The sequence below is a fragment of the Aromatoleum toluolicum genome (assembly GCF_012911005.2).
Classification (GTDB): Bacteria; Pseudomonadota; Gammaproteobacteria; order Burkholderiales; family Rhodocyclaceae; genus Aromatoleum; species Aromatoleum toluolicum.
This window is the reverse complement of the sequence record NZ_WTVS01000047.1, coordinates 1-46,115: the sequence shown is the minus strand read 5'-3', so window position 1 is coordinate 46,115 and position 46,115 is coordinate 1. Positions and strand designations below refer to the sequence as shown.

Annotated in this window: 44 protein-coding genes, 1 tRNA gene and 2 pseudogenes; 26 read left to right on the top strand and 21 right to left on the bottom strand. The window is 61.5% G+C overall.

All coding sequences use genetic code 11. The features are described from left to right. The 6 genes from GPA27_RS19560 to GPA27_RS29530 form a co-directional block, all read left to right on the top strand. On the top strand, window positions 1-463 hold a 463-nt coding region (locus tag GPA27_RS19560), incomplete at its 5' end, for an Hpt domain-containing protein (protein WP_169142159.1). A 113-nt stretch (window positions 464-576) separates the two neighbouring features. Further along, window positions 577-653 (top strand) — tRNA-Arg (locus tag GPA27_RS19555). Window positions 654-796: 143 nt separating this feature from the next. Beyond that, window positions 797-1,288: a hypothetical protein gene (locus GPA27_RS19550; protein WP_169142158.1), complete on the top strand. Its 492-nt coding sequence runs from the start codon at window positions 797-799 to the stop codon at window positions 1,286-1,288. Between the two features lie 111 nt (window positions 1,289-1,399). Further along, window positions 1,400-1,693 (top strand): helix-turn-helix transcriptional regulator, encoded by a 294-nt coding sequence (locus tag GPA27_RS19545; RefSeq protein ID WP_211165115.1) that lies wholly within the window; start codon window positions 1,400-1,402, stop codon window positions 1,691-1,693. Between the two features lie 180 nt (window positions 1,694-1,873). Further along, complete coding sequence (locus tag GPA27_RS19540) at window positions 1,874-2,977, top strand: hypothetical protein (RefSeq protein WP_169142157.1); 1,104 nt, start codon at window positions 1,874-1,876, stop codon at window positions 2,975-2,977. 622 nt (window positions 2,978-3,599) lie between these two features. Next, window positions 3,600-3,914 carry a YHYH domain-containing protein gene (locus GPA27_RS29530; protein ID WP_169142156.1) on the top strand — a complete coding sequence of 105 codons (315 nt, stop codon included), beginning with the start codon at window positions 3,600-3,602 and terminating at the stop codon, window positions 3,912-3,914. Window positions 3,915-4,019: 105 nt separating this feature from the next. Here GPA27_RS29530 and GPA27_RS19535 read toward each other — a convergent pair whose 3' ends face one another. The 11 genes from GPA27_RS19535 to GPA27_RS19485 all read right to left on the bottom strand — a co-directional run bounded on the left by GPA27_RS19535 (window position 4,020) and on the right by GPA27_RS19485 (window position 17,278). Then, on the bottom strand, window positions 4,020-6,467 hold the full coding sequence (locus tag GPA27_RS19535; RefSeq protein WP_169142155.1) for a hypothetical protein: 2,448 nt from the start codon (window positions 6,465-6,467) through the stop codon (window positions 4,020-4,022). Further along, complete coding sequence (locus GPA27_RS19530) at window positions 6,464-7,837, bottom strand: hypothetical protein (protein ID WP_169142154.1); 1,374 nt, start codon at window positions 7,835-7,837, stop codon at window positions 6,464-6,466. Before GPA27_RS19530 ends, GPA27_RS19535 begins: the two co-directional genes overlap by 4 nt. Window position 7,838: 1 nt before the next feature. After that, window positions 7,839-10,430 (bottom strand): hypothetical protein, encoded by a 2,592-nt coding sequence (locus GPA27_RS19525; RefSeq protein ID WP_169142153.1) that lies wholly within the window; start codon window positions 10,428-10,430, stop codon window positions 7,839-7,841. 1 nt (window position 10,431) lies between these two features. Then, window positions 10,432-10,869, bottom strand: coding sequence for a hypothetical protein (locus tag GPA27_RS19520; RefSeq protein ID WP_211165114.1), 438 nt, complete (start codon window positions 10,867-10,869; stop codon window positions 10,432-10,434). A 93-nt stretch (window positions 10,870-10,962) separates the two neighbouring features. Next, window positions 10,963-11,247: a hypothetical protein gene (locus GPA27_RS19515; protein ID WP_169142151.1), complete on the bottom strand. Its 285-nt coding sequence runs from the start codon at window positions 11,245-11,247 to the stop codon at window positions 10,963-10,965. Between the two features lie 105 nt (window positions 11,248-11,352). Continuing rightward, a complete protein-coding gene (locus GPA27_RS19510; RefSeq protein WP_169142150.1) occupies window positions 11,353-11,877 on the bottom strand; it encodes a hypothetical protein in 525 nt (174 codons plus the stop codon). A gap of 10 nt (window positions 11,878-11,887) precedes the next feature. Next, complete coding sequence (locus tag GPA27_RS19505) at window positions 11,888-12,379, bottom strand: hypothetical protein (RefSeq protein WP_169142149.1); 492 nt, start codon at window positions 12,377-12,379, stop codon at window positions 11,888-11,890. Between the two features lie 449 nt (window positions 12,380-12,828). After that, window positions 12,829-15,972, bottom strand: a complete 3,144-nt coding sequence (locus GPA27_RS19500) for a DNA primase family protein (RefSeq protein ID WP_169142148.1) — start codon at window positions 15,970-15,972, stop codon at window positions 12,829-12,831. Next, window positions 15,950-16,171, bottom strand: coding sequence for a helix-turn-helix transcriptional regulator (locus GPA27_RS19495; RefSeq protein WP_169142147.1), 222 nt, complete (start codon window positions 16,169-16,171; stop codon window positions 15,950-15,952). The genes GPA27_RS19500 and GPA27_RS19495 overlap by 23 nt, the downstream gene beginning before the upstream one ends. Before the next feature lie 265 nt (window positions 16,172-16,436). Continuing rightward, window positions 16,437-17,033 (bottom strand): hypothetical protein, encoded by a 597-nt coding sequence (locus GPA27_RS19490; protein ID WP_169142146.1) that lies wholly within the window; start codon window positions 17,031-17,033, stop codon window positions 16,437-16,439. Next, complete coding sequence (locus GPA27_RS19485) at window positions 17,030-17,278, bottom strand: helix-turn-helix domain-containing protein (protein WP_169142145.1); 249 nt, start codon at window positions 17,276-17,278, stop codon at window positions 17,030-17,032. Before GPA27_RS19485 ends, GPA27_RS19490 begins: the two co-directional genes overlap by 4 nt. Before the next feature lie 122 nt (window positions 17,279-17,400). On the opposite strand from GPA27_RS19485, the gene GPA27_RS19480 reads away from it, so the two are divergent. Continuing rightward, window positions 17,401-18,252 (top strand): LAPAL motif-containing putative phage structural protein, encoded by an 852-nt coding sequence (locus GPA27_RS19480; RefSeq protein ID WP_169142144.1) that lies wholly within the window; start codon window positions 17,401-17,403, stop codon window positions 18,250-18,252. 1 nt (window position 18,253) lies between these two features. On the opposite strand, the gene GPA27_RS19475 is transcribed toward GPA27_RS19480, so the two are convergent. From GPA27_RS19475 to GPA27_RS19450, 6 genes are all read right to left on the bottom strand, one after another. After that, entirely contained in the window at window positions 18,254-18,610 is a 357-nt protein-coding gene (locus tag GPA27_RS19475) for a hypothetical protein (RefSeq protein ID WP_169142143.1), read from the bottom strand. A gap of 3 nt (window positions 18,611-18,613) precedes the next feature. Beyond that, on the bottom strand, window positions 18,614-18,889 hold the full coding sequence (locus GPA27_RS19470) for a DUF4224 domain-containing protein (RefSeq protein ID WP_169142142.1): 276 nt from the start codon (window positions 18,887-18,889) through the stop codon (window positions 18,614-18,616). 66 nt (window positions 18,890-18,955) lie between these two features. After that, complete coding sequence (locus GPA27_RS19465; RefSeq protein WP_169142141.1) at window positions 18,956-19,216, bottom strand: hypothetical protein; 261 nt, start codon at window positions 19,214-19,216, stop codon at window positions 18,956-18,958. Between the two features lie 103 nt (window positions 19,217-19,319). Beyond that, window positions 19,320-19,625 (bottom strand): HigA family addiction module antitoxin, encoded by a 306-nt coding sequence (locus GPA27_RS19460; RefSeq protein WP_169142140.1) that lies wholly within the window; start codon window positions 19,623-19,625, stop codon window positions 19,320-19,322. A gap of 19 nt (window positions 19,626-19,644) precedes the next feature. Continuing rightward, window positions 19,645-19,926, bottom strand: a complete 282-nt coding sequence (locus GPA27_RS19455) for a type II toxin-antitoxin system RelE/ParE family toxin (protein WP_169142139.1) — start codon at window positions 19,924-19,926, stop codon at window positions 19,645-19,647. A 53-nt stretch (window positions 19,927-19,979) separates the two neighbouring features. Then, window positions 19,980-21,497, bottom strand: coding sequence for a tyrosine-type recombinase/integrase (locus tag GPA27_RS19450; protein ID WP_169142138.1), 1,518 nt, complete (start codon window positions 21,495-21,497; stop codon window positions 19,980-19,982). Window positions 21,498-21,930: 433 nt separating this feature from the next. Between GPA27_RS19450 and GPA27_RS19445 the strand changes: the two genes are divergently transcribed. Further along, on the top strand, window positions 21,931-23,295 hold the full coding sequence (locus GPA27_RS19445) for a Fic family protein (protein WP_169142137.1): 1,365 nt from the start codon (window positions 21,931-21,933) through the stop codon (window positions 23,293-23,295). Between the two features lie 281 nt (window positions 23,296-23,576). Here GPA27_RS19445 and GPA27_RS19440 read toward each other — a convergent pair whose 3' ends face one another. After that, window positions 23,577-23,768, bottom strand: coding sequence for a helix-turn-helix domain-containing protein (locus tag GPA27_RS19440; protein WP_246261270.1), 192 nt, complete (start codon window positions 23,766-23,768; stop codon window positions 23,577-23,579). Between the two features lie 4 nt (window positions 23,769-23,772). Next, the gene (locus tag GPA27_RS19435) at window positions 23,773-23,925 is read right to left on the bottom strand and encodes a hypothetical protein (protein ID WP_373322786.1); all 153 of its coding nucleotides are present in this window, start codon (window positions 23,923-23,925) and stop codon (window positions 23,773-23,775) included. A 205-nt stretch (window positions 23,926-24,130) separates the two neighbouring features. Here GPA27_RS19435 and GPA27_RS19430 point away from each other — a divergent pair, with 205 nt between their 5' ends. The 9 genes and pseudogenes from GPA27_RS19430 to GPA27_RS19395 all read left to right on the top strand — a co-directional run bounded on the left by GPA27_RS19430 (window position 24,131) and on the right by GPA27_RS19395 (window position 33,888). Continuing rightward, a complete protein-coding gene (locus GPA27_RS19430; protein ID WP_169142135.1) occupies window positions 24,131-25,132 on the top strand; it encodes an ABC transporter substrate-binding protein in 1,002 nt (333 codons plus the stop codon). Between the two features lie 27 nt (window positions 25,133-25,159). Next, the gene (locus GPA27_RS19425; RefSeq protein WP_169142134.1) at window positions 25,160-25,957 is read left to right on the top strand and encodes an ABC transporter ATP-binding protein; all 798 of its coding nucleotides are present in this window, start codon (window positions 25,160-25,162) and stop codon (window positions 25,955-25,957) included. Then, the gene (locus tag GPA27_RS19420) at window positions 25,954-26,733 is read left to right on the top strand and encodes an ABC transporter permease (protein ID WP_211165113.1); all 780 of its coding nucleotides are present in this window, start codon (window positions 25,954-25,956) and stop codon (window positions 26,731-26,733) included. The genes GPA27_RS19425 and GPA27_RS19420 overlap by 4 nt, the downstream gene beginning before the upstream one ends. Window positions 26,734-26,773: 40 nt before the next feature. Continuing rightward, window positions 26,774-28,699, top strand: a complete 1,926-nt coding sequence (locus GPA27_RS19415) for an alkyl/aryl-sulfatase (protein WP_169142133.1) — start codon at window positions 26,774-26,776, stop codon at window positions 28,697-28,699. Window positions 28,700-28,930: 231 nt separating this feature from the next. Beyond that, window positions 28,931-31,003, top strand: a complete 2,073-nt coding sequence (locus GPA27_RS19410) for a PQQ-dependent dehydrogenase, methanol/ethanol family (RefSeq protein WP_169142132.1) — start codon at window positions 28,931-28,933, stop codon at window positions 31,001-31,003. Between the two features lie 188 nt (window positions 31,004-31,191). Further along, window positions 31,192-31,650: pseudogene (locus GPA27_RS19405) on the top strand (AMP-binding enzyme); the annotation flags it as partial. Between the two features lie 116 nt (window positions 31,651-31,766). After that, window positions 31,767-32,024: pseudogene (locus GPA27_RS29625) on the top strand (GFA family protein); the annotation flags it as partial. 12 nt (window positions 32,025-32,036) lie between these two features. After that, the gene (locus GPA27_RS29620; RefSeq protein ID WP_246261268.1) at window positions 32,037-32,201 is read left to right on the top strand and encodes a hypothetical protein; all 165 of its coding nucleotides are present in this window, start codon (window positions 32,037-32,039) and stop codon (window positions 32,199-32,201) included. A 178-nt stretch (window positions 32,202-32,379) separates the two neighbouring features. Next, on the top strand, window positions 32,380-33,888 hold the full coding sequence (locus GPA27_RS19395; protein WP_169142130.1) for an aldehyde dehydrogenase family protein: 1,509 nt from the start codon (window positions 32,380-32,382) through the stop codon (window positions 33,886-33,888). A 137-nt stretch (window positions 33,889-34,025) separates the two neighbouring features. Here the strand turns inward: GPA27_RS19395 and GPA27_RS19390 are convergent, their stop codons facing one another. Then, complete coding sequence (locus GPA27_RS19390; protein ID WP_169142129.1) at window positions 34,026-34,913, bottom strand: LysR family transcriptional regulator; 888 nt, start codon at window positions 34,911-34,913, stop codon at window positions 34,026-34,028. Window positions 34,914-35,270: 357 nt separating this feature from the next. Between GPA27_RS19390 and GPA27_RS19385 the strand changes: the two genes are divergently transcribed. The 8 genes from GPA27_RS19385 to GPA27_RS19350 all read left to right on the top strand — a co-directional run bounded on the left by GPA27_RS19385 (window position 35,271) and on the right by GPA27_RS19350 (window position 45,090). Next, complete coding sequence (locus GPA27_RS19385) at window positions 35,271-36,188, top strand: transporter (protein WP_246261266.1); 918 nt, start codon at window positions 35,271-35,273, stop codon at window positions 36,186-36,188. 159 nt (window positions 36,189-36,347) lie between these two features. After that, on the top strand, window positions 36,348-37,733 hold the full coding sequence (locus GPA27_RS19380; protein ID WP_169142128.1) for a HAMP domain-containing sensor histidine kinase: 1,386 nt from the start codon (window positions 36,348-36,350) through the stop codon (window positions 37,731-37,733). Continuing rightward, window positions 37,717-38,364, top strand: a complete 648-nt coding sequence (locus GPA27_RS19375; RefSeq protein ID WP_076603072.1) for a response regulator — start codon at window positions 37,717-37,719, stop codon at window positions 38,362-38,364. The genes GPA27_RS19380 and GPA27_RS19375 overlap by 17 nt, the downstream gene beginning before the upstream one ends. 294 nt (window positions 38,365-38,658) lie before the next feature. Further along, window positions 38,659-39,660: an ABC transporter substrate-binding protein gene (locus GPA27_RS19370; protein WP_169142127.1), complete on the top strand. Its 1,002-nt coding sequence runs from the start codon at window positions 38,659-38,661 to the stop codon at window positions 39,658-39,660. Window positions 39,661-39,678: 18 nt separating this feature from the next. Then, window positions 39,679-40,485, top strand: coding sequence for an ABC transporter ATP-binding protein (locus GPA27_RS19365; RefSeq protein ID WP_211165112.1), 807 nt, complete (start codon window positions 39,679-39,681; stop codon window positions 40,483-40,485). Continuing rightward, window positions 40,482-41,261: an ABC transporter permease gene (locus GPA27_RS19360; RefSeq protein ID WP_211165111.1), complete on the top strand. Its 780-nt coding sequence runs from the start codon at window positions 40,482-40,484 to the stop codon at window positions 41,259-41,261. Before GPA27_RS19365 ends, GPA27_RS19360 begins: the two co-directional genes overlap by 4 nt. 290 nt (window positions 41,262-41,551) lie before the next feature. Beyond that, window positions 41,552-43,276 (top strand): SulP family inorganic anion transporter, encoded by a 1,725-nt coding sequence (locus tag GPA27_RS19355; RefSeq protein WP_211165110.1) that lies wholly within the window; start codon window positions 41,552-41,554, stop codon window positions 43,274-43,276. Between the two features lie 134 nt (window positions 43,277-43,410). Beyond that, on the top strand, window positions 43,411-45,090 hold the full coding sequence (locus GPA27_RS19350) for an AMP-binding protein (protein WP_169142126.1): 1,680 nt from the start codon (window positions 43,411-43,413) through the stop codon (window positions 45,088-45,090). A gap of 49 nt (window positions 45,091-45,139) precedes the next feature. On the opposite strand, the gene GPA27_RS19345 is transcribed toward GPA27_RS19350, so the two are convergent. Continuing rightward, window positions 45,140-45,340, bottom strand: a complete 201-nt coding sequence (locus GPA27_RS19345) for a hypothetical protein (protein WP_246261264.1) — start codon at window positions 45,338-45,340, stop codon at window positions 45,140-45,142. Window positions 45,341-45,914: 574 nt separating this feature from the next. Between GPA27_RS19345 and GPA27_RS19340 the strand changes: the two genes are divergently transcribed. Continuing rightward, window positions 45,915-46,115 (top strand): transposase (locus GPA27_RS19340; RefSeq protein ID WP_505606751.1); only part of this gene is annotated, 201 nt, incomplete at its 3' end.

The window sequence follows — 46,115 nt, the reverse complement described above, 5'->3', positions numbered from 1 at the left end:
CCCCGACCCCACCGCCGCCCTGCGCGTCGCCCACACGCTCAAGGGCAACGCCGGCAACATCGGCGCCCGCCGCGTCCAGGTCGCCGCCGAAGCCCTCGAGCACGCCTGCCGCGACAAGCTGCCCACCGACCAGCTCACCCCGCTGCTCGACTGGACGCTCGCCGAACTCGCCCCCGTCATCGACGGCCTGCAGCAGCTCGGTACGGCGGAAGCCGCGCAACCGCCGGCGCAGGCAATCGTCGCGACCATCGACGCCGCGAACCTGCAACAGGATCTGGAGCATCTCAAGGCCCTGCTGGAAGACAGCGACCCCGCCGCTGCCGAGGCCGCCGACGCCCTCACCGCACGCGCCGCCGGCACCGCGCTCGCGCCCGCCCTGAAACACGTCGCCGCCAGCGTCGCCGCCTACGACTTCGACAAGGCGCTGGAGGGCCTCGCCGTCCTGAGTGCGCGGGACGGGTGAGAGGGCATCCGGAGGCGACTGCCGCCGCGACTACCGCCCTCCGAAGGCCGGATTCGTCATGCGCCGCAGATCAGGTATAATGCTGCGTTCCGTTGCCACGCCAGTGGCACAAGGCGCCCGTAGCTCAGCTGGATAGAGTACTGCCCTCCGAAGGCAGGGGTCGGACGTTCGAATCGTCTCGGGCGCGCCATAAATTCAAGGACTTAGGCCACTCCTCGGGGTGGCCTTTTCCTTTGGTGCTACTTCGGTGCTACTTCATCCGCAAAGCGCAGCCGATTGCATGGAGGTTGGATGGCCCGGAAACGGCAACCGCTGCCACGGTTCGGAGGCGCGTTGGATCGACCGCTGCGGCTTGTTTCTCGCCCCGAGAGCACCTTCTCTTCGGCGGTTGAGCCTGGGCGTGCGGCATCCAGACCTGTGTTCGGTGATTGGACCAACACCTCGATGCTTCTCGTGGCACACGAATTCCTCGAAATGGTCGTCGAGCGAGAGAAAACCATCGACCAAAAGCTCCGGCTGCTGATGGAGCACTTCAACATCCACCCCACGGACAAGAGAGCGGATCGGCAACTGGCCATCAAGCTCGCAGAGCTTTGCGTGCGGGGTTTTCAAGAGCGCATACGGCCTGGGGCCCCGAAACGTTGGGGTCTATCCCAACTGAGCGCGCTGAAGAGATCCGTCGATTCCATCGTCGCCGAGGGGTACAGCGTTCGCCGTGCGTGCGAGAAGCTGTTTTCCGAGCAGGGATCCGATATTGACTTCCCGCGCTGTAACTCGCTGGGGACGATGTACCGCAGATACCATCAGGCCAAGAGCGCGAAATAGAGAACGCCCGCACCGGTCGCATCGCAAGCAAATTCAGGGGGTGGTGTGCGGAATTGGTAGCCCCATCTATTTCCGCACAGCGTGGCGCCTCAATCATTTCCGCATGTCAATTTGGCGGTATCGATCGAGGAAGAGATGGTCCCAGAAAAGCCAGCAGGTAGCACCCTTCGTAGTTCCACCGGTAGCGCGGCCGGTAGCCCCGCGCATGATCTTCTGACGCGTAAAGAGGCTGCCTACCTGCTGCGACTCAGGCCCAATACCCTGGCCGTCTGGGCCGTAAAAGGGCGCTTCGAGAAGGAACTGCCGATCATCAGGCTGGGACGGAACCTGATCCGATACCGGCGCAGTGACATCGAACGGTTCATCGAAAGCCGCGCGGGGCTACTGCCTGGCGATGTGGAGTAGGGCGCGCGCCGCTTGCCGCCTCGCATCTGCTGGATTTACCGGTGCTACCAGCGGAGCGGCATCCACTTTCGCGTTGCGCCGCCGCCTTGACGTGTTCCGGGTGGTCATGTTCAAGTCATAGGACGACGTTCTGCGCGGAAGCAATTACACCCAGGCAGGCGACCTTACGAGGGGGCGGTCATGCAGTGGATATTCAAATCGGCGGTAGCCATCTTCTGCGGGGCCATGCTTGCTCCTCTCTCGGCGACGGCTTCGAGCTGGGCGCCATTCGAACAACGGGAAACCGGGGATCGGGTTGAGTGGTTCGAATGGAATAGTGAATCGCTAGCCGTCGATGCCGGCGCTCCGCAATCGGTTTCGGCCACTTGGCGGCGCTATACGACTACGCAGATGACGCCCAGGCCGGAAACGCAGGAGATCGCAAAATCCCAGATCGACTGTCAGCGCTTTGGGTTATCGACATTTCACCGTGAGCGTCTTCTCGTCCGTAAGGACGGCTCCCTTGGTATGCGACTGGGTCCGCCTATCGAGTCGTCACGCACCGACAATCCAAGTAGCTGGGCAACGTGGGGTAGCTCCGATGGCAAACTGATTCGAACTGTCTGCCAAGCGGCTTTCCCTGAGTGGATGCCTGAGTTCCTCGTCGCTCACGAGCGGGAGTGCGGGGGCAAAGTCGAGGGCATGTGTAGCCCCGAAAAGCGAGATTTGGCATACGCGGTCAGCCTGCTGCTTTACCGGAAATACCAAGCTGACGAAGTCTGCACAGCTGGCCAGGATGTTCAGGCCAAGTCCGACTTTTCCAAGTTGGCCGACCAAGCAGTAGATGACGTGCTGGCCGAAGTCACCCGCTGCCCTGACGGTGCTTGCCAGCTTACCGCGCTGAATTGGATGCTGGCCGGGATTGGCAGCGACCTTGTGCGGGCGGGGCAAGGCTTGCGGTGTCAGGCATTCGAGCAACGTGCCGAGCGGATTGCCCAAGAGAAGCGGAGGGCCGTAGGCGTCGAAACCATGAAAGCCTATTTGGCCTGCGCGGTTCGCAAGGCGCCCGCACTGGATGATGGATTGTCGGCAGCGGAGTCTGTTGCGACGGCGCTGCATTCGGCTTGCCTCGACGTGTTCAACAGCGCCGCGGATCTCTTGGTCCGTCACCCCGACAGTCGAGAGATCCTGGCGAGGCAGTTCCAGCCGAAATTGGTGGAGATCGTGCTGCAATACCGGGCAGCACAGCGGGTTCCGAAGAAAACCGTGCCCCGGCCGGACACATCGCGACGCATCCAGTCATAGGCCGAGTGGTGTTCTATGGGCGGCGGTTAGCGGCGAATGGCAGCGATCGACATATGGCCGGATCATCGCTTTCTCTGCGAGGCAACGGGCGGGGCGGCCGGTTCCTGTGCCACGTCGGCCACGTAGTCGAACGGTGCGCCCGACGCTGGAACACCGCTCGCCTCATGCATGCGCCCCTCCGGGCTCGGGTGTGACGGATGACTCTTGGCGAGCTGCGCGTGCTCGCGTTCCAAGTGTTCTTTCACAGCTTGGCGAGCGAGAATCTTGACGAGCTGCCGAACTCCGGGATGCATTGCTTACCTTCTGGGTGGCAGGTTCGTTCAGCAGTAACACTGCCACACGAGCCTGCGTTGCCGAGTTCCCGATCCGCGCACTGGGAGCAGCGGTCGTCCCGCTTTCGGCGAGGGCTCCGATTCCGGGCTCACCATCGGAGATGCCGCCACGGGAGCGCTCTCGGCTCACCGCCGGTCGGTACCCCAGCAGTTTGACGTCCTAGCTGACGCCACCGATACTTTGCCTAGGGCTTCCTGCTCGTCCGTTCCGACTTCCGCTTTGTCCGGCGTACTCGAATCTGACCAGTCGGAGCCCCGCCTTCGACAATGTCACTCGGAGACACGCAGAGATGTCGATATCGAAGCTGACTGTCGCAATTCTCATAGGCAGTGCAAGCTCCACAGCGCTAGCGCACGGCGGCGGGCTTAATGCTGAAGGCTGCCACAACAATCGGAAGACCGGTGATTATCACTGTCACCGCAGCGGAGGCGGCGAATCGCGAAGCCCCCAACAATTCCGGTCGCCCGCGGCGCCGTCTTCGAGACCGATGGAGCGGGCGACTTCACCCGCAGCCAGCTCGCTTCCGCCGGGCTGTTCCGTGGGGCCTCGCGGCGGAACCTACACGATCACCAAGAGCGGCAGAAAGAACTACGGCGGTTGCTAGATCGCGTTTCAGTACATGGGCGGCCCCTCGGGTTCCGAAGAAGTCAGCGCCACGTCTGGAACCCCCGCAATGCATCCAGTCGTAGGCATCTCGGCAGTTGGCGCGTCACCTGATCGCATTCGCAAGATCCGGCGCCCGGCGCGGCAGCGTCTCGCCCGGTTTCCACCAGAAGTCCTGCCCCCAGTCGGTATGCGCCCGATTACGCATCCGCGAGAGGTAGCCCGGTGAGAGGTATTCCTGCAGATCCTGCAGGCCGGCGTGGTCGATCGCAGACTTCGCGTACCAGAGATTCATGAACGGAAGATGCGACTTCGCGAAGCGCAACGCCTCGGCGCCGGCGTGCGTCTCCTTGCCGCGCAGCGCCTCGCCGACGTTTCCGACGGTCAGATCGACCGCCTCGAAGCCGCTGCCGATGACCGGCCCGAAGAGGTTCATCCAGTTCGGCACTCCCGCGCGGTTCTGGCCGCCCAGCCCGGTGTAAAGGAAGTCGCCGAAGATGCCGACGCCGCCGCCCTGGGCGAAGGCCGCACCCCAGAATTTCGGCGTGCTCATGTCGCGCGGGTCTTTGCCGTTGATCAGATCCTTCAACTGGATGGCGAGCGCGCCGAAGATCGTGAGCGCCGTCGTCAGCCCCGCACCGTAGGCCACGGCAGAGGCCTTGTCGCCCACACGCCACTGATCAGCCATGCGCCCCCAGTGCCGCGCCACCATCGCCAGCGGGAAGCCCTTGAAGAGCATGAGCGAGCGCAGGAATTCGCCCTCGATCGTGCCCTTCTGCGTCCCGCGGGTGACGGCCGCGCGCGTCTGCAGATCCTGCGCGAGCGAAGCATATTCCGATTCGTCGGCAATGACGCCGAGCAGGCGCGACACGGCGCGATTCTGGTCGCGCAGCGAGAGCCCTGCCGCGGTGAGCGTGCCCTCGGGAGTCGCCCGCACTGCCTGCAGGGTGAGCATCTGGCTGCCGCGCCAGTCCTCCGGGGCGGCCAGACGCCACACCTTGAAGTCGGTTTCGGTCACGCCTTTCGCTTCGAGGCGTGCGCGGTCGCCTGTCGCCAGCGTGCCCCATTCAGCGCGTGAGAGCTTGCCGAGTGCGCCCATCATGGTGACGGAGAAGCCCCGCCGGATTGCGTCCGTCCAGGCCTCCAGCAGGCTCGCCTTCATCGTCGCGTTGGCGAGCTTGCCCGTCCAGCCCTTGCCGATGTTCGACTCGGCCCATCGGTTCATGTCGCTGATGATCGATTCGGCCACGATGCCGGCGCGGTTGGCGTAGTCGCGCGAATCCTTGCCAAAGGCGCGGACGAGATTCACCAGCGGATCGACGAAGCCCAACCGGTTGAATCTGGCGGTGACGAAGTAGGTCGGCAGATCGGTGATGCTGGAGATGAACGCGCTGCCGAGCTTTCCGAACACCTCGATATTGCGCGCCCCCTGCGCGATTTCGGCAAGGCGCACATTCACGACGCTGCCGGCGTTGCCGTTGAGCACGTCCCACATGTTCTGCGTGCTGACGAGCCACGGCCCGACGAGATCCGCATCGCCTGTCCGGGTTGCGGTGTCGCGCAGGAAACCCCATTGCACGTTCGGATTCGGCCCGAGCTCCTCGACCAGTGCGATGTCCTTCGCGAGCCGGGAAACGTGCCCCTGCATCGACGACAGGACGCCCCCGCGGTTGTAGCTGGCGGCGTAGGTCAGGTAGCTCGTCGCGTCCTTGAAGTGGATCACGCGGTGCTCGCTGCCCCGGTTGGCGCGCATGCTGGCGCCGGCACCCTGCCCGGCCTCGACCTTGTTCAGTCCGCCGGTCGAGATGGTTTCCCATGCGTGGTTCAGCAGATCCACCATCTGCGCGTCGTTGAGCAGCGCGCCGTCGGCGGAGACATAGCGCGACCGATCGAGCAGCGGCAGGATATCGCTCACCCACTTCGCCTGCCCGGCATTGAGCACGCGGATATCGTCGTGCGGCTGCGGCAGGTAGCCGTAGTCGAGCTTACCCACGTCACCGCCGGCAGCGTTGAAGCGCTGACGCATCGCCTCGACGGTTTCAAGCCAGGCTTTCGCGCCCTTCGCCGCCAGCGGGTTGCCCGAGTGCTCGCCGAAGACTTCGCGCACCAGATCAGCCGCCTCGCGTGCGTCCTCGACCATGCCGAGAAAGCGCGGATGCACGGCGTTGAAGGTGTCGATCAGGCCGGAGAAATACTCGTTGGCGACTCCACGCGCGAAGCGGCTGGCGTCGTCGAGCACGCGCCCGACAGCCTGAAAGGGTTTGAGCCCGTCACCGACGAGCGACGCGTACCGGTTCATCACCTTGTCGTGCGCGAGAATCGTGAGCGCTACGCGCTGCTTTCGCTTCGCGGCTTCCGCCATTAGTCCGGCGCCGGCTTCCTTGGCGGCAGTGCGCAGACGTTCGTCGCGCCCGAGCTGCTGCCACGCGGCAGGGTCCTTGCGGGCGATCTGCTTCATCGACTCGATGATGCGCGCCTCGATGTCCTCGGCCTCGCGCTGGGTGACACTGCGGCCGATCGCGGCGGCCACTGCCTGGATGCATTCTCGTCTCATTGCGGGAACCTCAATGCGCAGCTCACGGCCGCGTCAAATGCTGCGGTTTCGATCTTGGCTTGTGCCTCGATGTCGTCGGCGTGCCGTAGCAGATCGGCGACGCGGACCTCGGCGCCGTCCTCGGTGCGGATCACGGTGTCCGGGTTGCGTGCGGCGATCTCGAAGGCCCGCATCTGCTCCGGGGTGTCTGCCCGGCGTGGTGCCTCCTCGCGGCCCAACATGCGCGCGGCCACTTCGCGCACCTGGTCGAGAATTCCGCCAGCGGGCGGGCTGTCCGGTGCGACGGCGCCGATGGGCGCTTCCGTTACGAGATCCCCCATCGCATCGGGGGGCGGTGGCTCCGGGGGCGGCGCAGTGTCGCGAACGCGCTGATACACGGCGTCGAGCTGCGCCAGATCGGGCGCGACGTGCGGCGCTACACTCACCGCCTCGCCTGCATCGAGCTGCTGACGGGCGAGCGCCTGCGCTTCGCGCGCTGCGTTGGCGGCCTGAACGTCGCCCGCGCGGATGAGCGCATCACCGTCACGCACGCGGACCTCGTTCATCACCAGCAGCGCGGCGTGTTCGTCCGCGGTGAGCCTCGGCGCTTCCGGCTTGCCCTGGTGGAAGGCCGCACCGAACACGGCGCCGGTGAGCGAGGCGATCGCGAGATTCACCGGATCGAACGGCTGATACTGTGCTGCGATCTTGTCGTAGTCGGCATGCTCGAGCAGCAGCCGGATGCTGCCCGTCTCGGCGACGAGCATGGCCGGGTTCGCCACAGCGCCGACGGCCGCACTCTGCGCCCGCGTGGCCCCGAGCGCTGGCGGGAGCGCCATCGACACGGCGCCGGCCACACCGGAGATCACACCCGCGCCGGCAGCGGTCGCCTCATCGACGCCCTGATCGGTGAGTCGTTGCGAGGTATTCACCCCCTGATCGAGGCCGAATCCGACGACGCCGACCGGGCCGGCGATGCCGTAGGCGCCCATCTTCGCCACACCGGACACGAGCCCGTGCGCAATCTGGCCGGCTAGCCCTACGGATGCAGGATCAGGCGCGAAGTCCTTGGCGCGCTCGCGAAACTGGCGCGCGGCCTCGCTGTTGCCCATTCGCTCGATGGTCTGAGCGCGGAGCGCTGCGGGGGCGGGCGTCGCCTCGTCATTGATCAGTGCGTTCGTCGGCGCGTCGCGGAAGGCGGCCGCGTGCCCGTAGGCTTCGAGAATGGCCGTCCAGGCGCTGGCCGACGTGTTCGCGGCGTGCGGCAGTGCGTCGGCCAGTGCGCTGCCGAATCCTTGGAAGGCGCCGGGCGGCTCGTCCGGCTCGGGCGGGCGCTGCACGACTTGCGATAGGGATGTGTCGCGGGCGGCGGGGAAGAGGTTGTCGAACATCTCACTGTCCCACTTGGAGGATGAAGGGGCTGCCGTCGGCGCGGCGTACCACGTCGTTGCCGGCCTTCACGAGGTAGCCACCGTCGCCGAAGGTCTGCAGGCGGGCGCCTGGCAGCATCCGCGCGAATTCCTGTGCAGTGACACGCTGATTGCCGACGACGTATTCCCCGCCTGCAGCGGCGAGCCCAGCCGGCAGGGTGGTTCGCAGCGCGTCGCGGAAGCGCGAATCCTCCCACCCGTAGGGTTTGGCGATCTTCGCGCCGTTGAACTCCATCACCCCGCCGGTGGCGAGGCTCACCGCGCGCTCTACATCGTCGTCGCCCTCGCTCTTGAGCTTGGCGTAGATCGCGAACGCGGCATCGGCGGCGGCATCGCGGCCTTGCGGCGACAGATACACGCCGTCGATGGCGGTGAAGATCCGCGCGCGGATCCCCGTCTCGGCGGACGTGTCGATCTTGGCGCGCTTCTCGGCAAGCATCTCCTTGCCTTCCAGGTAGAGCCGCGCCGTCGAGTTGCCGTAGGTCGTGCGCTTCGAGGCGAGCACGCCGGCGATTGCCAGCGTCGAATCCTTGTCCTTGAGCTGCGCGGAGATGGCCTGCATCCCGGCGGGGCCTACTGCCCCCGTCACCTGCTCGAGCACGCGCGCCTTATCGACGGCCTGCATCCCGCCAAGGTAGCCGCGGAACTGATCGGCCTCGCGCTGCGTCAGCACCGCGGGCGGCGCGGCGTAGTCGCGCGCGATGCGTGCCATCGCCGTGCCCCGCGCTCGGAGTTCGGTGAGCGCTTCCGGCCCGTCGAAGCGCGCGAGCGGCTCGAGACCGTATCCGGGGTTCTCGAATGCCGTCTGCACCGGATCCTCGGCCCGGAGCTTGCGCACGAGCGTGACACCCTGCTGCAGGATCTCGTAGTTGCGCTGGCGGGCGGCAAACCCGTCCCCCGCTGTCGGCGTGGCGTCCGCCAGCAGGCGGGCGAGATCCGCATCAGGCATCGTCTTGATCTGCTGCAAGCGCTGCCCGAGCGTCGCCGTATCCTGCAGTGCGCGATACCGGGTGATGCCCTCATCCTGCCCATAGGCGCGGATGAATTCCGCCTCGGTCGGCGGATTGGCCGCGGTGCCGCGTGTCAGGTATTCGGACTGCGCATCCTGCACGCGCGTGCCCAGGGACGTGCGGGCGAGCTGCAGCGCCTCCTGATCGTAGCTGCGTGCGAGCTGCAGGACGTGCATGCGCTGGTCGGGCGGCAACGCATCGACGACGGCATTGCCGGTGCGCACCGCCGGATCGCGCCAGGGCTGCGCAGTGGAGGCACCGGACGAGGCCGGCACAGATGGCAACGGTGCCTTGCCGGTCGCCGCGGCGAGGCCCGCGTCGATCTGCTGGTCGGTGTAGGGCTGGCGGCCGTTCTCGAATCGGATAACTGCCTTTGTCACGGCCTGCAGCGTGGCCGGGTCGTGCAGGTCGATCGCGGCATCGGGCTTGACGCCGATCGCGCCGGCCACGGTGCGGATGTAGGCGGCGGTGTCGTTCTCGCTGGCCGGCGCCCAGCGCGAGATGATGCCCTCTACAGTGTTGATGCCGTGCTTGTCCTGGTAGGCGAGCAGATTCTTGCCCATCGCGCGGATACCCGCTTCGGGCGTGGCAAAGGCAGCGAAACGGGCATCGGGGCCGGGCACCTCGCCCTCCCACGGCGTCTCGCCGCGGACGAGGTTGCCGGGATTGTTGTTGCGCTCGCCACGCGGGGAGGTTGAAGCGGTCGATCCGGGCGCCGTGAGCGTGCCGACGCCGCCGGCCTTGTTGATCTGCACCGCCAGCACGGGGGCGGCAGCGGCGAAGAGCTCACGCTCGATCTGATCGCGCGTCACGGGGTTGAGCAGCCGGCCGTTTTGCTGCAGATCCGCCAGTGCAGCAGCCGGATCAACCTGCCGCCATGCGTCGTAACGCATCTTGAAGGCCGATTCGGTGTATTTCTCGCGCTGCAGGCGCTTCGTCGCATCGTCCCAGCCGAGCAGCGCGCCTTGCGCTTCGACTTCCTCGTGCGCGGTGCCGAGGGAACGGGTGAAAACGTCCGGGTTGTCGAAGTTCGCGGCCGCGTCGCGCAGCGTTACGTCGGCGCGGTCCTGACTGCTCTGCACCTGCCACTTACGGTTTTCCGCGGCGAAGTGGCGAGACATAGTGGCGGTTGCCGACTGCGCGCGCTCGGCGAGCACGTTGCCGATCATCGCCCGCACGCGTGTGTTCTGTGTGCTCGACATGGCATCGTTCCGCAGCTTTTCGACCGTGCGCATGGTGTCCTCGTAGGCATCGACGGCGTTCTTGCCCTGCTGCGTTGTGAGATACCCGCTCTGCGCGTTGAACTGCAGATCGTTGATGCCCTCGGTGAAGCGCGAATCGATGTCCTTGGCTTCGGCTCGGTCCTGCTGAAGCTGCATGTCGTCTTCGATCTGCATCACCTTCGCGCCGGCACGCTCCACCGCGCCGCCGAACTGCGCAAGTTGCTGGCCGGGATCGACGCGAGGCGCGACCGGGCGCACTTGCACGCCCGGCAGTTGGTTCGGCATCACGCCGAAGTTGTCTAGGGTTGGCACACGGGGCACGTCAAATCTCCTTCTTGCCGCCGAATGCGGCGTGGATTGCCCTGGATCGCATTTCGAGCAGCGCGGTCGCCGTGTCCTTGTGCCAGAGCGGCTTGCCTTCAAAGACCGTATCCGGGGTGGGCAGCCGGTCGTGCGTGGCAGTCATGGCCTGCCGGTTCGGGTAGCCTAGGTGGGCGGCCAGGGACTCGGCGTCGAGATAATCACTGCGGTCGATCAATTCGCATTTCTCCTGGATTCGTACCCACCGGGCGATGGTCTGGGCGCGGCGTCGGTATGTGCAGATGTCAGCGATCGTCGATTTGCCGACGTCGAAGCGCTTTGCAAGCTCTCCATAACCCATGCCCTCGTCCTCATGCAGTTCGCGGATGAGATCCACCTCGGCATCTGTGAGACGGGCGTTCTGGTGGTGCTCACCGATCCGAATACCGCGGTCATTCACCGCAATGAGTCTCGCCGACATGGTCAGAATGAACTGGCGGTGCGGAAGGGGAGGTCGGCGGTGGAGAGTGCAAAGGGCATGGCGCTCTCCCCGTTATCCTCGAGATACCTTCTGCTCGGCGAGCCAATCGCCAAGGGAGTCCCACGAGCCGCAAGGGCTTTGAACGGTACCGTCCGGGTTCAGCGTCGCCAGCGCATCCTCATCGATGTTGTCGGGGGTCACCGGGCAAACGATGTTGTACTGGTCGATCGCCCAGCCGACGACAGGCTCTTTGCATGCGTCGATGATCTGATCCTTCTCGTCGTAGAGAAGCGACAACGAGAAGAACCCCGGCATGGCCGGGATCACGAATTTGATGTTGAGTGGTTCGCGCTGCATTCGCCTGACTCCCTTGTAGGATGGGGCGAATGTATCGAGGCCGGCGAGTGGGCGGCCAGAGTGGGCATCTGCGCATTTTGAGGTGCGCACATGCCCACTCCCTCCTTATCTTCGGGCGTAGGTATCGTGGTTTTCCATGCGCAGATGCCCAGCATTAATTGCTGCCTGCCATGCACGGTCGAAGCCGGATTTAGTGAAAAGCCTCGCATCGGTCAGGCAGTCGGATTTGATCTCCCCTTTTCCGCCCGTTGGGATGCGCATCGCATTCCATCCCCTGCGTCCGATGGCCTCGAGGATCACGGCAATCTGCTTCCCGCGTCGGTCTGCGCCGCCGTGGGGCGTGGTATCGCGGGTGGAAGGGATGCCTTCTTCATCACGATGCGGTTGAAACCCGTGCTTGTCACACCATGCCAGGAATAGCGCACGAGGGATTTGCCATTGGTCCGGGCTGCGCCAGTAGGAAATGCCCCCAGGAAGGGCTGTATGGGTGCGGTCGATCCACGTCCTCACGGCTCTGAGATCGTCCGCGTGACTCTCCAGCAGGGATAGCCAGAGAGCGACGTCGTCGGATCCGTCGCCCTCCGCGGCGAGGAGCCGGGCGGCATTGCCCAACGTGATAAATGCGCTCATTGATCTGCTCCTACACCAAGTCGCTCGCGTCATTGGGATCGACTGCCGCCTCGCGCGATTGCCGGACGAAGTACGAGGCATCCCTCCACACCCCCGGCGGTGGCTCGCTGCTTGGCGGAAGGCTCGCCTCCCGACGTTGGCGGATCACTTCCGCCTGGGCCTGCATCTGCATCAGGATCCTTTGAGCGCTCCTTTCCTCCCGGCGGCGCTTACGCTCTTCTGCCCGCCGCTCTTCGAGTTGGTGCAACTTTTCGGCCTTCTCCTTCGCGCGCTGCTCGGTGCGCTCCGGCGTGTCCCAGCGGCGCGGCGGCGGCCTATCGACCTTTAGCCCGGCCAGCAGCGCGTCGAAGTCCTCGAACCGGCTGCGCAGGATGCGCAGGGCCTCCTCCACGAGGGGCCAACGCTTGAAGCGAATCGCATCGTTGCAGACCAGCCAGTGCAGGTAGGCGGTGGTCATCGCCTCTACCGGCTGTCCTTTGAATTTGCCCATCGGCATTAGCATGCCGTTTTCCTCCTATATCGCCTGGCTGCGATCGCGCGTTGGGGTGTGTGCTTCGTAACCTTCGCGCCGTCCGCGGTTGGGGGCGCCCCATATCGTGTGCCCGCCTGCGCACCTGGCGCGCGATGCGTGCAACAAGTCCTCGTCTCCGCTCTCGACCGCTGCTACCTGTATCGCCCGGCCACGCGTTCGCGCGTACTGCTCCAATAACCCACGGCACTGGGCGAGTGCCGTTGCCTTCCGACCTACTCGGCTACAACCAAGCGGAACCTGGGTTTCGGCCCCCTTGAGGTTGGTACGGGTGGTACGGGTCACGCTCTATTACGCACCTACTAAGAACCTCTCTATATCGGTCTGCAGCGAATTCGTCAGCAATAGAGAGAACAGACTTCTCACTGCAATGGGTTTTGACCCGTACCACCCGTACCAGCGACGAGGACGAGCGAGCAGAATTACGCACGATCAATGCTCCCTTCTACCTTCGCGCGGTTTTCTGCGGATTCCAGGCACCCATTTCGAGCGCGCCAATCGTCGGCAAGTCGAACGCCGCGGACTGCTTTCACGCGATCTTCCCCCACTCGCGGGAGGATGCTGGTGATCCGCCCGTCAGAGTTGGCATAGAGTTCGCTGAAAAACGCATTCTTCTGCAGCGTGAATTTCATCCCCTCGTCGTGACACCAGGCCTTGTAGCAGTCGTAGAGAGCTTCCTTCGCCACCCAGCGGGCGCTGTCGTAGGTTAGGACGTCCGCGATGAAGCCGACGATCGGCGTCGTCTTGCGGATGAGCTCATCGACTGCAGCAACTCCGCTCTCTGGCTGGATGAAAGCGCCACGTCGTTGAAGCTTTGCCAGCCCATCCAGTGCCCAATTGAGAATCCCGGGCAGTTCGGCCATCAGCTTGCCGGTCAGCCTTGTGTCCTCGCGCCCGAAGAACGATTGCTTGAACTTGATGACGATGAAGCGTGATGCGACCGCCCCACCGGCATCGACAATTCCGGGCAGGATGTTGGTCGTCAGGACAAAGCGCGTTGTCAGCTTGCCGACCCAGTCGGAGATCTGCTTTCGCTCCACGCTGATGGCGTCCTCGCCGGTAATGCGCAGGAGGTTTTCGCTGATCGCCTGAAGGTCGGCTCCGCCTCCGACACGGGCATCGGAGATGATCGCCAGAGACTTGCCGATCAGTCCCTGCAAGCCGAACGGACGAGCGAGTTGCCCAAGGGTAGGACCCGCGCAGTTGTGATCGCCGAGCAAGCCCCGCAGGACTCGGGCGATCGTGCCCTTGCCGCAGCGTTTCGGTCCGACGCAGATCAGCGCCTTCTGCTGGGTTGTGTCTTGAGTCAGCAGGTAGCCAAACCACTGCTGCAACGCCTCGATCGATTCGGGGTCGTCGGGGAAGGCCGCTGCAAGGAAGTTGATCCAGGCCACCGGCTCTGGTGCATCGGGCGAATACGTTACATCCACGGCGCTTGTCGAGAAGAAGCGCGGTGTGTGCGGGAGCAGGGATCGGGAGGGGACGTGCAGCAAACCGTTGCCTACAGCAATCAGCTCGGACACGGGGGCGGGCGCGATGGCGCACAGCCAACTCGGCATCGTGCTGGTCGAAGGCACGTTGATCAGCGCCTTGAGCGCGTCGATGGTGTTGTCTACCGGTCCTCGGCCTGGCAAGGCCACTTTGTGGCGCTCGAAGAGCGCATAGATTCCTGCACGAACGTCCGCGTTGCTAATGGTGCGATAGCGACCGTTCCCCCACGCCATGAATTCGTCCTGCCAGTAGCGTAGGGTCAGGCCATCGGCGGACGTATGGCATTCCTGAAGGAAGGCACGGGCCGTTGGTACGGGCCAATCGACCCCGACGCCGGTGTAGTCGTCACCGGGGCCTCTCCGGCGAGCCTCGCCGAGGGATTCGCGCAGCGCTTTGAGAGAGTGCCCGGTTGCCTCCTTCAAGCTTTTGAGGACCGTCTCTTCGTCGATGCTACTGACGCGGGCTGTAACAAGGTCATCGATCACCTTCGTCGCGAGCTCGCGGCCTCCAATCCCCAGAAGGTCGGCCGACTCGATGGTGCTGAGGATCTCAGGCAACGACGGCGCCATCGCTTTCTCGATCGCGGCCTGGGTGATCTTCGCGGCTTTCTCCGCATTCCGTTTTCTGATCGCGGCCTGCTCCGCCTCCTCTTCAGCAGTCAGGGGAAGGTCGGTCAGATCGGAGAACGTCAGCAGCTCGTGGTCGTGATCGCTTAACCAGTGCGTCGTGTTGGTGCCCGAATCGAAAACAAACGGCCGTCCGTCGGCGCCGCGGGAAAAGACGCCGGCCCACGAATCGGAAGCACGAAAAGGGGTTTGGCAGCGGATCTTCCTCTCGGTGTCGAGCAAGTCGGCAGCTTCTTCGACAGTCATCAGCCCGTGCCCTTTGAGCTCGACTTCCGTCGCCAGCGTCAGGTCGTAGGCGTCGAACGCCATACCCGCGCCGCCGCCGCCACGGATGCGGAGATCAACTCCTGCAGCCTTGGCAATTTCGCGAACTCGTTCAGGGATGGGGCATATCAACTCACCGGTGGAAAGCTCGCAGCCGGTCAGCCCCGGCGTGTGCTCGATGCGCTGCTCACTGACGGTCAATCCTGTGCCGTCGGCAACAGGCTTGCCTACGAATATGATGCGCCCGCGGGACCAGACTGACGGATCCACAATCGTGGCTGTACTGTGGCCGACCACTTCACCGGTCACGCGACTGACTCGAGGCTTCAACCACGACAGGCCGAGCTCCATGGCGCGTATGGTGAGCAACTGGCGAATGCGATCGACGTCTTGGGCATTCTCGAGCTTGATCCAGGTGTGACCGTTGCCCTTTCCCACCGGGACGCCGTCAAGCAGTACTCTGCTGGAAGCGGAAGACGCGCGGGTGCGATCAACGAGTTGCACTCCGGGCAGGAGTTGATCAACGTAGGTCACCCAGGTGTCGTAGTCCATCGACGCAAACTCGGCCGGTGTGTGCTCGTCGGTGTCACGATCAAGGATCTGCCACGCGGACGGCTCGACGTTCTCGGCAAAGCGGCCCATTGCCTTCGTGCAGCCTTCAGGGTCGTCAGCAACGGGATGGATACCTGCGGCGCTTTCCCGGCCCTTCACGTTGTAGCGGCGCTCAATTTCCGCTTCCGACAGGATGATGAAACGCTCGCCTATCTCGACGTCCTTGAAGCGGCTGTTGATGATGGCCAAGTGATCGTCCTTGGCCACGCGCGCCAGCAGCGCGGTGAGCGCGTTGTGATCCGGGACATGGATCATCCGCCCGTAGCAGAAGGCTGCTTTTATTTCCGCGCCTTTTTCGACCTTGCCATTGGCCTTGAGGAGAAAGCGCTTGCCCAGTGGCTGCACCGGATCACGAATGACGGTGATCACGTCCCCGAGCGCTGCGGACACATTGCCTAATTTTTGAGCAGCGGATAATCTTTCGTTCGCGGTCGTCATCGTCGTATTTCTTTCGATTGACTTCAGGTCCGCCGACGCCAAGCCCATCGCGTCGTCAGTCGTTTCTGCTTCGCCCCCTACGCCCCGCCGGTCTGCCCCCGGCAGGGCGTTTTCACGTTGTAGTGGCGCGTTCATGCCGCGGTCCTCCCTGCCGTCGGCGCGACTCGATCCAAGCATCGACCTCTGTTTCGTCGAACATGACGCGCCGCGGCGATACGCGGATGGGCGCAGGGAATTCACCCCGCTTCACCATGCCCTCGACGGTTCGTTTGCACGGGCCGTCACCCCCGGCGCCGAGCTTCTCCACCGTCCGCTTGTAGTTGATCAACCCCATTGCAGTGCTCCTAGTTGCGTTTTCCTGCGTTTCGCTGCGCCACTCTCGCACCGTGAGGAATCGGTACGCGCACCCCTCTCTCCGGGCATGAAAAAGGCCGCTCGCGGCGGCCTCTCGGGCTGGCGGCGTCATAGCTCGCCGCCTTCGGATTCGACGGGTGGATCTCGGTAGCGGCCGGGCTCGATTGTTGGCGCCGGGGCGCCGGTATGGACTTGGGGTATTTCGCGCGTCAGGCCGTCCAGAACTGCGGCGAAGCTCGTCGCCTTCAGGCTGCGGCCCTCATCGGAATCGACGCGAGGGGGTTTCCCTTCCAGCGCTGCGTCTCGCCGGTCACGGCAGCGAACAGGCTCATGATCTCGTCCCCCTCAACGTCGCCTTTTTCCTGAAGGAGATCGGCCACAGCGGAAAGCGCGCGCCAATATCGACCGACGAGCGACCGGGATCGCGCTAGCGCCCTCGCTGAAGCTCCACGTCGCTGATCTTCTGGGAGTAGAGCCAGCAGTTCATCAGCGTGCTGACTGTCGCCCGCACCTGCACTCGTCAGTAGAACGACGACGAGGCTCCCATGATTCTGCCGGGACTCCGCAACCGGGCCTGCATAGGCGTGCAGCAGATCGCGTTCGACGTCCTCAAGCAGATCCGGACGCGGCGGGAGCAGTGGAATAAACGCCGGCGAAGAGATGAACGACGATGCCTCTGTGAGGCCCTGGCAACGGACCTCCCGCCCTCGACGGTCAATAACCGGCTCGCGCACCGACGAGGGGCGCACGATGACCCTGTGAATGCTCTGGCCATTCCACCAGTGTGCGAGGCAATGCCCGGCTTCGTGGATCGCCACAACGCGTGATGCCTTGGGCTTCATGCCGATACCCCTCGCTGAGCGCCAACGGTACGGGATTCCAGCCAAGCGTCGAGGTCTTCCTTGCGGTAGCGGATGCGGCCGCCGACCTTGATGAAGGGGATGGTGTAGCGCTTGTTGCAGCGCCAGGTTCTCAGAGTGATGGGCTTGATGCCCAAGTAGTCGGCTGCCTGCTCGGTCGTCATTCCGGCCTGGCCGAAAAGGGCGCTGCGCAGGCCAGATGCGTTGCTGCTAGTTGCTGTGTCCATACCGGCATTTCTCCCTGTTGTGGAATGTTGATGCCAGTATCTCTATGTGCTAGATGCACGTCCTACGTACTTTGTGCGTTCATCTGGTGGCGTTCCTCGATCAGTTCGGCATAATCTGTCGCATGGAAACCAGACTGTCCTTGCGCTACACGGGCCCCGCCGTCGATGAAGGGCTGATGGATGTCTATCAGGCGTCCGCCAACATGATCGCCTTCTCGGAGTTCATGGTGACTGCGGTCAAGGCGACCTTCGGCGACGCTGCCGATGCCAAGGCGAATGTCGCTGGCTTTGGCAAGGGATCCTTCATCACTGATCTGGTCTTCAGCGTGGGAGGACCGGCGGCGACGATATTCGCTTCCTTCACCTCGGATCACCTTGTCACTGTGCTTCAGGAGGCGTTTGGTCTCTGGAAGCATCTGAAGGGATCACCTCCGACTGAGGTGAATCAATCCGGCCAATCGGTTTCGGTGACCAACAACACCGGGCAGATCATCCAGGTGCAGACCGACACTCTGAATCTGGTCTTTTCCGAGAAGGGCGCGGATTCGGTTGGTCGGTTCATCAAGGATGCGCTGAACCAAACGGGGATCACCGGTGTGGAAATCGCCTCGAAAGGCGAGCCGGTCGCTCACGTCGCGCAGCATGAGGCTGATTACTTCGTGCCCGTTGCGAAAGAGTCACCGGTATCCGAGAACGTTGTCACCATGGCCCTTATCCTGGTCGCGCCAGTATTTCAGGATGGCAACAAGTGGCGGTTCAGCGACGGGACCGGCACATCATCGTTTTCCGCAGCTATCGAAGATCAAACCTTCATCGCCAGGGTAAATAATGGCGAGCGGTTCGGAAAGGGTGACGTGCTCACTGTCGAGATGCGGATCGTGCAAACCCGCACATCGAACAAAATCAGCGTGGAGCGGGTAGTCCTGCGAGTGCTCGAGCACCGCGAAGCGGCTCAACAGCCGTCACTCGTTTAGCCTATTTACGGGAGCGATAGGCTCGCACGGTTTTCGCAATTGTCTTTGCATCGGCGTCGGTCGGAAAATCTGCCAGTAATAGGTCGGCCACCTTTGCGATATCGGTAGGCGCAGCGTCAGGAAGCTCCTCGGTCGCCAAGTGCTTCAAGCCAGGATATTTCTCCATGCGGCCGCCCCAGCCAACAGCGCGTAGCGTTGCATCAGCTCGCCTTGCTGCGTGTTCATACTCGTCGGCAAACGTAGCTTGGACAATCTCGAAAGCGACCTCCTTGAGGCGCTCGATGGTGTTGCTGTCTAGTCTGCCGTCGGAAATTTTCTGCCAAAACAGCATCGCTTCCCGGCTATTCCTGAAGAGCATCCGCTATCCCTTCTTCTTCTTTCTGCCCTTCGCGTAATCCCAAGGATGGACCCGCCCATCATCAACGGGCGGTCTCACCTTGGGCTCCGACTTAGCCGACGCAGCTTTTGGGGTGATGGTGTCGCCGCCGAGTATCGCCTCGACGGCGGTACGGAGCACCGCCAGCGTGCCGTCTGGTCGCCGGCGGTATGGAATGCCCATGCTGTCCAACGCCTTTGCCTGGGCAGTTACTCTCTGCCGGCCGGTGAGATCTCGGACTTCCTGGGCGTTGAGAAACATGGCTTCAGTCTGCGAGCATGATCGCGTCGCCGTACTTGTGCGCCATGAACACGTGGCCCCATGTGGTTAAGCGGCCGCGCGCAAGTCGATGCGATTCACGGCGCTTTGGGCTTGTTCGATGAGCTCACGTGCAGCCCAAAGCGTTTGCGCGATCTGTTCGGCGCTCAGTTCCAGATCGTTGGTCTTCTTCTCGACCGCGCGTAGGGCAATGTTCTCGAGCACGCCGATGATTGCCATCCCTTGGTATAGCCGTGCGTTCGCGGTATCGGCCGCGTCAATATTGTCGAGGAGCTTCTGATTCGTTTCTGCGATGATAGCGTCAGCCATTGATGCACTCCGTGTAGTGTATTGTGGTCAGGGGATGGGTCGGTGTTCCCGCACCTTCCTATCCCCGCTCCCTGATGTTTGCCCGCACCGGGACGGGTACGACTTAAGTCACCCTTTGCAGCGGGCGTACTTCTTCGGCGATCTTGTCGCCAGCTTCCTTTTCCGCCTGCTTCAAATCGAAAGCGCTCTGGAGGTTCAGCCAGAACTGCGCTGTGTTTCCGAAGTAGCGCGCCAGCCGCAAAGCGCTGTCCGGTGTGACCGCCCGGCGCTCGCGAACGATATCGTTGATACGCGGTGCCGGCACCCGGAGCTCCGTGGCCAGCGCACTGGCGCTCATATCGAGCGGCACGAGAAATTCCTCCCGCAGGACTTCGCCCGGGTGGATCGGTCGCATTCTGTTGGTCGCCATTTCCGTTTCTCTGTAAAGGTCAGTGGTAATCGACGATCTCAACGCTTTCCGGCCCCGCCGCCGTCCAGGTGAAGCACACGCGCCACTGGGCGTTGATGCGGATGCTGTACTGGCCCGCGCGGTTCCCGCTCAAAGGCTCCAAGCGATTGCCCGGTGGCGTCCGCAAGTCGCTCAGCTCCACAGCAGCATCCAGCATTTGCAGCTTCCGCTCTGCGACGCTTTCGATGTTCCGAAACCGCTTCGGGCTCAGGCCCTCGTAAAGTGCCTGGGTGTCGGCGCACCGGAAAGAACGAATCGTCATGGCTTTTAATTTATATTGTGTTACGTTAAACGTCAAGCGTTAAACGGCAAGCGTTACGCGGTCTTCTTGATCGGGATCACATCGGCGGTCTGGATCAGGCCGCCGGCCGCCAGCATTGCGCGGGTGGCGGTCTGCATGGAGTCGCGCACGGGGTCGAGATTGAGCCGGGAATAGATTTCCGTCGCCTGCGTGCTCTTGTGCCCCAAGGACTTGCCGATGATCACAAGGCTCGCGCCGGTGGCGGCCTGCCAGCTCCCGAGGGTGCGACGCATGTCATGCCCCCGCAGATCGTCGAGACGTGCGCCCACGACGTCGATCTTGAGTGCCGCAGCGATCGCACGAGCGCGCGCCAGGCTGTCCGTCATCGTCTCGTAGATCGGCCCCCGACTGCGCCCACGCGGGCCGACAGTCTTCTTCCGTAGGGCCGGCCATTCGAATTCGTGGTCGGCCTCCCGAATACGTCGAGTCAGCTCGGCAAGCTCGGCGCGGTCGAGCACCCGGTGCCAGCCCTTTTTCACGTCGTGCATGTGCCGCGATTTCCCGCGCCCAGGGAAGACAAATTCGGCCGCCTCGTCTGGCTTCCTCGCTTTGAGGATCTCGGTCGCCTCGGGCATCAAGGGCAAAGTCATCGGGTCGCCGTTCTTGCTCTCCTCGCCACGGACTACCCAGGTCGCCCGCTCCAGGCTCAGGTCCGCCCAACGCATGGCCAGCACATTGCTCTTGCGGGCGCCCGTCATAAGGCTGAGCAGAATGAAATCCCGAACATCCTTGCTCGGCTCCTCTGCGACGGCGGTGAAGAAGCGCGGCAACTCATCGGAGTACAAGAAGCGCTCGCGGGAACGCAGCTTGAACTTCTTGATGCTGGCCGCGGGGTTGGGCTTTTCGAACAGCCCCCACTCGGTAGCGCGGTTGTACATCGATCGGATCAGCCCGAGAGCGCGATTGCCAGCACTCGGGCTCACTCGGCCCAAGTCCAGGATCGTCCGTTGCACCTCGGCTTTGGTGATGGCGCCAATTGGACGGTTGTGCCAATTCACCGATCCCTTGGCCTTCGCACGCTCTTTGCCGTGCTTCTTCTTTGAGTCTGGCGGGATGACGCCAAAGTAGCGCTGAAAGTTTTCCCGTGCATCGTCAATCCGCTTCTTTCCGTGGGGGATCAGATGGCGGGTGACGTACTCCTCGAACAGCTCGCCCAAGGTCAGTTCGGAGCGCTTTGCGCGCTTGATGTCGGCGGGCTTCACGCCGGCCTTCAAATCGATCTTCACCAGGGCGGCCAAGGCTCGGGCCATCCGGATGTTGAGTTCAGGCAGGTTCGCCAGAAAGTCGTTATGGCCACAGTCCCGGGGAAGCTCGACGCTATCCGCCAGGGAGGGATTGAAGCGACCCAACGTTACCCGCTCGGGCTTCCCATTGACCTTGATATAGACCTGGAAGCTCTTGGCGCCGGTGGGAGTGACGCAGAGTACGAGGCCCGGCTCCTTCGTGTCGCTGCAGTAGGTGCGTTTCCCCACGGGGGCGGAGGGCAGTGCCACAAGCGCGCTGCGGCTGAAGTTGATCTTCTCGTAAGCCATGGTTTCTCCAACAGGTGCCCGTGCTACTTCGGTGCTACCCATTATAGAAACATCAGGCTACATCGGTAAATACAAGATCATCGATAAACGACTGATTATCAACATAAATAAACGCAGATAAACAATGATAAATAGTTTGACCTTGTCCCTCCGAAGGCAGGGGTCGGACGTTCGAATCGTCTCGGGCGCGCCAGAATTCAAAAGGTGCTGATTTCATTAAGAAATCAGCACCTTTTTCACTTCAGAAAACCGGACGACTCTGGGCACAGGCACGCGAAGTTCCTCCGAGGTATGCGCTGGACGGGTAAAGCAAAGTGCGGCGGCGGGAAGAAGTGAGTGGAGCGGAGTCTCTTCAAATCATTCCATTTCTGGTCAGAAATGAGTAGATTTGCATAATCTCCTCACTTCTGAGGAGATCAAGAGGATCTCCTCAATGTCACAGAAACTTCAGCCGGACGCCATTCTGGAAGCGGTCAAGGCGCTTGAGGCCGAAGGTCTCCAGGCGGTTTCGTCGTCCGAAATCCACGCGCGCGTTGGCGGTAGCTACGCTACTGTCGGGAGGATTCTGGACAAACTCGTTCAAGCCCAAGCTCTCGTCCGGACCGGAAAAGCACGGGCCACCCGGTATTTCCTGCCATCGGGCGAAGCCGACGTAAGGGAAACGGTGAACGTCACGGACGTTGTGACGGCGACCGTGTCGCCCGCTTGGTCCGGCAAGGCGCAGTCGTTGCTGAAGGTCCTCAACCGCCCCCTGGGCGCACGGAGCCCCGTGACCTATCAGCGCCGGTTTCTGGATGAGTACGTTCCCAATCAATCCGTCTTGCTGCCCCCTGAACTGGCGGACGCCCTCGCACAGGAAGGCCGGATGCAGGGGCAGCAACCCGCGGGGACGTATGCCCGGAAGGTCCTTGAACAGCTCTTGATCGACCTGTCCTGGTCGTCGTCGCGGCTGGAGGGGAATACCTACAGCCTGCTGGCGACGGAAGAACTGTTCAAGAGCGGCGATCCGCCGATGGATTGGGATGGCGTCATGCTGCTCAATCACAAGCGCGCCATCGAATTTCTGGTCGGCGCGGTGCCGACCTACGGCCTCAGCGACATCGTCATCCGTAATCTGCACGCGCTGCTGATGCAGGATTTGCTGGCCGACGTCGCTGGGTTGGGGGCCATCCGAAGCAAGGTGGTCAATATCTCGGGCACCACGTATGTCCCCTCCCAGGTGCCGCAGCTTCTGGAGGAAATGCTCTCGCAGATCGTGGCCAAAGCCCAACTCGTCAAGAGTCCTGCGGAGGCCGCGTTCTTCCTGTGGGTGAACCTCGCCTACTTGCAGCCCTTCGAGGACGGCAACAAGCGTACGAGCAGGCTCGCTGCGAACATCCCGTTGATGCTCTATAACTGCGCCCCGCTCGCCTTTCTCGATGTCGATCCGCATGACTACGCGAAGGCCATGATGGGCGTCTACGAGTTGCTCGATGTTTCGCTGGCAGTCGAACTCTTCGCGTGGACGTACCGACGGTCGATCCGCAAATACAAGGTCATCTTGGAGGCGATGGGATCGCCCGATCCTTTCAGGGTGCGCCACCGCGAACACCTGAGCGAAGCGGTGCAGCACGTTGTGAGAAGCGGCCGGCGTGTCGAGCAGGCGGTGGAGGATCTGGGCCTACCCGCCGAGGACGTGGGACAGTTCGGTGAGACGCTGAAAGCGGAGCTCGAAATGCTGACGGCGCACAACTGTGCGCGATACAGGTTGACGGTTGGGGAGGTGCTGTCCTGGATCGAGCGCGGCAAGCCGATTTGAGTGTCTTGGCATCGCCAGGCAAGTCATCGCTTGGTTGGCAATCTAGAGCCGGTGGGCAACTCAGCCACCTCGATCCAGTGCCATGCCCGTCGCCTGGGGCGCGCCATATTCAGAAAAGCGCTGATTTCACGAAGAAATCAGCGCTTTTTTCACATCTCCGGGCCGGACGAATCTGGGCACTAACGTTTCGTCCCGAACTTATCCCTCAAGGGTGCTCAGCACGGCCGTGTGGTTCTTCTCGATCATATTGAGCAGTGCAAGGGCTGGCCTTTGCGGACGTCCTAATGTCTTACCGTTGCGACGGAAAAACCGAAGCGGGCGGCGAACTGCTCCTGAGTCATATGAACGCGTTGCCGTAGCGCTTTTACGTCCACAGTATGAGGACGATAGACCTTCACACCCTGCTCTTCACCTCGTGCATGTGCGATAGCTTCGGAAAGCCCCTGCTTGATGCTATCGAAAGCCTTGCTCATCGTTTCACTCCTTCTGCCAAGCCGACACCAGCAGGTCGACAAGTTCAGCCAACGTGTTTCTCTCTGCCTTGCTGAGATTGGCGCGCTCGTTCTTGGCGACTAGGGTCAGCAGATAGAGCGGCATGGCTTCGCTGTGGAAATAATAGATGACCCGCACGCCGCCACTCTTTCCCCGGCCGCCCCTCGACCACGGGCAACTTGCGAATACCCCACCCTTGCTGTGCAGGCAGCGATGCATGCAATGCATGCATAAAAATCATGAAAATTTTGCAATAGACGTAAGTTTAGGTAGTGACTAACCTTGGATTCAAGAGGCTGGGAAACGGCCCATAACGACGTATCGAGACCAGGAGGAGACAAGCATGACCCGTGGACGCGTATGCGCCTTGGTAGGTGCAGGTATTTGGGCGGTAAGTATGGCCGTGTTCGCCCAAACCGGGGGCGGCAGCAATCTGACCAAGGTCGTGATTCAGAACTACCCGGGGCCGATCAATCTGCTGACGCAGGTGGCCGTGGAGAAGGGGTTTTGCCGGGATCACGGGATCGAGTGTGATCTGAAGCTCATTCCGGCGGCGCCGCTGGGGATCCAGACGCTGCTTTCCAAGGGAATCGACATCGCGTTGCCGCCGCCGGAGGTCGCCATCCAAGGGGCGCTGAAAGGGGCGGACATCCGGGTCATCGGAACCGCATTTCGTTCGAGTGTCTTTTTCCTGGCCGTGGGCAATCATATCGAGCTGCCCGCCGGCGGTGACTACAAGGCCGTCCTGAACGCGTTGAAGGGCAAGAAGATCGGTGTGACTTCGCGTGGCGCCGGGCCAGAGTTCCAGTACAAGACCATGCTGAAGGCGGTCGGCCTGGGTGACTCCGATGTCACCTTCGTTGCCGTCGGTTCGCCCAATACCGCGTATCCGGCGCTGGCGAACAAGCAGGTCGATGCGGTCATGGGCTTTATCCCGCTGGATGGATTCTGCGATGTCCTGAAGACGTGTCGCATCGCCGTGGCGCCTTTCAACGGGGAGGGGCCGGCCGAGATCACCCGACTCAATGGCGCAGGTGGGATTTATGTCGTGCGGCGGGATTATGACCCGCGTCTCGTCGAGGCATTCCAGGGCGCCGTGCGCGACTCCACGCGTTTCATCCAGGATCCGGCGAATTTCGAGCAAGTCTACGAGATCGCGCGGAAGAACTTTCGTATCGAGCACCCCCAGGGCGATGCCATCCTGCGAAGTACCGTCAAGCGCTTCCTGACCTCCTGGCAATCGGAACTCAATCCCCAGGCCGTTCAGGCAGTTCAGGCTGCGGCAGATTATCTGCATTCCACCGGCCAGGTTCCCGAGACATTTAATACGGCGCGTTTTCGCTAATTGATGGAGGAAAACGCAGTGCGACCCATGGACTTGCCCCTGACGGCAAACGTCGTTGCGCAACAGGCAGCGATCGAAATCAAGGATCTGACGCTTTCATTTACGGCCGGCACGCCGACCATCGATCGGGTGTCGCTCACTGTTCCGCACGGGCAGTTCCTGTCGATAGTCGGGCCGAGCGGCTGCGGCAAGACGACGATGCTGAACCTGCTCGCCGGCCTTATTCACGTCCCCCATTCCGGCACGGTGCGGATACAAGGACGCGAACCGCGTCTGGGCGATCACGGGATTGCCTACATGCTGGCGCGCGACAGTCTCCTTCCCTGGCGAACGACGTTGGAGAACGCGGCCTACGGGATGGAGGTTCGGGGGGTGGCGGCCGAGCAAAGAAGGGAGCGTGCGCGGGATCTGCTGGTTCGAGTCGGTCTGGGGGGATTCGAGAAGTCTTATCCCAAACAACTTTCTCACGGCATGCGCCAGCGTTGTGCGCTTGCCCGCACCTTCGCCCTGGATTCGCCGATCTTGTTGATGGACGAGCCGTTCGGCGCCCTTGATGCCCAGACGAAGCTCCAGCTCGAGGAACTCCTGGTGGACTTGTGGCAGGAGGAAAGGCGCACGGTCGTGTTCATTACCCACGATCTGGGCGAGGCGATCGCCATCTCTGATCGCGTGGTCGTCATGGGGGCCCGCCCTGGCCGCATCGTCACGGACGTCGAGATTCCAATCAAACGGCCACGCTCGGTGCGCGAGTTGCAGAAGGACCACGTCTACCACGAGCTGTACGCGCATATTTGGGAAATGCTGGAGCAGGGGTACAAGAAATGAACGTGAGTGGCGCTCAAGGATGGAAGAAACTGGCGATGGGTTTCGCCTCTCACGCCGGTTTTCTCGCGGTGTTGCTGGCTACGTGGGAGTGGGCGGCCCGAATGGGACTGCTCGATCCGACATTTTTCGGCAATCCAGCCGGAATTATTTCGTTTCTTTGGGCGAACTTCGTCCTGGGAATCCAGCTCTGGATCGAGCTGGGCTGGTCGGTCATGAGCACCCTGATTGCTTTTATCTCAGGCAGTCTGGCCGCGGTCCTGACAGGATTGATCTTCGTGATCTTTCCTCGTCTGGAACGTTTTCTCGATCCGTATTTCTCTGCACTCAACGCCTTGCCGCGTATCGCTTTGGCACCGCTGTTCATCCTGTGGTTCGGGTTGGGGATCGGTTCGAAGATTGCGATGGGTTTCACCCTGACGTTCTTCATCGTGCTGTCCAGCACGGTGGCCGGCATGCGCGGCATCAACCAGGACCATATCGTGCTCACGGACACACTGGGAGCCAGCCCGAGGCAGAAATTCTTTCTGGTGACGCTGCCCGGGGCCATTCCGGTGATCTTCTCCGGCCTGCGGCTCGGGCTGATCTATGCACTACTCGGGGTCATTGCCGGCGAGATCCTCGCGGCCGAACACGGTCTGGGGCAGCAACTCGCCTACCTCGCTTCGACCTTCAACATGAACGGCGTGATGGCTCTTCTCGTCGTGCTCGCCTGGCTCGGCATGGCCGCTACCAGCGGCATGACCCGCCTGGAACACCATCTGCTCCGCTGGCAATAGACACCAGCATCTAGCTCGTTTTCTCACAGGAGGAAGTAAAATGGGAAATATCAAATCCCAGGGGTCCGGCTGCGCCTGCGCAACGCATCATACGATCGAGGCAAACCGGCGTTTACGCGACTCGTTGCCGCCCGACGACCGCTCAGATTTCGAACGCGCCAAGCGCGGCTTCATTGGCAAGCTCGACAGCACGATCATTCGGAATGACAAAGGCGAAGTGGTCTGGGACATGGACCAATACGCTTTCCTCGCTCCGGACGCGCCGGCCCCGGAAACGGTGAATCCGAGCCTCTGGCGTCAAGCCCAGCTGAACACGCACCACGGCCTCTTCAAGGTCTGCGAGCGCATCTACCAGGTCCGCGGCTATGACATCTCAAACATCACTTTCGTCGAAGGGGATACGGGCTGGATCGTCATCGACCCTTGCTGCACGCTCGAGGTGGCGCACGCCGCGCTTGAGCTGGTGACAAGCTTCCTGGGCGAACGGAAGATCAAGGCAGTCCTCTACACCCACAGCCATATCGACCATTTTGGCGGCGCGAAGGGAATTGTGTCGGAAGCGGACGTGGCGGCAGACCACGTCAAGATCATCGCGCCCGAGCACTTCACCGAGGAAACGATCAGCGAAAACGTCTATGCGGGCAATGCGATGGGGCGCCGCGCGTCGTACATGTTTGGCAACCTGCTACCCAGCGGGGAACGTGGCTTTGTCGATGCGGGCCTGGGCAAGCACTTGGCTGCGGGTGAGTCGACACTGATTCTGCCCACGGTGGATATCACGAGAACGGGCCAGACGCTGCTGATCGACGGTGTGGAAATCGTGTTCCAACTCACGCCCGGTACCGAAGCGCCTGCCGAAATGAACTTCCATTTTCCGCAGTTCAAGGCACTGTGCATGGCGGAAAATACGTGTGCCGTCATGCACAATCTCTATACGCTGCGTGGCGCGAAGATCCGCGACGCGCGAGCGTGGAGCACTTATATCAACGAGGCGATCGAGCTCTTCGGTGCCGAGACCGACGTGATGTTCATCAGCCATCACTGGCCGCGTTGGGGACGAGAGGATATCGTCGAGTACTTGAAGAAGCAGCGCGATGTTTACCGCTATATTCACGATCAGACCCTTCGGCTTGCCAATCACGGCTATACGATGGTCGAGATTGCCGAGATGATGGCGCTGCCGAAGAGTCTCGATCAATGCTGGTCGATTCGCGGCTATTACGGCACCGTCAATCACAACTCGAAAGCGGTCTATCAACGCTATCTGGGCTGGTTCGACGCGAACCCGGCGAACCTGCATCCGCTGCCACCGGTCGAGGCAGGCAAGCGCTACGTGGAGTTCATGGGTGGCGCCGATGCGCTGCTCTCGAAGGCGCGCGACTACTTCGAAAAGGGCGAATACCGCTGGGTCGCACAGGTGGTCAACCATCTGGTCTTTGCAGATCCCGACAACAGGGTTGCACGGGAACTTCAGGCGGCGGCGCTGGAACAGCTCGGTTACCAGGCCGAATCCGGTCCGTGGCGCAACTTCTATCTGACGGGGGCGATGGAACTGCGCGAAGGGGTGGAGCGCACGCACAAGGCGCTCAAGTTCGCGAGCATGGACTATCTGCGGGCCATGCCCGAAGAATTGATCTTCGATTACTGGGCGATCCGCTTGAACGGGCCCAAGGCCGAGGGCAGGACGCTTGCGATCAAATTCGATTTTTACGACGACAACAAACAGTACGTCGTACAACTCGAAAACAGCGTCCTCAATTACTCCCCGGCCAAACTCGGCGATCGTGCGGACGCGACGGTGAGGATCAAGCGGCACGTGTTCAACGAGATCCAGGCGGAGACCACCACGTTCGATGCCGAGATCGCGTCGGGATCGGTGCAGATCGAAGGACGGGCTGAAGCACTGAGTGAGCTTCTGTCGCTCTTCGATACCTTCGATTACTGGTTCGACATCGTCACGCCATAAGGGCGCTACACCGGTGTCGGTCGCGCACTCCTTTCGCCAGGAGGCGCGACTGATACAGGCAGTGCTCACGAAGCGCTGCGTGTCTGGCGACGAGCGGACGGTCTTGTGTCCCGGGGTATGTGAGTTCTCCTGTGGATTCAGGCTGAAGGCACCTCGGCCCAAACAATCCGGCGGTCGTTCGGGGCGCTCAGCCTGGCGACCGAGAGCGTGACAAGAACACAAGGAGACGTGATGGATCAATTAGACGACAAGCGAAGTGGCCGGTTCGTCCGGCGGTGGTTGCGCGCCGCCTTCGGGGTGGGTTGGCTTGCACTGGCGTCCGGCGTGGCATGGGCGGCGCAACCAGTAGCCGAATGGCTGGTTCATGGCTATGACAACGCGGGTACGCGCTTCAGTCCATTGAAGGAAATTACGACTGACAATGTCAAGGACATGGGCCTTGTGTGGTCCTACAACCTCGAATCGACCCGAGGAGTGGAGGCGACGCCCATCGTCGCCAACGGTGTGATGTACGTTTCCGCTCCTTGGAGCGTGGTGCATGCGATCGATGTGCGCACCGGAGAACGCGTATGGACCTATGACCCGGCAGTGCCGCGCAGCTACGCAAAGAATGCATGTTGCGATGTGGTCAATCGAGGCGTGGCCGTTCATGACGGCTTGGTATACGTCGGCTCGCTCGACGGTCGTCTGATTGCGATCGACGCGAAGACCGGCACTAAGACTTGGGAACAGGACACGATCACCGATCGCTCACGCCCTTATACCATCACGGGTGCGCCGCGAGTCATCAAGAACAAGGTCATCATCGGAAACAGCGGTGCCGAGTATGGGGTGCGCGGATACATTACCGCCTACGATGCCAAGACCGGCAAGCAGGCGTGGCGCTGGTTCGTGGTCCCCGGCGATCCCTCCAAACCATTCGAGGACGAGTCGATGGCGAAAGCGGCCAAGACTTGGGATCCAGCCGGCAAGTATTGGGAGGCAGGCGGCGGCGGCACCGTGTGGAACTCGATGGTGTTCGATCCGGAATTGAACCTCATGTACATCGGTACCGGCAACGCGTCGCCATGGGCGCACCGCCGGCGCAGTCCGGGCGGCGGAGATAATCTTTACGTCGCTTCGATCGTGGCCCTAGATCCCGACACCGGAAAATATGTCTGGCATTACCAGGAAACTCCGGCGGACAACTGGGACTACACCTCGACGCAGGACTTAATCCTGGCGGATCTCAAGATCGATGGCAAGGTGCGCAAAGTCGTCATGCACGCGCCGAAGAACGGGTTCTTTTTCGTGATCGACCGCACCGATGGGTCCTTCATTTCGGCGAAAAACTTTGTTCCTGTGAACTGGGCCAGCGGATACGACAAGAACGGACGCCCAATCGAGCTGCCGGAGGCGCGTTCCCCTGACCAGCCGTTTGACGCCATACCCGGACCTTTCGGTGGACACAACTGGCACTCGATGTCCTTCAGCCCGCAGACCGGACTTGCCTACTTTCCTGCGCAGAACATTCCGCTGGTATTGGCCGAGGACAAGAAGTGGGCCTACAACAAGGCGCAGCCGGGTCAGGCGATGGCGGGCATTGGCTGGAACCTGGCGATGGAGGTTAATCCGCGGCCCCCTACGAGCACCCCATTCGGCCGCCTGATTGCGTGGGATCCGGTCAACCAGAAAGAGGTATGGCGCAAGGAGCATGTTTCGCCGTGGAACGGTGGGACGCTCGTGACGGCGGGTAAGGTCGTGTTCCAGGGAACTGCGGACGCCCGCCTGATTGCCTTTGATGCGAGCAACGGCAGGGAATTGTGGTCCTCGCCAATGGGGACCGGGGTACTTGCGGCCCCCATCAGCTACGAGGTTGATGGTCGCCAGTACATATCGGTGGCAGTCGGCTGGGGCGGTGTGTACGGCCAGACCCAGCGGGCGTCCGAGCGCAACACCCCCGGAACTGTCTACACATTCGCCCTCGGCGGCAAGGCTCCGATGCCGGCATTCACGGAATTCCAGCGGAAACGTTTGGTTTCGGGCGTTAAATACAACTCCGACCATGTTGCCGAGGGCACGGGACTGTACGTGATGAACTGCGCATTCTGTCATGGGGTGCCAGGCGTCGATAAGGGTGGGATCTTGCCGAACCTCGGCTACTCGGCCCCAGAAGTGATCGCGAATCTCGATCGATTCGTCTTCAACGGTCCTTACGTGCCACGCGGAATGCCGGACTTCACGGGGAAACTCAGCATGGAGGAGGTCCAGAAGATTAAGGCCTTCATCCTGAGTACTGCCGACGCAATTCGACCGCCAAAGTGATCGGTGTCTAAGGGCAGCGCGGGACATTTGCTCGCCGCCTTCTCGACAATTTTTCTTTCTTCGCGGGGGCGTGTGCCGGCTAGCAAACGTCGACATGCGCCCGGCAACCGGAAATTTGTAGGGGGAACCTCATGGATCACCTCAGTTATGTGCACGGCTCATCGGTTAGTCCCCTCATAGGTCAGACCATTGGCCGCTTCTTCGATGAGGCTTGCGCCCGCCACCTCACCTACGCCACGCTGAAGCAGCGCGTCGACGCCCTTGCAACGATCGACGACGAGGGTTTCTGCAACATCGTCGGCCGCATCAAGGATATGGTCATTCGCGGCGGCGAGAACCTGTACCCGCGCGAGATCGAGGAGTTCCTCTACCGCCATCCGAAGATCCTCGACGTGCAGGTCGTCGGCGTGCCGGACCGGAAATACGGCGAGGAACTGTGCGCGTGGGTCATCGTGCGCGAAGGGCAGTCGCTGACCGAGGCCGAGGTCCGGGACTTCTGCCAGGGTCAGATCGCGCACTACGAGGTGCCGCGCTACATCAAGTTCGTCGATGCGTTCCCAATGACGGTGACCGGCAAGATCCAGAAGTTCCAGATCCGCGAGCAGATGATGCAGCAACTGGCATTGGAACAAACGGCCACCGCATGAAAAAAATAAACCCCGGTTGGCCCCTCGATAAACCGGGAAATTTCACGCAGGTGTAACTCTGGGAAATAGTTGCGTTCGAGACTATTTCATCGTGCCACCATCACGGGAATGTACATATGAACATAGGACGAGTTTACAAAGGCAGCTGCTTTTGCGGCGCGGTTCATTTCACGGTCAGCGGTGAGCCAGTCGCGATGGGTTATTGCCATTGTGAGTCGTGTCGACACTGGTCAGCAGCGCCTGTCAACGCCTTCACCTTATGGAAACCCGAAGCAGTACAGATTACGCGGGGAGCAGACAACCTAGCCACCTACAACAAGACGCCACACAGCTATCGCAAGTGGTGCAAAACGTGTGGAGGCCACGTCTTCACCGAGCATCCCGGGATGGGACTCACCGACGTGTACGCGGCGGTCATTCCCGACTTTCCGTACAACGCCGGCGTCCATGTCCACTACGAGGAGTCGAAGCTACGCATAAAGGACGGGCTGCCGAAGATGAAAGACGTCCCGAAGGAAATGGGGGGCTCGGGTGTCAGTCTGTCGGAATAATAAGGCAGGCCCTTCAAGCGTCAATACCCAAGCCGGCGCTTCCGCGGACGCCGCGATCGCCGTTCAGTTTCCCAGTCGCCTTGCCCGGCGCGGCTGAGCTTTCACGATGACTAGCGATATTCGAGGCACAAGAGCGACATCCAATTTTACTAAACCAACTTCTAATGGAGACACAGCAATGGAAGCATACGAAACCGTCAATGGCTTGAGCCGAGAAGCACGTGACTTTATTGGCAAACGCGATCACCGCATGCTCGTCGGGGGCCTTTGGGTTGATTCGGGATCCGGGCGTACGCTGGACGTCATAAATCCCGCTACAGAAGAGGTGATTTCTCGAGTTCCGGCTGGTGATGCGAAGGATGTTGACTTGGCGGTTCAAGCCGCCTCCTGCGCCTTTGAGTCTGGAAGTTGGCCGAAGATGACGCCCATGGACCGCGAGCGCTTACTCCTGAGACTGGCCGACCTTGTCGAACAAAATGCCCAAGCCATGGCCGAGATTGAGTCCATCGACAACGGCAAGCCAGCTACGATTGCGAAAGCAGTCGATGTCACCCTGTCCATAGCTTTTCTGCGCTATATGGCGGGATGGGCCACCAAGATTGAAGGCTCGACGGTCGACGTATCCGTGCCGTTTGTACCCGGCGGAAGCTTCAACGCCTATACACGCCGTGAACCCGTAGGAGTAGTCGCCGCCATCGTCGCATGGAATTTCCCCCTCATGCTTGCATGTTGGAAATTAGGGCCGGCTCTGGCAACCGGCTGCACGGTTGTGCTTAAACCTGCTGAACAAACCCCGCTTTCTGCGCTTTATCTCGGTAAGTTAATCGAAGAAGCCGGCTATCCGCCTGGCGTGGTGAATATCGTAACGGGTGACGGTATTTCCGCCGGTGCGCCGCTAACCACCCACCCGCTGGTGAACAAAATCACATTTACCGGCTCAACCGAGGTAGGCAAGCTGATCGGAAAGGCAGCCATGGACAACATGGCACGCGTGACCCTCGAACTTGGAGGAAAGTCCCCGGTCATCGTGCTTGATGACTGCGACCCAGTGGTAGCCGCGGCCGGTGCAGCGAACGCGATCTTCTTTAATCAGGGGCAGACTTGCTGCGCAGGCTCGCGCCTTTATGTTCCAAAGAGGCAGTTTGACCGAGTGGTATCGGGCATTGCCGACGCCGCAAATGCACTCAAAATTGGCCCCGGACTGGAGGCGGCCACCCAGTTGGGACCGCTTGTGTCTCGCGAGCAAATGGAGCGTGTATGTAATTACATCGACATAGGTCGGCAGCAGGGCGCTGAAATTGTGGCGGGCGGGGCGCGCGCGGGTGAAAAGGGATACTTTGTCAAGCCCACGGTTATTATCGGAGCCCACCAGACAACGCGAGTGGTTCAGGAAGAAATATTCGGGCCGGTACTGGTGGCGTTGCCCTATGACGATCTGGACGAAGTTGCCGCGCGGGCGAATGATACGCCGTATGGCCTTGGCGCCAGCATCTGGTCCAATGACCTTTCAAAAGTTCATCAACTGATTCCGAAAATCAAGGCAGGAACGGTTTGGGTTAACTGCCACAATGTCCTCGACCCCGCCGTACCGTTTGGTGGATTCAAGCTTTCCGGTTTCGGAAGGGAAATGGGTAAGGCTGCCCTCGACGCCTATCTGGAAACGAAGTCCGTAGTTATGGCAATCTAGTCGATTATCTGATACGCCCTTCGTTGTAAAATATGCCGACCCATGCCTTTCATCTTTTTGTTTGAAGTGCATGGGTTGGCTTTTGCTTGGCTTGCGCCCACGCGCGTCGAATCTGTAGGGGCCTTTCCGACAACTAATCATTCCCTTAACCGATCCCTGACCAGGTCGAGAAAGAGCGTCGCGGCCGGGCCAAGAGTTCTTGCCGTGACGTGCAAGAAGCCGATGTGCGATTGCGTGTCGAAAGGTAGTTCGACCGGGAGTTCAGCCAATGCGCCAGCGAGAATATGCGATGCGGCGACGGGAAGAGATACCAATGCGACAAGATCCGACGCCGCGGATAGGCGAAGTAGCGTGGCGATGTCATCGCAAGTGACCGTCTGTAATTGATCAAGACCGGCCTGCCGGGCACTGCTCATGAGCGGCGGGGGGAGTGTGGGCGCTCCAACCGGGTAATCCTTGAAGTCAGCCAGGACGGCATTGCGTCCAATTGCAAGGAGCGGATGCTCGGGGCGAACGACGAACCCAAAGCGATGTTGGGGAAGGTCTTCGATTGTGACATCATCGCGCGACTCGATCACACGGGTATCGAATACGGCGACATCCAGCCGATCTTCCTTGAGCATCTGAAGATTGGTCTTCCCGGATGCGATATTCAAAATAATACGCAGTTTCGGGTATCTGGTCACAAGTTCAACGAGAACACTTGGCAATAAAATCGCCGCTACCATGGGGCCCAGGCCGACGCGAAGTTCGCCTTCCTCAAGACCCTTTATTCGCCTTACAGTCCGGTCAAGTTCACGAAGCTCAAACTGAATTCTCCGAGCATGATCATAAACCGCTCGTCCGAACTCGTTCGGGGCTAATTCTCCGTGGCTGCGGTCAAATAAGTCGACGTCTAGTTCGAGTTCGAGCGAGCTTAAGCTGCGACTTAGTGCCGGTTGGGACAGGTGAACTACGTCTGCGGCTTTTCGAAAATTCCGCAGTTCGATGAGCGCAATAAGGTGTTCAAGTTTGCGTGTCTGCAAGGCTCCCCCTTTTGTGACGGATAAAGTCCGTCAATGCGTATCTTTCATGCAAGTAAATGTATCAGAACTGTGTTTTTGGCGCGATGCAAGCTGCCCGATCTCACGGAGTCTGGGCACGGCAACCTTTACGCAGGCGTTCGCCAGCGAGGGAAGCAATATGTCACAGCCGGATTTGCTGAGCGCCACGACCCACTGTTACAGCGACCTCGTCCTTGATGCACTTCATGCATTGATTTAGCAAGAAAAATGCATTGGACGTAATATTTCGGATCCGCCAATAATTGCAAGAAAAGAAGGCTGATCGAGCCTCAGTATTGATGCCTTAGGCATTCGTATACTTAAAACTAGGAGGAGACGATGAAAAGAAATTCAGTGATGTTAGGTCGCTCAAGAAATCATAGCGGTGTCTGGCAGACTACCCTCGCTGCGGGTGCGGCATGGGCGATGTTGTCCATGCATGCGCATGCTGCAGACGTTCTTCCAGGAGCTTACACTGCTCTGCCAGCAGACAAAAATGTGTTTCAGCTCTTTTACACGCACACCGAACGAAATAAGCAATACGTCGACGGGCATTCGCGGCCGATTGCCGCGCGCGTGGATTCGGACATCTTCCAGCTGAGATACCACCATTTCATGGAAATGGGTGGCTACATTGTCAATCCAAATATCATAATTCCGTACGGACAACTGGAAGGAAAGCGCGATCTCTCGGCCTTTGGAAAGTCTGAAGGCTTGGGTGATGTTGTCCTGAATGCAACAATTTGGCTGCATAATGACCCGAAGGCGCGTACATACTTTGGCATCACACCGTATCTATTTCTTCCCACCGGCGAGTACGACAACAAGGAGCGCTTGAATTTGGGGGAAAATAGGTGGAAGTTCGCCCTGCAAGGGGGTTATACGACCGCGATATCCGATAACATTCTTTTCGATTTAACGGGCGACGTCACCGTATATGGAAAGAACAATGATTTTGGCGCCGCCAGTGCAAAACTGGAGCAGGACGAATCCTATCAGGTTCAAACGTATCTTCGATATAAATTTTCACCTTCTTTCGAAGCCAACATTGGGCTTTCTCATGTGTGGGGTGGTGAGACCGAAATCAACGGCGTAAAGCAACGCAACGAGTTGCGGACAACGAAATATTTGGTTGGCGCCGCCTATTTCTTCCGGCCAACCACACAGCTACTCGCGTTATTCAGTCGCGACACAGCAGTGGAGAACGGTCTTAAGGAGTCTGGAAAACTCGTCGTGCGATTTACCCAAGTGTTCTGAATTGGCGATGAGTGGCGATCGGCAGGCCATGCCAAATTGTCACTCCGCGCTTGCGGCGACAGCAAGCAAGGCAAATGCAGGGCATAGGTAAGAGCGAACCGGTGCGGGCCGTCGCTCATCTCTGCCCTGCCGCCGAGCAGCCTGTACTGGTAGCGCACCGTGCATGCTAGACCGGTCACCCTCGGCACCCGCGTCGGCCTCGTGCTGGCCGCCACGCTTGCGCTGCTCCTGCTCGTCGGCGCCGGCTGGTGGGTGCGCGAGACGCGCAAGTCGGTCCACGAAGAAGTGCTCGCCGCGAGCCACGTCGCGCAGCAATGGGTCGCCGTGCTCGTTTCCGAAACCTTGCGCGACCGCGCCGACGGCCCCGAGCGCCTGATGGCGCACCTGCGCGCCGTCGGGCGGCTGCGCGCGAACCAGCTGGAGGTGCATGCCCCCGACGGCGCCCGCCTCTACGTGTCGCCCGAATCGACCTACAAGCCCGGCCGCTTTGCCCCCGACTGGTTCGCCGAACGCATGACGCCCGCGCTGCCGGTGCGCCACTTCGACGCCGGCGACCGCCAGATCGTGTTGCGCCCCGACGCCTCGCGTGCCGTGCTCGACGCCTGGGACGACCTCACCGCCGGCCTCGGCACCGCCCTCGCGCTGCTGCTGGTCGTCGCCCTCGCTGCCCGCTTCGCGTTGCACCGCGCACTCGCGCCGCTCGCGCAGATCGACGCCGCCCTCACGCGCGGTGCCGACGGACGCTTCGACGTGCGCCTGCCCGGTTACCGCGTCGCCGAGCTCGACCGCCTTGCCGCGAGCTACAACCGCCTCGCCGACACGTTGGATGACACCCGCGCGCACAACCTGCGCCTCGAAGAGGACCAGGCCTTCGCACGCGCCGTGCACGCCCGCCTCGAAGAAGAGCGGCGCGTGATCGCGCGCGAGTTGCACGACGAACTCGGCCAGGCCATCACCGCGGTGCGCGCGATCTCCGGCGCCATCCTGCAGCGCTGCGAAGACCGGCCGCAGCTCCACGGCAGCGCCCAGGCCATCCTCGCGATGACCGGCCAGATGCAGGACGGCGTGCGCACGATCCTGCAGCGCCTGCGCCCCGCCGGCGCCGACACCGGCCAGCTCGACCGCGCCGTCGCCGACTACTGCCGCCTGTGGTCCGGCCACCATCCCGACATCCGGATCGACTGCCGCACCGCCCCCGCCGGTGCGCCGACCGGCGAAGCACTGGGCCTCACGGTGCTGCGTCTGCTGCAGGAAAGCCTGACCAATGTCGCGCGCCACTCCGGCGCCACGCACGTCGAAGTGCGGCTCGATTTCCAGCCCGGCGCCGTCGCGCTCGAAGTGCGCGACAACGGCCGCGGCCTGCCACCCGACCCGCGCCCGGGGCGCTACGGCCTTACCGGCATGCGCGAGCGCGTCGCCGAGCTGCACGGCGAGCTCGCATTCGACACCACCTCCGGCGGCGGCCTGCGCGTCAGCGCCCGCCTGCCGCACCCCGTTCCGACCGAGATTCCCACCGAGGAAAGCTTCCATGGCCAGCATTCTTGAAAACCTCCGCCTCGTCCTCGCCGATGACCACGCCATCGTCCGCATGGGCTTCCGCATGCTGCTCGAAGGCGCCGGCGCCACCATCGTTGCCGAGGCCGACAGCGGCGAGGCCGCGATCGCCGCGTTCGGCGAGCATCAGCCCGACGCCCTGGTGATGGATGTGACCATGCCCGGGCTGGGCGGCCTGTGCGCGCTGGACCGCCTGCGCGCGCACCACCCCGGCGCCCGCGTGCTGATGCTGTCGGCACACGAGGACTCACAGATCCCGATGCGCGCACTGCGCTCCGGGGCCACCGGCTACCTCTCGAAGCGCGCCCAGCCGCAGGAACTGGTGCGCGCCGTCGCCCAGGTCGCGCGCGGCCAGCGCTACGTCGACCCCGAGCTCGCGCCGCAGCTCGCGCTCGCCCAGTTCGGCGGCAGCAACGACCCCGCCGACGCGCTCACGGACAAGGAATTCGCCGTCTTCCTCGAACTCGCGAAAGGCAATTCCGTGACGCAGGTCGCCGACACCCACAAGCTCAGCCCCAGCACCGTCGGCACCCACCTCTACCACATCAAGCAAAAGCTCAATGCCGCGAATGCCGCCGAACTCGCCTTGATCGCAGTGCGCTCCGGTCTGATCGAGGCCTGACATCGACCCGCTCCTCGCAGAGGCGGATCGAACCCCTCTGCCGCAAAAGCGGAGCAGATGGGCTGCCGAACCCTTCTTACACCACGCCCCGGGACACGATCCGCCGCTCGATCGGTCGCATTTAAATTGGCGCTCCTGCTGCGGGTGAGATATGACCGCACATACACGTTGCAAAACGTGCATTAACAATCGAAAAATTTTGCACTGGACGTAAGTTTAGGTAGTGACTAACCTTGGGTTCAAGAGGCTGGGAAACGGCCCATAACGACGTATCGAGACCAGGAGGAGACAAGCATGACCCGTGGACGCGTATGCGCCTTGGTAGGTGCAGGTATTTGGGCGGTAAGTATGGCCGTGTTCGCCCAAACCGGGGGCGGCAGCAATCTGACCAAGGTCGTGATTCAGAACTACCCGGGGCCGATCAATCTGCTGACGCAGGTGGCCGTGGAGAAGGGGTTTTGCCGGGATCACGGGATCGAGTGTGATCTGAAGCTCATTCCGGCGGCGCCGCTGGGGATCCAGACGCTGCTTTCCAAGGGAATCGACATCGCATTGCCGCCGCCGGAGGTCGCCATTCAATCCGCGCTGAAGGGGGCGGACATCCGGGTCATCGGAACCGCATTTCGTTCGAGTGTCTTTTTCCTGGCCGTGGGCAATCATATCGAGCTGCCCGCCGGCGGTGACTACAAGGCCGTCTTGCACGCGCTGAAGGGCAAGAAGATCGGTGTGACTTCGCGTGGCGCCGGGCCCGAGTTCCAGTACAAGACCATGCTGAAGGCGGCCGGCCTCGGTGACTCGGATGTCACTTTCGTTGCCGTCGGTTCTCCCAATACCGCGTATCCGGCGCTGGCGAACAAGCAGATCGATGCAGTCATGGGCTTTATCCCGCTGGATGGATTCTGCGATGTCCTGAAGACGTGTCGCATCGCAGTGGCGCCCTTCAACGGCGAGGGGCCGGCCGAAATCACCCGACTCAATGGTGCAGGCGGTGTTTATGTCGTGCGGCGGGATTATGATCCGCGTCTCGTCGAGGCATTCCAGGGCGCCGTGCGCGACTCGGCGCGGTTTATCCAGGATCCGGCGAATTTCGAGCAAGTCTACGAGATCGCGCGGAAGAACTTTCGCATCGAGCACCCTCAGGGCGATGCCATCCTCAGAAGCAGCGTCAAGCGCTTCCTGACCTCCTGGCAAGCGGAACTCAACCCTCAGGCAGTTCAGGCAATTCAGGCGGCGGCAGATTATCTGCATTCCACCGGCCAGGTTCCCGAGGCGTTCAATACGGCGCGTTTTCGCTAATTGATGGAGGAAAGCGCTGTGCGATCCATTGACTTGCCCCTGACGGGAAACGTTGTTGCGCAACAGGCTGCGATCGAGATCAGGGATCTGACGCTTTCGTTTACGGCCGGCACGCCGACCATCGATCGGGTGTCGCTCACTGTTCCGCACGGGCAGTTCCTGTCGATAGTCGGGCCGAGCGGCTGCGGCAAGACGACGATGCTGAACCTGCTCGCCGGCCTTATTCACGTCCCCCATTCCGGCACGGTGCGCATACAAGGGCGCGAGCCGCGTCTGGGCGATCACGGGATTGCCTACATGCTGGCGCGCGACAGTCTCCTGCCTTGGCGTACTGCGTTGGAGAACGCGGCCTACGGCATGGAGGTTCGGGGGGTGGCGGCTGAGCGAAGAAGGGAGCGTGCGCGGGATCTGCTTGTTCGAGTCGGTCTGGGAGGATTCGAGAAGTCTTATCCCAAACAACTGTCTCACGGCATGCGCCAGCGTTGTGCGCTTGCCCGCACCTTCGCCCTGGATTCTCCGATTCTATTGATGGACGAACCGTTCGGCGCCCTCGATGCCCAGACGAAGCTCCAGCTCGAAGAGCTCTTGGTGGACCTGTGGCAGGAGGAAAGGCGCACGGTCGTGTTCATTACCCACGATCTCGGCGAAGCGATCGCCATCTCCGATCGCGTGGTCGTCATGGGGGCTCGCCCTGGCCGCATCGTCACGGACGTCGAGATTCCAATCAAACGGCCACGCTCGGTGCGCGAGTTGCAGAAGGACCACGTCTACCACGAGCTGTACGCGCATATTTGGGAAATGCTGGAGCAGGGGTACAAGAAATGAACGCGAGTGGCGCTCAAGGATGGAAGAAGCTGGCGATGGGTTTCGCCTCTCACGCCGGATTTCTCGCGGTGCTGCTGGCTACGTGGGAGTGGGCGGCCCGAATGGGACTGCTCGATCCGACATTTTTCGGCAATCCAGCCGGAATTATTTCGTTTCTTTGGGCGAACTTCGTCCAGGGAACCCATCTCTGGATCGAACTGGGCTGGTCGGTCATGAGCACCCTGCTTGCCTTCATTTCGGGCAGTCTGGCCGCGGTCCTGACCGGATTGATCTTCGTGATCTTTCCTCGCCTGGAACGTTTCCTCGATCCGTACTTCTCTGCGCTCAACGCCTTGCCGCGTATCGCATTGGCACCGCTGTTCATCCTGTGGTTCGGGTTGGGGATCGGTTCGAAGATTGCGATGGGTTTCACCCTGACGTTCTTCATCGTGCTGTCCAGCACGGTGGCCGGCATGCGCGGCATCAACCAGGACCATATCGTGCTCACGGACACACTGGGAGCCAGCCCGAGGCAGAAATTCTTTCTGGTGACGCTGCCCGGGGCCATTCCGGTGATCTTCTCCGGCCTGCGGCTCGGGCTGATCTATGCACTACTCGGGGTCATTGCCGGCGAGATCCTCGCGGCCGAACACGGTCTGGGGCAGCAACTCGCCTACCTCGCTTCGACCTTCAACATGAACGGCGTGATGGCTCTCTTGGTCGTGCTCGCCTGGCTCGGCATGGCGGCTACCAGCGGCATGACCCGCCTGGAACGTCACCTGCTCCGCTGGCAGTAAGCACCAATATCTCGCCGTGTGGCGCATAGGTCGGGATGCTGCCGCCAACAGGACTCGGGATAATCCTTCTGGCGCCCTCGGCGAAGCCATCGAGCATTCAATTTGTTTCGAACTATCGAAGTACTCCTGCGGAATTTCCGCCGAGCCTCGGCGTCGCCCATGTCGTCAGCGGGCGACGCCGCAGTTAGTTCCTGGGGATGCGATCAAACGCCGCGATTCTTCGGCGAGCGTTGGTCAGTCATCGTTTGAGTCGACTGCGCTCATGGCCAAGTTGGCCACAGCAGTGGCACTTGTTGATTATCGAGTTTCTCAAAATGGTTTGGTCGCGCTTCTTTCCCTTCCTCGGCTGGCCACGCCCGGCGTTCGATAGCCTGAGAAAGGATGCTTGGGCTGGTTTGAGCGTTGCACTGGTGCTGATCCCGCAGTCGCTCGCCTACGCAACGCTTGCGGGCATGCCGCCGGAGACCGGCCTCTATGCGGCGCTTCTGCCCGCGCTTGTCGGCACGTTGTGGGGCTCGTCGTCGCTCCTTGCCGTGGGGCCCGTCGCGCTTACAAGTCTTTTGACTTTCGCCTCCCTGACGGCGCTCGCCTCGCCCCAAGAGCCGGAGTGGGTGGCGCTTGCGATCTGGCTCGCCGTTTATTCAGGGGCAATTCAGTGCATTCTCGGAGCACTCCGGCTGGGGAGCATCGCTAATTTTGTCGGTTTTCCGGTCATTACCGGCTTTATCAATGCGGCCGCACTCATCATCCTGTTCTCGCAATTGCCTGCGCTCGTCGGTATTCCTGGAGGATTCGACGCCGGTTTAGCTGGGCGCACTCTGCTCGCGCTACGTGAGACACCGAAACTTGTCAGCGAAACTGCGGCATTTGGTATTTCTGCGGTCCTGATCCTAATAATCACAAAGCGGTATGCGCCACGCTGGCCCGGTGTGCTCTTGACCACGCTCGCGGCAATCGCTTTAAGCGCAGCAATTGACTTCTCGGCTCACGGCGGCGAAGTTGTGGGTTCCATCTCGGGCGGCTTTCCGTCTATCGTGCGGCTGCCCGTCCTGTCACCGGAACAGCACCTAAGATTGCTACCGGCTGCGATTATCGTGGCCCTCATCAGCTTTACGGAGGCGATGTCGAGTTGTCGTGCACTTGCTCGCAGGCGGGGCGAACAATGGAATGAGAACCAAGAGTTGATCGGCCAAGGGCTCGCAAAGATCATCAGTGGGGCGAGCGGCGCATTTCCGGTCAGCGGCTCATTTTCGCGCTCGGCCCTGAATGCATATGTAGGGGCCACGAGCGGTTACTCCACCATTTTCGCGACCGCAGGCGTGGCAGCCTGCCTGCTTTGGGGGACGCCTTATCTGTACCATCTGCCGCGTGCCGTATTGGCGGCGATCATAATTGTTCCTGTATTCAGCCTGGTCAATTGGGGCGTGTTTTATCGCCTCTGGCGCACTTCCTGTGACGACGGGGTCATTGCCGTCCTAACGTTCGTCGTAACGCTTACGACGGTGCCTAACCTGCATTGGGGCGTGGCCGCGGGCGTCGCTGCTTCACTGCTCTCCTATCTGTACCGACGCGCCCGGCCGCGTATCGTGGAAGTGGGTGTACATCCTGACGGGAGCTTTCGCGACCGTGCGGTGCATCATCTCCCCCCGATTGCACCTCACGTTATCGCGGTGAGGATGGATGCGGCACTTACATACGTCACTGCGCCGGTTCTTGAGCGGTTCGTAACGGAGCGTGTGTATGAAACCCCCAAGGTAGAAATCGTGCTCCTATGCTGTTCGGGGAACAACGACATAGATGCCACGGGCGTTGAAATGCTTTCTAGCCTTCACCGCAATCTCAGTGCGCAAGGTATCAGACTAACTCTTTGCGCTGTAAAGAAGCAGGTGCGCGAAGTGTTGGAGAGGAGCGGTCTGCACGAAAAGTTCGGCGATGACGCATTCTTCCGGACCGACCAGGATGCCATTGAGTTGCTCGCCAATTGCCAAATAACTGGCCGATCCATTGCAGTGTAGTACGAATTGGTTCTCTCCGCGCTCGAATGGATCGACCGTAGCGACGTCGGTCCGACCTGTCGCAAGGACTGTTGGCGAATAATGAACTGCGATGCAACGTTTGCAACGTCGCTTGAGTTATAGGAGGTTTCAATATGAGTGATTTATCAAGTTTTCTTGCCGCACGCGATTTCCTGCTGGCCAACCGCACCGACTACGCCACCGCGTACGCCGGATTCCAATGGCCGCAGCTCACCGAGTTCAATTGGGCGCTCGACTACTTCGATTCGATGGCCAAGGGCAACGAGCAGCCCGCGCTGTGGATCGTCGAGGAAGACGGCCGCGAATCGAAGCTCTCCTTCGCCGAGATGTCCGCACGCTCGAATCGCGTCGCGAACTGGCTGCGCGAGCAGGGCGTCGCGCGCGGCGACCGCATCCTGATCATGCTCGGCAACGAAGTGCCGCTGTGGGAAACCATGCTCGCCGCGATCAAGCTCGGCGCCGTCGTGATCCCCGCGACCACGCTGCTGACCCCGGACGACCTGGCCGACCGCCTCGAGCGCGGCCAGGTCAAGCACGTCGTCATCGGCAAGGCCCACACCGACAAGTTCGCCGACCTTGCCGGCAACTACACGCGCATCAGCGTCGGCGGCGCGACCGCCGGCTGGCTCTCCTTCGAGGACGCCTACCAGGCTTCGCCCGAGTTCGCCCCGTCCGGCGTCACCAAGGTCACCGACCCGCTGCTGCTGTACTTCACGTCCGGCACGACCTCCAAGCCGAAGCTCGTCCAGCACAGCCACCAGTCCTACCCGGTCGGCCACCTGTCGACGATGTACTGGATCGGCCTGCAGCCCAACGACCGTCACATGAACATCAGCTCGCCGGGCTGGGCCAAGCACGCGTGGAGCTGCTTCTTCGCGCCGTGGAACGCCGGCGCCTGCGTGTTCCTGCACAACTACAACCGCTTCAACGCCAAGGCGCTGCTCGACGTGCTCGTGAAGTACGAGATCACGACGATGTGCGCGCCCCCGACCGTGTGGCGCATGCTGATCCAGCAGGATCTCGCGTCGGTGAAGACCAAGCTGCGCGAACTCATCGGCGCGGGCGAGCCGCTCAACCCCGAGGTCATCGAGCAGGTGAAGAAGGCCTGGGGCATCACGATCCGCGACGGCTTCGGCCAGACCGAAACAACGTGCCAGATCGGCAACACCCCGGGCCAGAAGCTCAAGCCCGGCTCGATGGGCCGCCCGCTGCCCGGCTACACCATCGCGCTGCTCGACGCCGACAGCAAGCCGGTCGAGGAAGGCGAGATCAGCCTCGTCCTCGCCAAGCGCCCGGTCGGCCTGATGCTCGGCTATGCCGGCGACGAAGCGAAGACCGCCGAAGTCATGCGTGACGGCCACTACCGCACCGGCGACGTCGCGAGCATCGACGAAGAGGGCTACATCACCTACGTCGGCCGCGCCGACGACGTGTTCAAGGCCTCCGACTACCGCATCAGCCCCTTCGAGCTGGAGTCGGTCCTGATCGAGCATCGGGCGGTGGCCGAAGCTGCCGTCGTACCGAGCCCGGACCCGGTGCGTCTCGCCGTGCCGAAGGCCTACGTGATCCTCGCCGCCGGCTTCGAACCGTCGAAGGAACTCGCGAAGGACATCTTCGCCTTCACGCGCGACAAGCTCGCCCCGTACAAGCGCATCCGCCGCCTCGAATTCTCGGACCTGCCGAAGACCATCTCGGGCAAGATCCGCCGCGTGGAACTACGCAAGGCCGAAGAGGCGCGCGGCGAAGCCGCCCGGGGCGAGATGGAATTCTTCGAGGAGGATTTCCCCGAATGACTACAAAAGGACGTACCCAGTGCCCATACGCCAGGCGGCCGTGCTACCGTCAGATCTCGATCTGCTCAGAGATCTCTAAGGTATCGTTGACCTCGATGCCGAGATAACGGACTGTCGACTCAAGCTTGGAATGGCCCAGTAAGAGTTGAACAAGCGCAGGTTCTTCAGCCGTTTGTTGATCAGCGTCGCCTTCGTCCGCCTCGAATGCGTGCCCTAGGCGGACGGATCCAGCCCTGCCGCCGTCACCCATTGTTCGACGATCCTCGCATACTGCCGGGCGGATGCATGCGGCGAGCGGTGCTTGGGGCTGCCCGGTCCAGTCGATCAGGCTCCCGCGCCTGGACCGCAAGTTCGCATTCAAGCGCCCACATCATGTCGAGCAGTTGGTCCAGCGCTACGCTCTCAGGTCTGCGCTCGATCGCCGAGATGCGCTGTTGCGATAGACCAAGGCACGCCGAGCGCGGTATGAGATCAGCCGAGAGTTTGCTGCCGGTTGCGCAGGATGTGTCCCATCTCACCGCGAACGGTACCGAGTTGCGTTGGATACTCTCGATTCGAAATAGTCTCGGTTCATTCGGAATCCAGAATAGTGCAAGCGCCTTTGTTCAGCCGTCGCCTGATGCTATCAGTCGCGACTCCGTGGCAACTCGGCCACCTCGATCCAGTGCCCATGCTCGTCGTCTCGGGCGCGCCAGAAGTAAAAATGCTGGATGAGTCTTGGCACGGGCACGCGAGAGGGATCAGATCCCAAGGTATGCGTTAGGGAATCTCTGATCTATTCAGAGCCGGTAAAATACTAAAGTCATAGACCACGCACTGCCGCCATGAAACAAACGACCTTCGCCTCGCAGGCCTTCGACGGGAAGAAGAAGCTGACTCGCCGGGAACGCTTTCTCGCCGAGATGGACGCGGTCGTACCGTGGTCGACATTGCTTGCAGTGATCGAGCCACACTACCCGAAGGCCGGTCGGCGCGGTCGCCCGCCGATGCCGCTGGAAACGATGCTGCGGATCTACTTCATGCAG

Coding starts and splice junctions, on each gene's coding strand:
- GPA27_RS19385 (WP_246261266.1), top strand. CDS start 35,271: ATGAAAAGAAATTCAGTGATGTTAGGTCGCTCAAGAAATCATAGCGGT.
- GPA27_RS19360 (WP_211165111.1), top strand. CDS start 40,482: ATGAACGCGAGTGGCGCTCAAGGATGGAAGAAGCTGGCGATGGGTTTC.
- GPA27_RS19460 (WP_169142140.1), bottom strand. CDS start 19,625: ATGGCGACCAACAGAATGCGACCGATCCACCCGGGCGAAGTCCTGCGG.
- GPA27_RS19375 (WP_076603072.1), top strand. CDS start 37,717: ATGGCCAGCATTCTTGAAAACCTCCGCCTCGTCCTCGCCGATGACCAC.
- GPA27_RS19395 (WP_169142130.1), top strand. CDS start 32,380: ATGGAAGCATACGAAACCGTCAATGGCTTGAGCCGAGAAGCACGTGAC.
- GPA27_RS29530 (WP_169142156.1), top strand. CDS start 3,600: ATGTCGATATCGAAGCTGACTGTCGCAATTCTCATAGGCAGTGCAAGC.
- GPA27_RS19505 (WP_169142149.1), bottom strand. CDS start 12,379: ATGCTAATGCCGATGGGCAAATTCAAAGGACAGCCGGTAGAGGCGATG.
- GPA27_RS19345 (WP_246261264.1), bottom strand. CDS start 45,340: ATGGGTGACGGCGGCAGGGCTGGATCCGTCCGCCTAGGGCACGCATTC.
- GPA27_RS19530 (WP_169142154.1), bottom strand. CDS start 7,837: ATGTTCGACAACCTCTTCCCCGCCGCCCGCGACACATCCCTATCGCAA.
- GPA27_RS19350 (WP_169142126.1), top strand. CDS start 43,411: ATGAGTGATTTATCAAGTTTTCTTGCCGCACGCGATTTCCTGCTGGCC.
- GPA27_RS19455 (WP_169142139.1), bottom strand. CDS start 19,926: ATGACGATTCGTTCTTTCCGGTGCGCCGACACCCAGGCACTTTACGAG.
- GPA27_RS19420 (WP_211165113.1), top strand. CDS start 25,954: ATGAACGTGAGTGGCGCTCAAGGATGGAAGAAACTGGCGATGGGTTTC.
- GPA27_RS19535 (WP_169142155.1), bottom strand. CDS start 6,467: ATGAGACGAGAATGCATCCAGGCAGTGGCCGCCGCGATCGGCCGCAGT.
- GPA27_RS19470 (WP_169142142.1), bottom strand. CDS start 18,889: ATGTTTCTCAACGCCCAGGAAGTCCGAGATCTCACCGGCCGGCAGAGA.
- GPA27_RS19440 (WP_246261270.1), bottom strand. CDS start 23,768: ATGAGCAAGGCTTTCGATAGCATCAAGCAGGGGCTTTCCGAAGCTATC.
- GPA27_RS19540 (WP_169142157.1), top strand. CDS start 1,874: ATGCAGTGGATATTCAAATCGGCGGTAGCCATCTTCTGCGGGGCCATG.
- GPA27_RS19410 (WP_169142132.1), top strand. CDS start 28,931: ATGGATCAATTAGACGACAAGCGAAGTGGCCGGTTCGTCCGGCGGTGG.
- GPA27_RS19515 (WP_169142151.1), bottom strand. CDS start 11,247: ATGCAGCGCGAACCACTCAACATCAAATTCGTGATCCCGGCCATGCCG.
- GPA27_RS29620 (WP_246261268.1), top strand. CDS start 32,037: ATGGGACTCACCGACGTGTACGCGGCGGTCATTCCCGACTTTCCGTAC.
- GPA27_RS19370 (WP_169142127.1), top strand. CDS start 38,659: ATGACCCGTGGACGCGTATGCGCCTTGGTAGGTGCAGGTATTTGGGCG.
- GPA27_RS19510 (WP_169142150.1), bottom strand. CDS start 11,877: ATGAGCGCATTTATCACGTTGGGCAATGCCGCCCGGCTCCTCGCCGCG.
- GPA27_RS19415 (WP_169142133.1), top strand. CDS start 26,774: ATGGGAAATATCAAATCCCAGGGGTCCGGCTGCGCCTGCGCAACGCAT.
- GPA27_RS19430 (WP_169142135.1), top strand. CDS start 24,131: ATGACCCGTGGACGCGTATGCGCCTTGGTAGGTGCAGGTATTTGGGCG.
- GPA27_RS19490 (WP_169142146.1), bottom strand. CDS start 17,033: ATGAAGCCCAAGGCATCACGCGTTGTGGCGATCCACGAAGCCGGGCAT.
- GPA27_RS19425 (WP_169142134.1), top strand. CDS start 25,160: ATGGACTTGCCCCTGACGGCAAACGTCGTTGCGCAACAGGCAGCGATC.
- GPA27_RS19465 (WP_169142141.1), bottom strand. CDS start 19,216: ATGGCTGACGCTATCATCGCAGAAACGAATCAGAAGCTCCTCGACAAT.
- GPA27_RS19445 (WP_169142137.1), top strand. CDS start 21,931: ATGTCACAGAAACTTCAGCCGGACGCCATTCTGGAAGCGGTCAAGGCG.
- GPA27_RS19475 (WP_169142143.1), bottom strand. CDS start 18,610: ATGCTCTTCAGGAATAGCCGGGAAGCGATGCTGTTTTGGCAGAAAATT.
- GPA27_RS19450 (WP_169142138.1), bottom strand. CDS start 21,497: ATGGCTTACGAGAAGATCAACTTCAGCCGCAGCGCGCTTGTGGCACTG.
- GPA27_RS19495 (WP_169142147.1), bottom strand. CDS start 16,171: ATGGGGTTGATCAACTACAAGCGGACGGTGGAGAAGCTCGGCGCCGGG.
- GPA27_RS19480 (WP_169142144.1), top strand. CDS start 17,401: ATGGAAACCAGACTGTCCTTGCGCTACACGGGCCCCGCCGTCGATGAA.
- GPA27_RS19500 (WP_169142148.1), bottom strand. CDS start 15,972: ATGAACGCGCCACTACAACGTGAAAACGCCCTGCCGGGGGCAGACCGG.
- GPA27_RS19485 (WP_169142145.1), bottom strand. CDS start 17,278: ATGGACACAGCAACTAGCAGCAACGCATCTGGCCTGCGCAGCGCCCTT.